At 70.0% G+C, this 55501-nt stretch carries 58 protein-coding genes and 1 rRNA gene (1 of these 59 cut by a window edge); 44 read left to right on the top strand and 15 right to left on the bottom strand.

The window, feature by feature from the left end:
• Positions 1–1194, bottom strand: partial view of a DUF2993 domain-containing protein gene (locus tag ACH4D5_RS16500; protein ID WP_398302755.1) — the 5' portion only. It extends 81 nt beyond the left edge of the window; the window shows 1194 of its 1275 coding nt (coding positions 1–1194); its start codon is at positions 1192–1194; its stop codon lies off the left edge, out of view.
• Between the two features lie 87 nt (positions 1195–1281).
• Positions 1282–3120: a bifunctional metallophosphatase/5'-nucleotidase gene (locus tag ACH4D5_RS16495; protein WP_398302753.1), complete on the bottom strand. Its 1839-nt coding sequence runs from the start codon at positions 3118–3120 to the stop codon at positions 1282–1284.
• Positions 3121–3570: 450 nt separating this feature from the next.
• On the opposite strand from ACH4D5_RS16495, the gene mshD reads away from it, so the two are divergent.
• From mshD to pstB, 11 genes are all read left to right on the top strand, one after another.
• On the top strand, positions 3571–4560 hold the full coding sequence (gene mshD, locus ACH4D5_RS16490) for a mycothiol synthase (RefSeq protein ID WP_398302751.1): 990 nt from the start codon (positions 3571–3573) through the stop codon (positions 4558–4560).
• Positions 4561–4676: 116 nt separating this feature from the next.
• Complete coding sequence (locus ACH4D5_RS16485) at positions 4677–5138, top strand: GntR family transcriptional regulator (RefSeq protein ID WP_398302749.1); 462 nt, start codon at positions 4677–4679, stop codon at positions 5136–5138.
• Positions 5135–6034, top strand: a complete 900-nt coding sequence (locus tag ACH4D5_RS16480; RefSeq protein ID WP_398302748.1) for an ABC transporter ATP-binding protein — start codon at positions 5135–5137, stop codon at positions 6032–6034. Before ACH4D5_RS16485 ends, ACH4D5_RS16480 begins: the two co-directional genes overlap by 4 nt.
• Positions 6031–6999: an ABC transporter permease gene (locus tag ACH4D5_RS16475; protein WP_398302746.1), complete on the top strand. Its 969-nt coding sequence runs from the start codon at positions 6031–6033 to the stop codon at positions 6997–6999. The genes ACH4D5_RS16480 and ACH4D5_RS16475 overlap by 4 nt, the downstream gene beginning before the upstream one ends.
• Positions 7000–7245: 246 nt before the next feature.
• Positions 7246–9492, top strand: coding sequence for an RNA degradosome polyphosphate kinase (locus ACH4D5_RS16470; protein ID WP_398302744.1), 2247 nt, complete (start codon positions 7246–7248; stop codon positions 9490–9492).
• On the top strand, positions 9473–10639 hold the full coding sequence (locus ACH4D5_RS16465; protein ID WP_398302742.1) for a CHAD domain-containing protein: 1167 nt from the start codon (positions 9473–9475) through the stop codon (positions 10637–10639). The genes ACH4D5_RS16470 and ACH4D5_RS16465 overlap by 20 nt, the downstream gene beginning before the upstream one ends.
• Positions 10636–11097, top strand: a complete 462-nt coding sequence (locus ACH4D5_RS16460) for an NUDIX hydrolase (protein ID WP_398302740.1) — start codon at positions 10636–10638, stop codon at positions 11095–11097. Before ACH4D5_RS16465 ends, ACH4D5_RS16460 begins: the two co-directional genes overlap by 4 nt.
• Positions 11098–11439: 342 nt before the next feature.
• Entirely contained in the window at positions 11440–12564 is a 1125-nt protein-coding gene (gene pstS, locus ACH4D5_RS16455) for a phosphate ABC transporter substrate-binding protein PstS (protein ID WP_398302738.1), read from the top strand.
• Between the two features lie 113 nt (positions 12565–12677).
• Positions 12678–13700 (top strand): phosphate ABC transporter permease subunit PstC, encoded by a 1023-nt coding sequence (gene pstC / locus ACH4D5_RS16450; protein ID WP_398302736.1) that lies wholly within the window; start codon positions 12678–12680, stop codon positions 13698–13700.
• On the top strand, positions 13697–14770 hold the full coding sequence (gene pstA / locus ACH4D5_RS16445; RefSeq protein WP_398302734.1) for a phosphate ABC transporter permease PstA: 1074 nt from the start codon (positions 13697–13699) through the stop codon (positions 14768–14770). The genes pstC and pstA overlap by 4 nt, the downstream gene beginning before the upstream one ends.
• A 53-nt stretch (positions 14771–14823) precedes the next feature.
• Positions 14824–15600, top strand: coding sequence for a phosphate ABC transporter ATP-binding protein PstB (gene pstB / locus ACH4D5_RS16440; RefSeq protein ID WP_398302733.1), 777 nt, complete (start codon positions 14824–14826; stop codon positions 15598–15600).
• 171 nt (positions 15601–15771) lie between these two features.
• Here the strand turns inward: pstB and ACH4D5_RS16435 are convergent, their stop codons facing one another.
• Together ACH4D5_RS16435 and ACH4D5_RS16430 are read right to left on the bottom strand one after the other, a co-directional pair.
• Complete coding sequence (locus tag ACH4D5_RS16435; protein WP_398302732.1) at positions 15772–16770, bottom strand: anion permease; 999 nt, start codon at positions 16768–16770, stop codon at positions 15772–15774.
• Between the two features lie 9 nt (positions 16771–16779).
• Complete coding sequence (locus ACH4D5_RS16430; RefSeq protein ID WP_030784908.1) at positions 16780–17400, bottom strand: DUF47 domain-containing protein; 621 nt, start codon at positions 17398–17400, stop codon at positions 16780–16782.
• A 207-nt stretch (positions 17401–17607) separates the two neighbouring features.
• Between ACH4D5_RS16430 and ACH4D5_RS16425 the strand changes: the two genes are divergently transcribed.
• Positions 17608–17976: a metal-sensitive transcriptional regulator gene (locus ACH4D5_RS16425; RefSeq protein ID WP_398303720.1), complete on the top strand. Its 369-nt coding sequence runs from the start codon at positions 17608–17610 to the stop codon at positions 17974–17976.
• A 56-nt stretch (positions 17977–18032) separates the two neighbouring features.
• Here ACH4D5_RS16425 and ACH4D5_RS16420 read toward each other — a convergent pair whose 3' ends face one another.
• A complete protein-coding gene (locus tag ACH4D5_RS16420) occupies positions 18033–18230 on the bottom strand; it encodes a hypothetical protein (RefSeq protein ID WP_398302731.1) in 198 nt (65 codons plus the stop codon).
• Positions 18231–18320: 90 nt separating this feature from the next.
• On the bottom strand, positions 18321–19139 hold the full coding sequence (locus ACH4D5_RS16415; protein ID WP_398302729.1) for a hypothetical protein: 819 nt from the start codon (positions 19137–19139) through the stop codon (positions 18321–18323).
• 101 nt (positions 19140–19240) lie between these two features.
• Between ACH4D5_RS16415 and ACH4D5_RS16410 the strand changes: the two genes are divergently transcribed.
• From ACH4D5_RS16410 to ACH4D5_RS16400, 3 genes are all read left to right on the top strand, one after another.
• The gene (locus tag ACH4D5_RS16410; RefSeq protein ID WP_398302727.1) at positions 19241–19396 is read left to right on the top strand and encodes a hypothetical protein; all 156 of its coding nucleotides are present in this window, start codon (positions 19241–19243) and stop codon (positions 19394–19396) included.
• 69 nt (positions 19397–19465) lie between these two features.
• Positions 19466–21064 (top strand): FAD-binding oxidoreductase, encoded by a 1599-nt coding sequence (locus tag ACH4D5_RS16405; protein ID WP_398302725.1) that lies wholly within the window; start codon positions 19466–19468, stop codon positions 21062–21064.
• A gap of 139 nt (positions 21065–21203) precedes the next feature.
• On the top strand, positions 21204–21479 hold the full coding sequence (locus ACH4D5_RS16400; protein ID WP_398302724.1) for a hypothetical protein: 276 nt from the start codon (positions 21204–21206) through the stop codon (positions 21477–21479).
• A 26-nt stretch (positions 21480–21505) separates the two neighbouring features.
• Here ACH4D5_RS16400 and ACH4D5_RS16395 read toward each other — a convergent pair whose 3' ends face one another.
• On the bottom strand, positions 21506–22225 hold the full coding sequence (locus tag ACH4D5_RS16395) for a phosphatase PAP2 family protein (RefSeq protein WP_398302722.1): 720 nt from the start codon (positions 22223–22225) through the stop codon (positions 21506–21508).
• Positions 22226–22472: 247 nt separating this feature from the next.
• On the bottom strand, positions 22473–23483 hold the full coding sequence (locus ACH4D5_RS16390; RefSeq protein ID WP_398303719.1) for an NlpC/P60 family protein: 1011 nt from the start codon (positions 23481–23483) through the stop codon (positions 22473–22475).
• A 237-nt stretch (positions 23484–23720) separates the two neighbouring features.
• Between ACH4D5_RS16390 and ACH4D5_RS16385 the strand changes: the two genes are divergently transcribed.
• From ACH4D5_RS16385 to ACH4D5_RS16360, 6 genes are all read left to right on the top strand, one after another.
• The gene (locus ACH4D5_RS16385) at positions 23721–24383 is read left to right on the top strand and encodes a hypothetical protein (protein ID WP_398302720.1); all 663 of its coding nucleotides are present in this window, start codon (positions 23721–23723) and stop codon (positions 24381–24383) included.
• Positions 24380–25426, top strand: coding sequence for a hypothetical protein (locus ACH4D5_RS16380; protein ID WP_398302718.1), 1047 nt, complete (start codon positions 24380–24382; stop codon positions 25424–25426). Before ACH4D5_RS16385 ends, ACH4D5_RS16380 begins: the two co-directional genes overlap by 4 nt.
• Before the next feature lie 38 nt (positions 25427–25464).
• On the top strand, positions 25465–25788 hold the full coding sequence (locus tag ACH4D5_RS16375; RefSeq protein ID WP_398302716.1) for a hypothetical protein: 324 nt from the start codon (positions 25465–25467) through the stop codon (positions 25786–25788).
• 1 nt (position 25789) lies between these two features.
• Positions 25790–27043, top strand: coding sequence for an enoyl-CoA hydratase/isomerase family protein (locus tag ACH4D5_RS16370; RefSeq protein WP_398302714.1), 1254 nt, complete (start codon positions 25790–25792; stop codon positions 27041–27043).
• A gap of 77 nt (positions 27044–27120) precedes the next feature.
• Positions 27121–28035 carry a hypothetical protein gene (locus ACH4D5_RS16365; RefSeq protein ID WP_398302712.1) on the top strand — a complete coding sequence of 305 codons (915 nt, stop codon included), beginning with the start codon at positions 27121–27123 and terminating at the stop codon, positions 28033–28035.
• A gap of 17 nt (positions 28036–28052) precedes the next feature.
• On the top strand, positions 28053–28748 hold the full coding sequence (locus ACH4D5_RS16360) for a hypothetical protein (RefSeq protein WP_398302710.1): 696 nt from the start codon (positions 28053–28055) through the stop codon (positions 28746–28748).
• Here the strand turns inward: ACH4D5_RS16360 and ACH4D5_RS16355 are convergent.
• Positions 28711–29163, bottom strand: a complete 453-nt coding sequence (locus ACH4D5_RS16355) for an ATP-binding protein (protein WP_398302708.1) — start codon at positions 29161–29163, stop codon at positions 28711–28713. The two genes, ACH4D5_RS16360 and ACH4D5_RS16355, sit on opposite strands and share 38 nt — an antisense overlap.
• 195 nt (positions 29164–29358) lie before the next feature.
• Here ACH4D5_RS16355 and ACH4D5_RS16350 point away from each other — a divergent pair, with 195 nt between their 5' ends.
• From ACH4D5_RS16350 to ACH4D5_RS16340, 3 genes are all read left to right on the top strand, one after another.
• Positions 29359–30210 carry a helix-turn-helix transcriptional regulator gene (locus ACH4D5_RS16350; RefSeq protein ID WP_398302707.1) on the top strand — a complete coding sequence of 284 codons (852 nt, stop codon included), beginning with the start codon at positions 29359–29361 and terminating at the stop codon, positions 30208–30210.
• Between the two features lie 23 nt (positions 30211–30233).
• The gene (locus ACH4D5_RS16345; protein ID WP_398302706.1) at positions 30234–30422 is read left to right on the top strand and encodes a DUF397 domain-containing protein; all 189 of its coding nucleotides are present in this window, start codon (positions 30234–30236) and stop codon (positions 30420–30422) included.
• 62 nt (positions 30423–30484) lie between these two features.
• Positions 30485–30748 carry a DUF397 domain-containing protein gene (locus tag ACH4D5_RS16340; RefSeq protein ID WP_398302705.1) on the top strand — a complete coding sequence of 88 codons (264 nt, stop codon included), beginning with the start codon at positions 30485–30487 and terminating at the stop codon, positions 30746–30748.
• A 24-nt stretch (positions 30749–30772) separates the two neighbouring features.
• Here ACH4D5_RS16340 and ACH4D5_RS16335 read toward each other — a convergent pair whose 3' ends face one another.
• On the bottom strand, positions 30773–31243 hold the full coding sequence (locus ACH4D5_RS16335) for a GNAT family N-acetyltransferase (RefSeq protein WP_398302704.1): 471 nt from the start codon (positions 31241–31243) through the stop codon (positions 30773–30775).
• Positions 31244–31299: 56 nt separating this feature from the next.
• Here ACH4D5_RS16335 and ACH4D5_RS16330 point away from each other — a divergent pair, with 56 nt between their 5' ends.
• Positions 31300–31977 carry a hypothetical protein gene (locus tag ACH4D5_RS16330; RefSeq protein ID WP_398302702.1) on the top strand — a complete coding sequence of 226 codons (678 nt, stop codon included), beginning with the start codon at positions 31300–31302 and terminating at the stop codon, positions 31975–31977.
• Between the two features lie 225 nt (positions 31978–32202).
• Positions 32203–32892 carry a DUF4232 domain-containing protein gene (locus ACH4D5_RS16325; RefSeq protein ID WP_398302700.1) on the top strand — a complete coding sequence of 230 codons (690 nt, stop codon included), beginning with the start codon at positions 32203–32205 and terminating at the stop codon, positions 32890–32892.
• 52 nt (positions 32893–32944) lie between these two features.
• Here ACH4D5_RS16325 and ACH4D5_RS16320 read toward each other — a convergent pair whose 3' ends face one another.
• Complete coding sequence (locus tag ACH4D5_RS16320; RefSeq protein WP_398302698.1) at positions 32945–33583, bottom strand: NADPH-dependent F420 reductase; 639 nt, start codon at positions 33581–33583, stop codon at positions 32945–32947.
• A 165-nt stretch (positions 33584–33748) separates the two neighbouring features.
• Between ACH4D5_RS16320 and ACH4D5_RS16315 the strand changes: the two genes are divergently transcribed.
• From ACH4D5_RS16315 to ACH4D5_RS16265, 11 genes are all read left to right on the top strand, one after another.
• Positions 33749–34126, top strand: coding sequence for a hypothetical protein (locus ACH4D5_RS16315; RefSeq protein ID WP_398302696.1), 378 nt, complete (start codon positions 33749–33751; stop codon positions 34124–34126).
• The gene (locus tag ACH4D5_RS16310; RefSeq protein WP_398302694.1) at positions 34123–35352 is read left to right on the top strand and encodes a PspA/IM30 family protein; all 1230 of its coding nucleotides are present in this window, start codon (positions 34123–34125) and stop codon (positions 35350–35352) included. Before ACH4D5_RS16315 ends, ACH4D5_RS16310 begins: the two co-directional genes overlap by 4 nt.
• A 27-nt stretch (positions 35353–35379) precedes the next feature.
• Positions 35380–36066 (top strand): hypothetical protein, encoded by a 687-nt coding sequence (locus ACH4D5_RS16305; protein ID WP_398302693.1) that lies wholly within the window; start codon positions 35380–35382, stop codon positions 36064–36066.
• Positions 36063–36785, top strand: coding sequence for a hypothetical protein (locus tag ACH4D5_RS16300; RefSeq protein WP_398302691.1), 723 nt, complete (start codon positions 36063–36065; stop codon positions 36783–36785). The genes ACH4D5_RS16305 and ACH4D5_RS16300 overlap by 4 nt, the downstream gene beginning before the upstream one ends.
• A gap of 230 nt (positions 36786–37015) precedes the next feature.
• Positions 37016–38560: a hypothetical protein gene (locus tag ACH4D5_RS16295; protein WP_398302689.1), complete on the top strand. Its 1545-nt coding sequence runs from the start codon at positions 37016–37018 to the stop codon at positions 38558–38560.
• A gap of 216 nt (positions 38561–38776) precedes the next feature.
• Positions 38777–39085 carry a hypothetical protein gene (locus tag ACH4D5_RS16290; protein ID WP_055570172.1) on the top strand — a complete coding sequence of 103 codons (309 nt, stop codon included), beginning with the start codon at positions 38777–38779 and terminating at the stop codon, positions 39083–39085.
• A 242-nt stretch (positions 39086–39327) separates the two neighbouring features.
• Positions 39328–40170, top strand: a complete 843-nt coding sequence (locus ACH4D5_RS16285) for a hypothetical protein (protein WP_398302687.1) — start codon at positions 39328–39330, stop codon at positions 40168–40170.
• Positions 40160–41536, top strand: a complete 1377-nt coding sequence (locus ACH4D5_RS16280) for a hypothetical protein (RefSeq protein ID WP_398302685.1) — start codon at positions 40160–40162, stop codon at positions 41534–41536. Before ACH4D5_RS16285 ends, ACH4D5_RS16280 begins: the two co-directional genes overlap by 11 nt.
• Complete coding sequence (locus ACH4D5_RS16275; protein WP_398302683.1) at positions 41533–43092, top strand: SCO6880 family protein; 1560 nt, start codon at positions 41533–41535, stop codon at positions 43090–43092. Before ACH4D5_RS16280 ends, ACH4D5_RS16275 begins: the two co-directional genes overlap by 4 nt.
• Positions 43093–43154: 62 nt before the next feature.
• Entirely contained in the window at positions 43155–44555 is a 1401-nt protein-coding gene (locus ACH4D5_RS16270) for an ATP-binding protein (protein WP_362993989.1), read from the top strand.
• A complete protein-coding gene (locus ACH4D5_RS16265) occupies positions 44545–46101 on the top strand; it encodes a type IV secretory system conjugative DNA transfer family protein (protein ID WP_398302681.1) in 1557 nt (518 codons plus the stop codon). The genes ACH4D5_RS16270 and ACH4D5_RS16265 overlap by 11 nt, the downstream gene beginning before the upstream one ends.
• Before the next feature lie 19 nt (positions 46102–46120).
• On the opposite strand, the gene ACH4D5_RS16260 is transcribed toward ACH4D5_RS16265, so the two are convergent.
• On the bottom strand, positions 46121–46897 hold the full coding sequence (locus ACH4D5_RS16260; RefSeq protein ID WP_398302679.1) for an SDR family NAD(P)-dependent oxidoreductase: 777 nt from the start codon (positions 46895–46897) through the stop codon (positions 46121–46123).
• Between the two features lie 113 nt (positions 46898–47010).
• Here ACH4D5_RS16260 and ACH4D5_RS16255 point away from each other — a divergent pair, with 113 nt between their 5' ends.
• Entirely contained in the window at positions 47011–47943 is a 933-nt protein-coding gene (locus ACH4D5_RS16255; RefSeq protein WP_398302677.1) for a LuxR C-terminal-related transcriptional regulator, read from the top strand.
• 56 nt (positions 47944–47999) lie between these two features.
• Here ACH4D5_RS16255 and ACH4D5_RS16250 read toward each other — a convergent pair whose 3' ends face one another.
• Complete coding sequence (locus ACH4D5_RS16250; protein WP_398302675.1) at positions 48000–48674, bottom strand: TetR/AcrR family transcriptional regulator; 675 nt, start codon at positions 48672–48674, stop codon at positions 48000–48002.
• Between the two features lie 67 nt (positions 48675–48741).
• Between ACH4D5_RS16250 and ACH4D5_RS16245 the strand changes: the two genes are divergently transcribed.
• Together ACH4D5_RS16245 and ACH4D5_RS16240 are read left to right on the top strand one after the other, a co-directional pair.
• On the top strand, positions 48742–50274 hold the full coding sequence (locus tag ACH4D5_RS16245; RefSeq protein WP_398302673.1) for an MFS transporter: 1533 nt from the start codon (positions 48742–48744) through the stop codon (positions 50272–50274).
• A gap of 63 nt (positions 50275–50337) precedes the next feature.
• Positions 50338–50913: an NADPH-dependent FMN reductase gene (locus tag ACH4D5_RS16240; RefSeq protein ID WP_398302671.1), complete on the top strand. Its 576-nt coding sequence runs from the start codon at positions 50338–50340 to the stop codon at positions 50911–50913.
• 24 nt (positions 50914–50937) lie between these two features.
• Here ACH4D5_RS16240 and ACH4D5_RS16235 read toward each other — a convergent pair whose 3' ends face one another.
• The gene (locus ACH4D5_RS16235; protein ID WP_398302669.1) at positions 50938–51501 is read right to left on the bottom strand and encodes a GNAT family N-acetyltransferase; all 564 of its coding nucleotides are present in this window, start codon (positions 51499–51501) and stop codon (positions 50938–50940) included.
• Between the two features lie 145 nt (positions 51502–51646).
• Between ACH4D5_RS16235 and ACH4D5_RS16230 the strand changes: the two genes are divergently transcribed.
• The 4 genes from ACH4D5_RS16230 to ACH4D5_RS16215 are packed head-to-tail and all read left to right on the top strand — an operon-like array spanning position 51647 to position 55349.
• A complete protein-coding gene (locus ACH4D5_RS16230) occupies positions 51647–52606 on the top strand; it encodes an ATP-binding cassette domain-containing protein (RefSeq protein ID WP_398302667.1) in 960 nt (319 codons plus the stop codon).
• Positions 52603–53361, top strand: coding sequence for an ABC transporter permease (locus ACH4D5_RS16225; protein ID WP_398302665.1), 759 nt, complete (start codon positions 52603–52605; stop codon positions 53359–53361). Before ACH4D5_RS16230 ends, ACH4D5_RS16225 begins: the two co-directional genes overlap by 4 nt.
• Positions 53362–53397: 36 nt before the next feature.
• Complete coding sequence (locus tag ACH4D5_RS16220; protein ID WP_398302663.1) at positions 53398–54681, top strand: sensor histidine kinase; 1284 nt, start codon at positions 53398–53400, stop codon at positions 54679–54681.
• Positions 54678–55349, top strand: coding sequence for a response regulator (locus tag ACH4D5_RS16215; RefSeq protein ID WP_398302661.1), 672 nt, complete (start codon positions 54678–54680; stop codon positions 55347–55349). The genes ACH4D5_RS16220 and ACH4D5_RS16215 overlap by 4 nt, the downstream gene beginning before the upstream one ends.
• Positions 55350–55407: 58 nt before the next feature.
• Here ACH4D5_RS16215 and rrf read toward each other — a convergent pair.
• Positions 55408–55501: ribosomal RNA gene (gene rrf, locus ACH4D5_RS16210) — 5S ribosomal RNA — on the bottom strand; the annotation flags it as partial.

Raw genomic sequence — 55501 nt, 5'->3', positions numbered from 1 at the left:
CGTCCCGGTCCCCGGCAGCTTCGGCAGCTGGAAGGCGAGGGTGAGGCGGTCGGCGAGGACGGGGCGGGTGAGCTGGGAGAGCCCGTTCAGGAGGGCGGGGTCGAGGCCCAGCTTCTTGAGGAGCTCGGGGTGGCCCATCGCCACGTCGATGAGGTTCAGGCCCATCACGTCGTTCACGAACCGCGGCGAGCCGGTGAGGTCGTTGAGCTTCTCATCGCTCTTCAGGGCGCCGCGCACCACCTTCTCCGGGACGCCGAGCCGCTCGACGATCGCCGGGACGGAGAGCAGCGCCTTCGCCTTCGCCGTCTCCTCGGCGACGCGGTCGGCGGAGCTCTTCGACAGGTGCAGGCCCTCCTTCTCGCGCGTACCCGGGCGGTAGGTCGCCAGGTCGCCGAGTTGCAGGCTCATGCCGCCGATGTCGGTGGAGATGCCGCGGTCGCCGTTGCGCTGGATGCGGGCGTCGGCGCGCACCTTCAGGTCGTGGCCCGCGACGGGCAGCGTGCCGCGCGCGAGGACCTGGTCGGTGCCGCGGCCGGTGAACGTGACCTGGGAGGCGCCGAGTTCGCGGTTGAGGTCCTCGAAGGAGAGCAGGACCTCGCCGTCCATCTGCCCGATGGTGGCGCCCGTGATCGAGGTGGGCCCGTCGCCGTCGATGGTCACGTCCGACGCGGTCGCGGAGACCTTGGCGAGCGAGACCCGGTCGGCCGCGACGTCGGGGACGGTCACCTTCACCTTGTCCACGCGCTTGTCGAAGACCTGCGTGAGGAAGGGGAACCCTTCGATGTCGACCTCGGGGGCCGCGCTCAGGTTCAGCTGGTCCTTGAGCTTGTCCGCGGCCTCGTGCTCGGCGTAGAGCAGGGCCCAGCGGTCGCCGAGCGCGAGGAACGCGGTGGCGACGAGGACGGCGACCAGGGCCTTCGCGGCGAGCGGCAGACCGGCGAAGCGGTTGCGACGACGACGGCTGCGGTTACGGCTGCGGTTACGGCTGCCGCGGCGGTGGTTGGGCGGAGTCCAGGGGACGTCCGCGTCAAACCCGGCCTTGCCCTTGTCCTCGTCCTTGTCCTCGTCTTCGTGGAGGAACTCCTCCAGCGGGTTGGGCGCGAGGGCGCCCAGTTCTTCATACGGGTTGGTGTACGAGGGGGCCGGCGGCGAAGTTTCCGAAGGTGGCGTGGCTATGCGGTGGGGGGAACGCATCGAGTGATCTCACCATACGTTCACACCCCACCCCAAGCCTTACACCCGGTAAGAACCGATATCGGCCAGTTCTTTAACGCGCTGTTTTCACTTCACTACGGTAATGCGGTCCGCCTTCGGCGGCGCGATCGGCTCTTCCGCCGAGGAGTTGGCGGCCAGATAGTCGTTGAACGCCTTCAGATCATCCGCGCCGACCAACGGCTTCGCGCCCTTGCCCAGCTCGGGGAGGCCGTCGCCGCCGCCCGCGAGGAAGGAGTTCAGGGCGACGCGGTAGGTGGCCGCCGGGTCGAGCGCCTTGCCGTTCAGCTTGATGGAGTCGGTGACGACGCGGTCGGCACCGGCCTTGGTCATGTCGAGGGTGTACGTGAGCCCCTCGGACACCTGAAGGATCTTCGGGGAAGCCTGATTGGCCCCACTGACCTGCTGCTTCAGGGCGGTGACGAGCTGTGCGCCGGTCAGGTCGACCAGGTTGACGGTGTTGCTGAAGGGTTGCACGGTGAACGCCTCGCCGTACGTGACGACACCGTCCCCCTCACTGCCGCTCGCCTTGTGGACGAGGTCGGAGCGGATGCCGCCGGGGTTCATCAGCGCCAGGTCGGCCTCGGGGTCGAGCGACTTGGCGTGCGCGAGCTGCGCGTCGGCGATGAGGTCGCCGAGCGGGGACTCGGGGGTGGTGGCGCCGCGGCCCGGGATGTCGGCGGAGATGTAGCCGACCGCCTTGTTGGCGACGGGCGCGGCGAGCTTGTCCCAGCGCGAGATGAGCGACGTCATGTCGGGCGCCTTGGCCTGCTCACGGCTGACGACGTGGTTCGCCGACTTCACGCTCGTCCGCACGATGTCCTTGGTCCTGCGGTCGTACGTCAGCGTGGTGTCGGTGTAGAGCTTCCCGAAGGAGGACGCCGAGGTCACCATGCGCGGCTTGCCCGACGGGTCGGGGATCGTACAGACGTACGCGGCGTGCGTGTGCCCGGTGACGAGCGCGTCGACCTTGGGCGTGATGCCCTTGGCGATGGTGGTGATCGGCCCCGAGATCCCGTCACCGGCACCCGGTGAGTCACAGTCGTAGTTGTACGCCTGACTGGCCGGGGCGCCGCCCTCGTGGATGAGGGTGACGATGGACTTCACGCCCTGCTTGTCGAGGATCTTCGCGTACTTGTTGACGGTCTCGATCTCGTCGTGGAACTTCAGCCCCTTGACGCCCTCGGCGGAGACGATGTCCGGAGTGCCTTCCAGGGTCACTCCGATGAATCCCACCTTGACGCCCTTCTCCTTCCACACCCAGTAGGGCTTCAGGATGGGCTTGCCGGACTTCTCGTTCGTGACGTTGGCGGCGAGATAGGGGTAATCCGCGCCCTCGAACTGCTTCGGCTTCCCCTTCCGGTCCTTCTCGAAGCACCCGTCCTTGGGATGACAGCCGCCGTTCTGCATACGGGCCAGCTCGGCAGCCCCCTCATCGAACTCATGATTACCGACGCTGCTGACGTCCAGGCCGAGCTTGTTCATCGCCTCGACGGTGGGCTCGTCGTGGAAGAGCCCGGAGAGCAGCGGGCTGCCGCCGATGAGGTCGCCGGCGGCGGCGGTGACGCTGTAGGGGTGGCCCTTGCGGGCAGTACGCAGCGACGTCGCGAGGTACTCGGCCCCGCCCGCGTCGATCTTCTTCTCGCTCCCGTCGGCCTGCTTCTCCGTGACCTGCCCGGAGGATCCCGCCGGAGGCTGCAAGTTCCCGTGGAAGTCGTTGAACGACAGCAACTGCACGTCCACGGTCCGCTTCTTGCCGCCGTCCTTCCCGCCGTCCGCCGCCCCGTCCTGCCCCGCACTGGCGGGCAGCGACGCGGCAAGCGCGCCGACGGTGGCGAGCCCCGCCGCAACGGCGAGGACGCGAGTGGTACGGCGTCTGGGCCTTCGGTGCTTAGCTATGGCGGGCACGCGTTCCCCCGGGGAGGTGTGAGAAGAATGGGACCGCCCGCAGCCTAGAGTCAACGCGCGTAGCGCAACAGAGGGTTCCGGGTCACAGCCTGATTGCTGCTCGACCGATGCTCGTCCGACACTCGAGGGGACGAGCACAGGGTGACTTCAGCCGGCCCGGCGCAGGGTGGTTTCAGCCTGTCCGGCGCGGGGTGGTTTCAGCCCGTCCGGCGCTTGAGGACGAGCGCGCAGCGCAACAAACCACCCACCACCCGCGGGTGACGACGCACGGCAGGGAATTCCAGCCTGTCCGGCGCTTGAGGACGAGCGCGGAGCGCGATAAACCACCCACCCGCCGGCAGGCGACAACCCAGCGCAAGCCAAGGATCAAGCCCGTCCGGCGCTTGAGGACGCGAGCGCGCAGCGCGATGCCCCACCCCAAAGGCGCCCCGCCAGAATACGCTCGGGTGTATGACTGACGACCGCCCCGCCGAGGCCTCCCCCACCCCCCTCCGCAAGATCGAGACCCTCACCGCCCTCACCCCGGCGCAGGCCGACGCCGTGCTCGGGCTGCTCGCCGAGGCCGCCCGTACGGACGGCCAGCAGGCGGTGTCCGAGCAGGGGCGGCTGCAGCTCCGGGGAGGCCCCCGCGACGGCGTCCGGCACCTGCTGCTCACCGTCGGCGACCAGCTCGTCGGGTACGCGCAGCTGGAGGACACCGACCCCGTGGAGGCGCCCGCCGCCGAACTCGTCGTACACCCCTCGCGGCGCGGTCACGGGCACGGCAGGGCGCTCGGCACGGCGCTGCTGCACGAGTCGGGTCGGCGCCTGCGCGTATGGGCGCACGGCGGACACTCCGCGGCCCGTCACCTGGCACAGGTGCTCGGACTCGCGCTCTTCCGCGAACTGCGCCAGATGCGCCGCCCCTTGACGGACCAGGACCCGGCCGAGCCCCAGCCCCAGATCCAGGACCAGCCCCAGACACCGCTGGACCTGTCCGAGCCGCCCCTCCCCGAGGGCATCACCGTGCGTACCTTCGTGCCGGGCCAGGACGACGCGGCCTGGCTCGCGGTGAACGCCGAGGCCTTCGCGCACCACCCCGAGCAGGGCTCCCTCACCCAGCGCGACCTGGACGACCGCAAGGCGCAGCCGTGGTTCGACCCGGCGGGGTTCTTCCTCGCGGTGCGGGAGAGCGACGGCGAGCTGGTCGGCTTCCACTGGACGAAGGTGCACGCGGAGGAGCGCCTCGGCGAGGTGTACGTACTGGGCGTGCGCCCCGGCGCCCAGGGCGGCGGCCTCGGCAAGGCGCTGACCACGACGGGCCTGCGCCACCTCGCGCAGGCGGGCCTGCCGACCGCGATGCTGTACGTGGACGCGGACAACAAGGCGGCCGTCAGCGTCTACGAACGCCTCGGCTTCGTCACGTACGAGACGGACCTGATGTACCGCACGGAGACCTGACCGACACCCGACCAACAGAGCCGGACCGACGGAGTCACGGGGCGGCGTCGCTTGACGCCGCCCCTCTTTTGCACCACCCTTTCACTACTCAATTAGTGAAAGGGTGGTGCAAGGCAGTGGTCGAATACCGCATCGACCGGCGCAGCGGCGTCGCCACCTACCTCCAGATCGTCCAGCAGACCCACCAGGCCCTCCGCCTCGGCCTGCTGGAACCCGGCGACAAGCTGCCCACGGCCCGTGAGGTCGTCGAGGCCACGGCCATCAACCCGAACACGGTCCTGAAGGCCTACCGCGAGCTGGAGCGCGAAGGCCTGGTGGAGGCCCGCCGCGGCCTCGGCACCTTCGTCCGCCGCACGCTGGGCAGCGCGCCCGCCGACTCACCGCTGCGGGGGGAGCTCGTCGAGTGGGCCGCGCGGGCCCGGGCGGCGGGGCTGGAGAAGGACGACGTGGCGGCGCTCTTCAGCGCCGTACTGGAAGAACAGTTCGACTCCCCGGACACGGCACCCGCAACACCCGCAGCACCCGCAACACCCGCAGCACCCGCAGCACCCGCAACAACCAAGGGGGACCCCGCATGACCGACACCGCCATCGAGGCACACGCCCTGTCCAGACGCTTCGGCCGCCGCCAGGCCCTGCGCGACTGCTCGTTCCGCCTGCCGGTCGGGCGGGTCTGCGCGGTCGTCGGCCCCAACGGCGCCGGCAAGTCCACGCTGCTCTCCCTCGCGGCCGGCCTCGACCGGCCCGGCGGCGGCACGCTGACCGTGCTCGGCACCAGCCCCGCGAAGGCCCGCGCCCGCGTGGCCTACGTGGCCCAGGACAAGCCGCTCCACCCGCGGCTGACCATCACCGACACGCTGCGGCTCGGCGCCGAACTCAACCCGGGCCGCTGGGACATGGCGGTCGCCGAGCGTGTCCTCGCCGGAGGCGCCCTCGACCCGGGCGCCCGCGTCCGCACGCTCTCGGGCGGCCAGCGCACCCGCGTCGCGCTCGCCCTGGCCCTCGGCAAGCGCGCCGAACTGCTGCTCCTGGACGAGCCGATGGCCGACCTCGACCCGCTCGCCCGCCACCAACTCATGGGCACACTCATGGCGGAGGCCGCCGAACACGGCACGACCGTCGTCATGTCCTCCCACATCGTCGGCGAACTGGCCGACGCCTGCGACCACTTGCTCCTCGTGTCCGACGGGCGCATCCGGCTCGGCGGCGGCATCGACGACCTCGTCACCGCGCACGCCCTGGTGACGGGCGTCCGCCCGGCCGCCGACCTCGCCCCGCACACCGTCATCGAGTCCCGCGCCACCGGCCGCGGCCTGACGGCCCTGATCCGCCCCGAGGGCCCGGTCGACGACGGCTGGGACGTACAAGAGCCTTCCCTGGAGGAACTGTTGCTCGCCCATCTCCGGTCCCCGGACGCGCCGCCCCTGCTGACGCCGGGCACGACCGCCACGTCCCGGCCGGGGGTGGCGGCATGAGCCTGCCGACTCTGCGGGGCCCGCGCTGGGTGGACGTGCGCGTGCACCGCACCGCGCTCCTGAGCGCCGGTGCCTTCGTCGTCCTCGCGGTCGCCTACTCCGGCTGGCTGCGCTGGGCGGCCGGCGCCTATCCGGTCTCGGACGACAACTGCGTCGTGGGTGAAGCCTGCGACTCCTTCCTCGGCTTCGCCAGCGCCAAGGACCTGCTCGACGCCAGCATGGAGAGCGGGTCCATAGGCCTGCTCCTCGTCCCGCTGCTCATCGGCGCGTTCGTCGCGGGCCCGCTGGTGGCACGCGAGTTGGAGAGCGGCGTCCACAAGGTCTCCTGGACGCAGTCCGTGTCACCCGCGCGCTGGCTCGCCGCCAAGCTGAGCACGGCCGCCGCGCTCGCCGCGCTCGGGACGCTCGTCCTCCTGGTGGCGTTCCGGCTCGGGGCCTCCGACGTGCTCGGCGGCCGTTCGCCCCTCCATTGGGCCGACCGGGGCGTCTACGAGGCGATCGGCCCCGCCCTCGTCGCGTACTCCCTGTTCGCCGTGGCACTCGGCACGCTCATCGGGTTCGCCGTACGCCGCACGCTGCTCGCGATGGCCGCCACCGGGGCCATCACCGGGCTCGTCCTGTGGAGCCTCGGCAGCATCCGCTGGCACCTGGTGCCGGTGGACACCGTCACCGGGCCCGCCACCAAGGGCAACACCTGGCCCACCAGGTTCCCGTGGGGCTCCTTCAGCATGGACCAGGGAGTCACCAACGCCGCAGGTGAACGCTTCAACGAGCACGCGTGCCTCCCGAAGCCGTCCCCCGGCTTCTCCTGCCCCACCGACACGAAGATCACCGGCTGGTACATGGACTACCACCCCCGGTCCCACTTCTGGCACGTCCAGTTGATCGAGACCGGCATCGTCCTCGCCCTCGCCGCCATCGCCACGTACGCGGTCTTCCGCCTCCTGCGCCACCGCACGGCCTGAACCGTACGACCGCCCGAGTGCCCTGAACCGTACGATCGACCAAGACCCCCGGCCCTGTAGACGCCCGGGGGTCTTCGGCCGATGTCCCGCACGTCATGTCGCCGTAACCACTGATTCAGACAGCCTTGCGACGCTCGCTCAATGACGCCCGCCGCGCCCGACCCCGCCCCGGAGAACGGGAGGCTCCGCCTCACTCCCGCGCTCTCCGACGCGCCCATCGTCGTGCCCGCGCGGAACAATGGATCCATGAGCCAGCAGAACACGCAGGGACGAGTCCAGCACGCCCAGCCTTCCGTGGGTTCCATCGCCGCGCACCGGCCCGCCACCATCGCCGCCACCGTCTCCGACCTGGACCCCGACATCGACGCGGATCTCGACGCGTACGACGAGGACGCCGCGGTCGGCCACGACGGCGCCGAGCTGCCGCAGGGGCGGTTCCTGGACCGTGAACGCAGCTGGCTCGCCTTCAACGAAAGAGTGCTTGAACTCGCCGAGGACCCGCACACCCCCCTCCTCGAACGGGCGAATTTCCTGGCGATCTTCGCCTCGAACCTGGACGAGTTCTTCATGGTCCGCGTCGCCGGCCTCAAGCGCCGCATCGCGACCGGCGTCGCCACCCGTTCGGCCTCCGGCCTGCAGCCCCGCGAGGTCCTCGACCTCATCTGGAACCGCTCCCGCGAGCTCATGGCCCGGCACGCCGCCTGCTACCAGGACGACGTCGCGCCCGGCCTCGCCGAGGAGGGCATCCAGCTGGTGCGCTGGCACGAGCTGACCGAGAAGGAGCAGTCCCGGCTCTTCACGCTGTTCCGGCAGCAGATCTTCCCCGTCCTGACCCCGCTGGCCGTGGACCCCGCGCACCCCTTCCCGTACATCTCGGGGCTCTCCCTGAACCTCGCCGTGGTCGTGCGCAACCCCGTCTCCGGCCACCAGCACTTCGCACGCGTGAAGGTCCCTCCGCTGCTCTCCCGCTTCCTGGAGGCCTCCCCGCAGCGGTACGTCCCCATAGAGGACGTCATCGCCGCGCCCGCGCACCTCCAGGAGCTCTTCCCGGGCATGGAGATCCAGGAGCACCACATGTTCCGGCTCACCAGGAATGAGGACCTGGAGGTCGAGGAGGACGACGCGGAGAACCTCCTCCAGGCCCTGGAGAAGGAGCTCATGCGGCGCCGCTTCGGGCCGCCCGTGCGCCTGGAGGTCGAGGAGACCATCGCTCCGAACGTCCTCAGCCTGCTGGTGCGCGAGCTGAAGATCAGCGAGGCCGAGGTCTACCCGCTGCCGGGCCCGCTCGACCTCACCGGCCTCTTCAGCATCGCCAAGCTGGACCGGCCCGAGCTGAAGTACCCGAAGTTCGTGGCCGGCACCCACCGCGACCTCGCCGAGGTCGAGTCGGCGTCCGCGCCCGACATATTCGCCGCCCTTCGCGAACGCGACGTACTCCTGCACCACCCGTACGACTCCTTCTCCACGTCCGTGCAGGCCTTCCTGGAGCAGGCGGCGTCCGACCCCGACGTCCTCGCCATCAAGCAGACGCTGTACCGCACCTCGGGCGACTCCCCGATAGTGGACGCGCTGATCGACGCCGCCGAGTCCGGCAAGCAGGTCCTCGTCCTCGTCGAGATCAAGGCCCGCTTCGACGAGCAGGCCAACATCAAGTGGGCCCGCAAGCTGGAGGAGGCCGGCTGCCACGTGGTCTACGGCATCGTCGGCCTGAAGACCCACTGCAAGCTCTCCCTCGTCGTGCGCCAGGAGGGCGAGACCCTCATCCGCTACTCCCACGTGGGCACCGGCAACTACCACCCGAAGACCGCCCGCCTCTACGAGGACCTGGGCCTCCTCACCTCCAACGCGGAGGTCGGCGCGGACCTGTCCGACCTCTTCAACCGGCTCTCCGGCTACTCCCGCCGCGAGACCTTCCGCCGGCTGCTCGTGGCCCCCAAGTCCCTGCGCGACGGCCTCGTCTCCCGCATCAACAAGGAGACGCAGCACCACCGGGCGGGCCGCCCCGCCTACGTCCGCATCAAGGTCAACTCGATGGTCGACGAGGCGATCATCGACGCGCTCTACCGCGCGTCGCAGGCGGGCGTCGAGGTGGACGTGTGGGTGCGCGGCATCTGCGCGGTGCGCCCCGGCGTCGAGGGCCTCTCGGAGAACATTCGGGTACGTTCCGTCCTCGGCCGCTTCCTGGAACACTCCCGCGTCTTCGCCTTCGGCAACGGCGGCGAACCGGAGGTGTGGATCGGCAGCGCCGACATGATGCACCGCAATCTCGACCGCCGCATCGAGGCGCTGGTCCGGGTCCAGGACCCGGCGCACCGGGCGGCCCTCAGCCGGCTTCTGGAGACCGGCATGTCGGACACCACCGCCTCCTGGCACCTGGGCGCGGACGGCAACTGGACCCGCCACTCGGTGGACCCGGAAGGCCAGCCGCTGCGGAACGTGCAGGAGATGCTCATAGACGCCCGGAGGCGCCGGCGTGGCACAGCAACACCATGAGATGACGGGTACGAAGACGGCCACGGGCACGGGTATTGGCACCGGTGCCGGTACCGGTGTCGGTGCCGCGGGCGATGCCCTCACGGCCTACCTGCAGGACCAGGCCACCGACTTCCTCCGCTCGCTGCGGCTGCACCGCGAGTCCACGACGGACGCGCAGGGTGCGGAGGAGTCCCTGGAGGCGGCCTGCGCCCTGCGCCGCGCGGCGCGCCGCATCGGCGCCACGCTGCACACGTTCCGCCCTCTCCTCGACCCGGACTGGGCCTCCTCCCTGCGCGCCGAACTGGCCTGGCTCTCCGGCACCTTGGCCCAGGAACACGCCTACGCCACCCGCCTGGACCGCCTCTCCACAGCCCTCCACCGCCTCTCGGGCCCACCTCAACTCCCGCCGCCGACGACGCCGGTGGAAACAACCTCCGAGCCCGCTGTGGCTGCGGCCGGTGTCACTGCTGTGGGCAGGCGTTCCGCACGGCGGAACGGGTGGGCACAGCCCCCGGTGCCGGGTACCGAGAACGGGGGCACCACCCCGCGAGGCCTGGCGGTAGGCGCAGCCAAAGCCGCCGCGCTACTGGAGCGGCAACTCACCCTCGCCAAGACCCGGGCCCACTCCACCACCCTCCAAGCCTTCGGCTCCTCCCGCTTCCACGCAGTGGCGGACAACGTGGCCGTACTGGCCAGCGAGGTCCCCCTCCGCGACGCCGCGAGGGACGACCTCCAAGCCCTCGCGGAACAGGCCAGGACCACCCTGACCGAAGCCGTCACCGCCCTCCCCCTCGGCCAGGCAGGCCACCCCTACAACGCGGGCGCCCTCTCCCACGGCCTCGCCCCCACGGACACCGCCCCGGACGCCCAGGACGCCCCGTGGCTGAAGGTCCGCTCCCTGCTGCGCCTGCACCGGTACGCCCAGGAAGTCCTGGGCCACCCGCACGCGGAGCCCCGTATCGCGGACGCGAGCCACGCCCTGAACGTCCACCGCGAGGCGGCGGCCGCGGCGGCCGCCGCGGCACACGCGGCGCGGACCCCGCGGATCGCCCCGGCCACGGCGTACGCCCTCGGCGTGCTCCACGCCGACCAGCGCCACGAGGTGGAGGCGGCACGTTTCGCCTTCCACCAGGCGTGGCTGCGCGAGGAGGCGAGGACCTGGTGACGTACCACGAGAACCCGGTGACGTACGAGGAGAGCCGGCCCGGCGACGAGCTCGTCCGGGCGGCCGGCTGCGTCCTGTGGCGGCCCGCCCCCACCGCACCGCACGGCATCGAACTCGCCCTGGTCCACCGCCCCAAGTGGTCGGACTGGTCCCACCCGAAGGGCAAGCTGAAGCACGGCGAGACGGCGGACGAGGCGGCCGTACGGGAAGTGCTCGAAGAGACCGGCATGACGTGTGAGCTCGGCGCGGAGCTCCCCACGGCCCACTACAGGGACGCGCAAGGCCGCCCCAAGGAGGTCCGCTACTGGGCCGCCGAAGCGCGCTCCGGCACCTTCGTCCCCAACTCCGAGGTGTCGCACCTCCGGTGGCTGGACCCCGACGCGGCCCGCCGCCGCCTGACGCGCGAAAGAGACGCGGAACTCGTCACAGATCTGCTCGCGGCACTGACGAAGCGCTAGGCAGCCGTATCCCGCCGCTCGCGCAGAGCCCTGCAGAACTCCAGGCAGATCCAGACGCCCACGCCGGCGACGGTGAGCAGGACAGCCATGCCCAGAAGGAACGGGTAGATCATGCGCTGATCGTATCCGGCGCACTGGACCAGCCGTCTTCACCCTGCGTAGTCTGAGCGCTACTTTTTGTAGCGCATCACCTAACCAGGCCGACCGCCGAGGTTCACCCGCCGTTCACTCGCGTCCATCGGCCGCTTCACTTGCCCTGCCTAATTTCGGCCTTACAACACGACGCAAGTCATCGCACGCCGCCAGCAAAGGGTCGGCGGCTCCCGGAAGGAAGACCCGAAAGTGAAGCTTCAGCGCAAGAACCGGCTCCGCGCCCTCTCCCTCGGCGCCCTCGCCGTCTCCGGCGCCCTGGCCCTCACGGCGTGCGGCTCCGACGACACGAGCTCGGGTGATGGCGGCAAGGAGACGAACGCCAACGCCAACATCAAGTGTGACGACGCCAAGGGCCAGCTCGCGGCCTCCGGCTCGTCCGCGCAGAAGAACGCGATCGACGCCTGGCGGAAGGTCTACACGACCAACTGCAAGGACGTGCAGCTGAACTACAACCCGACGGGCTCGGGCGCCGGCATCACCGCGTTCGTGCAGGGCCAGACCGCGTTCGCCGGTTCCGACTCGGCGCTGAAGCCCGAAGAGGTCGAGAAGTCGAAGAAGGTCTGCGAGGGCAGCCAGGCCATCAACCTGCCCATGGTGGGCGGCCCGATCGCCATCGGTTACAACGTCCCGGGCGTCGACAACCTGACCCTGGACGCCAAGACCCTGGCCGACATCTTCAACAACAAGATCAAGAGCTGGGACGACAAGGCGATCGAGAAGCTCAACCCCGACGTCAAGCTCCCCAGCACCAAGATCCAGGCCTTCCACCGCTCCGACGAGTCCGGCACCACGGACAACTTCACCAAGTACCTGAAGGGCGCCGCCCCGAGCGCCTGGCCGTACGAGCCGGGCAAGTCGTGGGAGCCCAAGGGCGGCCAGTCCGCGAACGGCTCCGCCGGTGTCGCGGGACAGGTCAAGCAGACCGCGGGCGCCATCTCGTACTTCGAGCTCTCCTACGCCGGTGAGGGCGTCAAGACCGTCGACCTGAAGACCGGGGCCAAGGAGCCGGTGAAGGCCACCGTCGACAACGCCTCCAAGGCCATCGCCGAGGCGAAGGTCGTCGGCAAGGGCAAGGACCTCGCCCTTGAGCTGAACTACAAGCCGACCGCCGAGGGCGCCTACCCGATCACCCTGGTGACGTACGAGGTCGTCTGCGAGAAGGGCAACAAGGCGGAGACGCTCCCCGCCACCAAGTCCTTCCTGACCTACATCGCCAGCGAGGACGGCCAGAACGTCCTCAAGGAGAACGACTACGCGCCGATCCCGGCCGAGATCATCTCCAAGGTCCGCACCACCGTCGCGGGCCTGAGCTAGCTGAACCGAGTGCGGCCGGCCCCGCAAGGCCGGGCCGGCCGCACCGTCCGGTGCACCGCCGCCACGGAGCGCCTGCGACACCCGCACGGCGCCTCCGCAGACCGGAGAACCCCATGGACATACCAAGCAATACGACCGCACCCCCGCCCGTCGGCGACGCGAAGCCGACGGCCCCGGTGAGCAAGGCAGCCGCCCGCGGCGCCACCCGCCCCGGCGACAAGATCTTCCTCGGCCTCTCCCGGGGCTCCGGCATCGCGCTCCTCGTGATCATGGCCGCCATCGCGGCGTTCCTCACGTACCGCACGGTCCTCGCCCTCGCCGACAACACCGGCAACTTCCTCACCACCTTCGAGTGGGACCCGGCCGGCATGAGCACCGGGGGCAAGCCGTACTTCGGCATCGCCGTCCTGGTCTTCGGCACCGTGGTGAGCTCGGTCATCGCCCTCGCGATCGCGGTGCCCGTCGCCATCGGCATCGCGCTGTTCATCTCGCACTACGCGCCGCGCAGACTCGCCTCCCCCATCGCGTACGTGATCGACCTGCTGGCCGCCGTGCCCTCGATCGTGTACGGCCTGTGGGGCGCCCTCGTGGTCGCGCCCAACCTCACCGGCCTCTACAGCTGGCTCGACGACTACTTCGGCTGGACCGGGATCTTCGAGTACGAGGGCGGCGCCCCGCGCTCCCTGATGACCGTCGGCATCCTCCTCGCGATCATGATCCTGCCGATCATCACGAACGTGAGCCGCGAGGTCTTCCTCCAGGTCCCGAAGATGCACGAGGAGGCCGCGCTCGCCCTCGGCGCCACGCGCTGGGAGGTCATCCGCATGTCGGTGCTGCCCTTCGGCCGCTCCGGCATCATCTCCGCCTCGATGCTGGGCCTCGGCCGCGCGCTCGGCGAGACGATCGCCGTCGCCACCGTGCTCTCCCCGAACTTCGTCATCAACGCGTCCGTGCTCGACTACGGCGGCGGCACCTTCGCGCAGAACATCGCCAGCAAGTTCAACGAGGCCAGTGAGTACGGCCAGGACGCGCTCATCGCCTCCGGCCTGGTGCTCTTCGTCATCACCCTGCTGGTCAACGGCGCGGCCCGCCTGATCATCGCGCGCCGCAAGGAGTACTCGGGGGCCAACGCATGAGCACCACGACACCCACCCCGCCCGCGCCGCTCACCAAGCGGCCGTCCACCCTCAAGGCCGCGACGCTGCCCCGCTGGTCGCCGCTGGCCGTCGCCGCGGGATCGGCCGCCGTCGGCATCGGCATCGGCGTCGCGGCCGGCCTGGACAGCCGCATCCAGTGGGGCCTGATCGCCGCCGTCCTCTTCATCGTCGGGTCGTACGCACTCGCGGTGGCCGTCGAGGGCAGCCGACAGGCCAAGGACCGCCTCGCCACCTCGATGGTGTGGGTCATGTTCCTGCTCGCCGTCGTCCCGCTGGCCTCGCTGATCTACGAGACCGCGAAGCGCGGCATCAAGGTCTTCGACGTCTACTTCCTGACGCACTCCATGGGCGTCGTCGCCGACGAGGAGACGGGCGGCGGCATCTACCACGCGATCATCGGCAGCCTGGAGCAGGTGCTCCTGGCCTCCGTGATCGCCGTGCCGATCGGCCTGCTCACCGCGGTCTACCTCGTGGAGTACGGCCGCGGGAAGCTCGCCAAGACCGTCACGTTCTTCGTGGACGTCATGACCGGCATCCCGTCGATCGTCGCGGGCCTGTTCGTCCTCAGCTTCTGGATCCTGATCCTCGGCTTCGACTTCTCCGGCTGGGCCGGCGCCATGGCGCTCGCCATCCTGATGATGCCGGTGATCGTGCGCTCCACCGAGGAGATGCTCAAGCTCGTCCCGAACGAGCTGCGCGAGGCCTCGCTCGCCCTCGGCGTGCCGAAGTGGCGGACCATCCTCAAGGTCGTCCTGCCCACCGCGATCGGCGGCATCACCACGGGCGTCATGCTCTCGGTGGCCCGCATCGCCGGTGAGACCGCGCCGGTCCTGCTCCTGGTCTGGGTGACCCCGCTGATCAACACGAACCCGTTCGACGGGGCGCAGGGCTCGCTGCCGCTGTACATCTACCAGCAGTACGCGGCAGGCACCGACGCGTCGTACGACCGCGCCTGGGCCGCTGCCCTCGCCCTCATCGGCTTCATCATGATCCTCAACCTGGCGGCCCGCGGCGTAGCCCGCTGGAAGGCCCCCAAGACGGGCCGCTGAGCGGCCATATCAGCGACCTCTCCCGCAGAACTCCGAAAGAAGCAGTGATCCCCATGGCCAAGCGAATCGACGTATCGGGCCTCACCGCCTATTACGGCTCCCACAAGGCGATCGACGACATCTCCATGACCGTGGAGCCGCGCTCCGTGACGGCCTTCATCGGCCCGTCCGGCTGCGGCAAGTCCACGTTCCTGCGCACCCTGAACCGCATGCACGAGGTCACCCCCGGCGGCCGCGTCGAGGGCAAGGTGCTCCTGGACGACGAGGACCTGTACGGCAGCGGCGTCGACCCGGTGAACGTGCGCCGCACGGTCGGCATGGTCTTCCAGCGCCCGAACCCGTTCCCCACGATGTCGATCTTCGACAACGTCGCGGCGGGCCTGAAGCTCAACGGCTCGTACAAGAAGAACGAGCTGAACGACGTCGTCGAGAAGTCCCTCAAGGGCGCGAACCTCTGGAACGAGGTCAAGGACCGCCTCAACAAGCCCGGCTCGGGCCTCTCCGGCGGCCAGCAGCAGCGCCTGTGCATCGCGCGTGCCATCGCCGTCGAGCCCGACGTCCTCCTCATGGACGAGCCCTGCTCGGCCCTCGACCCGATCTCGACCCTCGCCATCGAGGACCTGATCGGCGAGCTGAAGGAGCGCTTCACGATCGTCATCGTGACGCACAACATGCAGCAGGCGGCCCGCGTCTCGGACCGCACCGCGTTCTTCAACCTGGCCGCCGTCGGCCAGCCCGGCAAGCTCGTCGAGATCGACGACACCGAGCGGATCTTCTCCAACCCGTCGGTGCAGGCGACCGAGGACTACATCTCGGGCCGCTTCGGCTAGGCCCCCCGACTCCCCGCGGTGCTGCATGGCGGTGCCACCGCAGGGACAACAAGAGAGGCCCGCCCCCTGGCTCCCGGGGGGCGGGCCTCTCCTATGTGTGGCTACGGGGTGCGCCCCGTAAGGGGCGCGGGGAACTGCGCGACCAGCCACAGCGGGCCCGCAGTCGAAGAGCTACAAGAACGCGAGGTTCACGATCCAGAAGCTCACCGCGGCCACCAGCGCCGCGGCCGGCATCGTGATGAACCAGCCCAAGATGATGTTCTTGGCGACACCCCACCGCACCGCGTTCACGCGCTTCGTCGCGCCCACACCCATGATCGCCGAAGTGATCACGTGCGTCGTCGAGATCGGCGCGTGGAACATGAACGCGGTGGTGAACATGATGCCCGCGCCGGTCGTCTCGGCGGCGAAGCCCTGCGGCGGGTCCAGCTCGATGATCTTGCGGCCGAGGGTCCGCATGATGCGCCAGCCGCCCGCGTACGTACCGGCGGAGAGCATCAGCGCACAGGCGATCTTGACCCAGATCGGGATGGGCGCGTCCGCGCTCTGCACGTCGGAGATGACGAGGGCCATCACCACGATGCCCATCGTCTTCTGCGCGTCCTGGAGGCCGTGGCCGAGGGCCATGCCCGCCGCGGAGACCGTCTGCGCGATGCGGAAGCCGCGCTTGGCCTTGTGCGGGTTGGACTTGCGGAACATCCACATGATCGCGCACATCACCAGATAGCCGGCGACGAGGCCGACCACCGGCGACAGGAACATCGGGATGACGATCTTGTCGAGGACCCCGGACCAGATGACCCCGATCCCGCCGGCGAGCGCGGCGCCGACCATGCCGCCGAACAGCGCGTGCGACGAGGACGAGGGCAGTCCGAAGTACCAGGTGATGAGGTTCCACACGATCGCGCCGATGAGGGCCGCGAAGAGGATCCACATCCCCTTGTCGCCGTGCGGGGTCTCGATGATCCCCTCACTGACGGTCTTGGCGACGCCGCTGCCCATGAAGGCACCGGCGAGGTTCATCACCGCGGCCATGGCGAGCGCCGCGCGAGGCGTCAGCGCACGGGTGGAGACGGAGGTGGCGATGGCGTTCGCCGAGTCGTGAAAGCCGTTCGTATACGTGAAACCGAGCGCGACGCCGATCGTCACGATCAAAGCAAAGGTGTCCATGGCGAGGCCTCAGGACTCCTTGACCGCGATGGTCTCCACAGTGTTCGCCACGTGCTCGAAGGCGTCGGCGGCCTCTTCGAGGACGTCGACGATCTGCTTGAGCTTCAGCACCTCGATGGCGTCGTACTTGCCGTTGAAGAGCTGCGCGAGGAGCTTGCGGTGGATCTGGTCGGCCTGGTTCTCCAGGCGGTTGACCTCGATCCAGTACTCGGTGAGGTTCTCCATGGTCCGCAGGTTCGGCATGGCCTCCGCGGTGAGCTCGGCGGCCCGCGAAAGAACCTCGATCTGCTGCTCGACGCCCTTGGGAAGCTCCTCGACCTGGTACAGGACGACCAGGTCGACGGCCTCCTCCATGAAGTCCATGATGTCGTCGAGGGACGACGCGAGGTTGTAGATGTCCTCGCGGTCGAACGGCGTGATGAACGAGGAGTTCAGCTGGTGGAAGATCGCATGCGTCGCGTCGTCTCCCGCGTGTTCCGCGGCCCGCATACGCTCTGCGATCTCGGCTCGCGCGGAAGAGTCCGCTCCGAGCAGTTCCATGAGGAGCTTCGAGCCCGTGACGATGTTGTCCGCGGATGCGGCGAACATGTCGTAGAAGCTCGTCTCCCTGGGGGTCAGACGAAAGCGCACGTGGGGTCCTCGGGGTGCTTTGGATGCGGTCAGGCTGATGCTAGGCGCATCATCCGGCCACGGCTAACCGGCCGCCCCCCAGTGTCGCCCATCAGGCACAGTGATCAGCACACCCCCCGGGAAATCGGCTATCCTATACCCACCGGGGGTATACGGATCGGGTATATGGATCCCCCGACCGGAACCACCGAGCACAAGGAGGACGCGATGACGACCACCGAGGCGGCCGACGCGGCCGTGCCGACCCCGGGGGCGCCCGAAGCGCCCTCCGGCCACGAGGACCACGAGCACGGAGTGCACGGGTACCACAAGCAGAAGGACGAACACCTCAAGCGCCTGCGCCGCATCGAGGGCCAGATCCGCGGCCTGCAGCGCATGGTCGAGGAGGACGTCTACTGCATCGACATACTCACGCAGGTCTCGGCGAGCACGAAGGCCCTGCAGTCCTTCGCGCTCCAGCTCCTGGAGGAGCACCTGCGGCACTGCGTCGCCGACGCGGCGGTCAAGGGCGGCCAGGAGATCGACGCGAAGGTCGAAGAGGCCACGAAGGCGATCGCACGCATGATGCGCACCTAGGCTCTGGCCGGCCCCGGCCGTCCGGCCCCGCGCCGCCGAGGGCCCTGTCGGGACCCTCAGCGGCGGGCGTCGTCGCCGGGGGCCCTGCCGCCCTCCCGCACGTCGGTGACGTTCAGGACCTCGTCGATCCGGTCGAAGCTCAGGCGCTCGGCCGCCGCGCTCGCCGCGATGATGAGTTCGCCGCACAGTTCGATCTCGGCGAGGGCGACGTGGTCCTGAACCGCCGTACCGCCACGCGTCGGAGCCACGTTCATCACCTCTTCCTGATGCCGACTTCCCAGGGTAGGGAGCGGTCCACGCACCGCGCATGGCACGGACGGACCATTTCCACCAGTCGTACGCGACTACTGCCCGGCAATCTTCCCGGCGAAGATGTCCTTGTCGGCCGGAAGTCGCACCTTCGCGGGTACCCCGAAGTCGTAGAGCAACGTGGTCGACGCCACGTTCGCCTCGGACACGGTGAACTGCTGCCGCAGCTTCCGCACCCGCCCGCTGTCGTCCAGATAGACGTCGAACGGCACGCCCCCCTTGCTGAACCCTTTCGCCGCCGCGACCCCCAGCGCACCGCGCTGACCTGCGGAGGCGGCCCGGGCCGCGGCGCGCAGGTCCGCGACACCGCGGTAGTGCCGCACCTCGGTCCCGCCGACCCTCTCCTGCCCCACGAACCCCACCTTCCGCGCCCCGCGCAGCAGTTCCGCCGCCGCGAGGGGGTCCGTGGCGCCGCCGGTCACGAGATTGCCGTCGGAGAGCGAACGTGTCTCGATCCGCACCCACTTGTCGGCGGGCACCCCGGCCCCGCGGTTCTTCATGTAGAGCGCGCCCGCGGTCATCAGCTCGGTGATGGGCCGGTGCTCGTCGGCTCCCGCGGGATCGGGCGGCAGCACCACCTCGAACCGCCCGAGCTGCCGCCGGTAGTCGTAGACGCCCTTGCCGCGGATGGTGACGCGCGTACCGCCGCTGGCCATCTCCATGGACGTGTTCGCCTTCGAACTGCCCGCCCTGACCAGCGCGTCGGCGGACCGCCGCACCACGTCGCCGGGATCGCCCGCGCCGCTGCCGTCGGCCGCGGCGCCGAGGTTCGAACACCCGGCGGTGACGGCCATCAGTCCCATCACGGCGACCACGGCGGCCGCTCCGCCCGTGCGCCTGTGCCGCAGCACCATCGCCTGTGTACCCCCAAGCGTTTCCGCGCCTGACCGTTCCCCCGTCGTTCCGATAACGACCAGTACGTTGACCCGTCACGCGAGGTCGGTACGGTGACCGCGTGGCCGATCAGCAAGACCCCGCACCCCACCGCACGACGACGGTCGAGAAGGGGAGGTTCGTCGCGGCGCACTGCACCTGCGGCTGGCGCGGTCCGGCCCGGCGGGCCCGCAGCAAGGCCCGCACGGACGGGGCCGAACACGAGGCGGCTCCCTGACAGCCCTTTCGTACGGAACCCAGGTGCCCCGCACACCGTCTCGTTCTCCGGGAAGCGACGGGAGGCGTCATGGAACGACGTACGTTCATCGGTACGACGGCGGCCACGCTGGCCGCCGCCACGGTCGCGGGCTGCAGCGGCGGCTCGGGCGGCGGGACGGGCGGCACGGCCTCCCGCAGCGGCAGCGGTGACGCCGCACGCGGCGCCGGCAACTCCGGCGGCACCCCCATCAGAACGTCCAGCGCCGCGGCCTCCGCCCCCGCCACCCTCAAGGCGCTCGCCCGCGACCTGGACGGCACCCTCGTCCAGCCCGGCGAGGCCAAGTGGGCGGCGGCCCGCCAGCTGTACAACACGCGCTACGACAACCTGAAGCCCACCGCGGTGGCGTACGTCGCGCACCCGGACGACATCCGTACCGCCCTCGCGTACGCCCGCGCGCACCGCACGCCGGTCGCGATACGCAACGGCGGCCACTCGTACGCGGGTTGGTCCTCCGGCAACGGACGGCTGATCATCGACGTGTCGAAGCTGAGCAAGATACGGGCGAGCGGCGGCACGGCCACCATCGGCGGGGGCGCCAAGCTCATCGATGTCTACCGCTCGCTCGCCGCGAAGGGCGTCACCATACCGGCGGGCTCCTGCCCGACCGTCGGCATCTCCGGTCTCACCCTCGGCGGCGGCCACGGCGTCGTCTCCCGGGCGTACGGCCTGACCTGTGACAGCCTCACCTCCGCGAAGATCGTCACGGCGGACGGCAAGGAGCTCACGGTCTCCAAGTCCGAGCACAAGGACCTGTTCTGGGCGCTGCGCGGCGCGGGCAACGGCAACTTCGGCATCGTCACCGAGCTCGGCTTCCGCACCCACGCCGCGCCCCAGGGCGTCTCCGCGTACATCACCTGGCCCTGGTCGAAGGCGGCGGCGGTCATCAAGGCCTGGCAGACGTGGGGCCCAGACCAGCCGGACGAGATCTGGTCGTCCGCCCATCTGGCGAACACCCCGGGCGGCACCCCGACCGTCTCCGTCGCCTGTTTCTCCCTCGGGACGTACGGCGAGCTGCAGAACGCCGTCGACCGCCTCGCCGACAAGATCGGCGCCCCCGCGCGCAGCGTCTCCCTCAAGCGGCGTACGTACGAGCAGGCGATGGAGGTGTACGCGGGCTGCTCGTCCTTCGCGACGGACGCCCAGTGCCACCTGCCCGGCACGACGCCGGGCCGCAGCCCGCAGGGCGCCCTCAACCGCGAGACGTACGCGGCGAGTTCCGACTTCTTCGACCGTTCCCTTTCGGCGGCGGGCATCCGCGCCCTGCTGTCGCAGATCGAGAACGTGACGGGCGCGAGCGCCGGCAGCATCGCGCTCACCGCGCTCGGCGGCGCGATCAACCGCGTCGACCCGACGGCGACAGCCTTCGTGCACCGCCGCTCGCGGATGCTGGCGCAGTACATCGCGTCGTGGCGCGCGGGGACATCGGGGACACCGGCACGCGCGTGGCTGAAAAAGGCGCACGGGGCGATGGGGCGGTACGCGTCCGGGGCGGCGTACCAGAACTACACGGACTCGACGCTGACGAACTGGCGCGAGGCGTATTACGGGGACGCGGCGCCGCGTCTGAAGAAGCTGAAGAAGCAGTACGACCCCGGGCGGTTCTTCGACTTCCCGCAGGCGCTGTAGCCCGCTGCGGGGGCGGGCGCCGGGTCCGCGGTCCGGGTCCATGGGCCGGGTCCGTGGGTCCGGGCCTGTTCCCACCCGTTCGGCCCCACCAGCGTGCCCTCAGGTGGCCCGCCTCGCCGGACGGCGCTGCGCTGGGGGAATGACCCCTCTGCGCAGCACCTCGCGAATATCCACCGTGACGGCGACGGCGGCGGCCACGCTGGTCCTCGTCCTGGCGGCCCCGGCCACGGCCACGGCCGCCACGCACCCCGTACAGCACACGCACGCCGTACAGCATCCCCCGCACGTCACGGCCGAGGACGAGCATCCCGAGGCGGGCCCGCTGGCACTGGCTTCCGCGGCCGTGGTCGGGGCGGCGGCGGGCGTCGGGGTCTGGCTCCTGCGCCGCCGGGCACGGGACACGGACGACAGCTGAGGACGCCCGTAGAAAACGAGTGAGCGCTACGCGGCGAGGTCCCGCTCGTCCGGGTCCGCCGAGGCGGCGCCCGAAGGCGACGCCGTCCCGTTCAGCGGCGCGGCGACGGGGCCGACTTTCCGGTCCCACACCAGCCGGCCCGCGCGCCCGGACGACCGCCCGATCATCTTGGCGAGCGGCGTGAGCAGCGCCATGGCGAGCGGCGAGAGGAGCAGGGCGACGGCGGTGCCGAGCGCGAAGCCGCCGACGACGTCGGTCGGGTAGTGCACGCCCATGAAGACGCGGCAGAAGCCTTCCAGGGCGGCGAGGCCGAGGCCGACGAGCCCGAACTTCCGGTTGGCGACGAAGAGTCCGGCGCCGACGGCCATGGCGAGCGTGGCGTGGTCGCTGACGAAGGAGTAGTCGTTCTTCCCGTCGACCAGGAGCTCGATGCCGCGGTGGTCGCGGAAGGGGCGCGGCCGCTCCACGAAGCTCCGGATGGGGATGTTGACCAGGACGGCGATGCCGGCGGCGAGCGGCGCCCAGACGACGGCGGCGACCGACGACGCGGCCTCGTCGAGCGTGCCGCGCTTGCGCTGGCCCCACCAGCACCACACCACGAGGAGGACGAGGGCGAGCAACAAGCCGTACTCCCCGACGAACGCCAGGGCGCTGTCGAACCAGGACGGGGTGTCCTTCGCGAGGCCGTTGATGTCGTAGAGCAGGCTGACATCGGGGTTCGACCCGGTTTCATCGAGTCCAGCCATGGCGCTGCGGCCCCTTGTCTTCTAGCCCATGGACGCACCTTTCTGTGCGCCCTTTCCATCAACCCCCGTTGTCGGTCCAGTCAAGGGAACGCCCGCTCCCCTGTCCTACGTTCCACCCTCCACCGAAAGATCACTCAGACGTTACCGAAGAGAGATACATCGCCGCAGCTCAGGGGAGTGTTCTGACGGAGGGTTCAAGCCACATCACGCCACGCGCACGCGCCCGCGTACCCCCGCGCGGGCGGCCTCAGACCTCTGACCGCTTGGCCGGCACGGCCTCGGCCCCGTCCTCGGTGACACGAGTCGCGCCAAAATAGTCCGGGGTGTCGATCGGGTCGAACCGAATCACCGCACCCGGGCGCGGGGCGTTGATCATGTACCCCCCACCCACATAGATCCCGACGTGCCGGATGGCCCGGGAATTGGTGAGGTCATCGGAGAAGAAGACCAGGTCGCCGGGGAGCAGCTCGTCCCGCTTGGGGTGCGGTCCGGCGTTGTACTGGTCGTTGGCGACGCGGGGCAGGGTGATGTCGACGGAGCGGTAGGCGGCGAGGGTGAGGCCGGAGCAGTCGAACCGGCCGCCCTGGTCGGCGGTGCCGTTGCCGCCCCACAGGTACGGGGTGCCGAGCTTCTTCTGCGCGTAGTAGATGGCCCCGGCGGCCTGCCGCGAGGGCTCGACGCGGCCCACGGGCCGGGCGAAGCTCTTCGACAGGTCAGTGATGGTCTTCACGTAGTTCTGGGTCTCGCGGTAGGGCGGCACGCCGCCGTACTTGATGACGGCGTACGCCCCCGCGTTGTACGCGGCGAGCATGTTCTTGGTCGGATCCCCCGGGGCGTCCTTCACATACTTCGCGAGCTTGCAGTCGTACGAGGCGGCGGACGGGATGGCGTCCTGCGGGTCCCAGACGTCCCGGTCCCCGTCCTTGTCCCCGTCGAGCCCGTGCGCGGCCCAGGTGCCGGGGATGAACTGCGCTATCCCGTGGGCGTTGGCCGGACTCTTGGCCCGCGGGTTGAACCCGCTCTCCTGATAGAGCTGCGCGGCGAGCAGCGCGGGGTTGATGGCCTTGCAGAGGTTGCCCCACTTCTGCACGAGGGGCTGATAGGTCGCGGGTACGGCGCCTTTGGCGAGCCCCACGGACCCGCCGCTCCCGCCGCTCGCGATGCTCCCGGCCGCCATGTACGTCCCGACGACGAGCAGCGCGATGAAACTCAGGGCACCACCGATCCCGACGGACGCGACGAGCCACGCCTTACGCACCGTCAACCACCCCTCACCCGCCGGTAGTCCACCGGCGCTCAGTGTAGAGGCCGCGTACGACATCGAGAGGGGTCACCGCACGATCACCGCACAGTCACCGCACATCGGAGAGGGATCACTGGCAGCCGTTATGAACCCATATAGAACACCATTCGACGAACCTCCCATTGGAGCCGACCAGCACTCCATCGATAGCTTGGTTCACTCCAGCGAACCCTCCCCCCTCAGGAGCCGACCGTGAACCGCCGCCCCGCCCTGCTCGCAGCCGCCGCCCTGACCACGGCAGCGGCCCTGACGCTCTCCGCCTGCGGAGGAGGCGACGGAGGGTCCAAGGACAGCGAGAAGATCGCGGGCGCGGACTCGGACACGCAGAGAGACAAATCCCCGTCCCCGAAGGCCTCGAAGGACGGGATCGACCGCCCGGAGATCAAGCTGCCGAAGGACGTGAAGAACGTCTTCGAGGGCGGGAAGACCGGGGATCCGAAGAAGGATGCGGTGCTTGCGGACAATGCGCGGTGGCTCGACGCCCTGATCGAGGCCACCGTCGTCGAGTCCGGCGATCACCCTGCGCTGAAGTTCTACGGGTCGGGCGACGCCCTGTTGTCGGCAGCGGACTACATCCAAGGGTTCCGAAAGAAGAACGCGAGCTTCGTCGGGACGATTCGGTACTACGACCGTCAGGTCACTTTCCTCAAGGACGGTGTCGCGGCGGTGACGTACTGCAAGGACGGCACCAAGACGTATCCCAAGGACTTGAAGACCGGCAAAGTGGACCGGTCGATCGAGGGCTCCGCGAGGGATTACGCATTCGTCAACTCTCGTGTGCAAAAGAATGACAAGGGTGTCTGGCAGACGGATTCGATCACGTCGATCACGGGGTCCAAGAAGTGCATCTCATGAGCGTGCGAACGAAGCAGTCGACCCGCTGGGTTGCCCCTGTCCTCGCCGCTGCTGTGGCTCTGATCCCTGGCACCGCGTACGCCGGAGGCGGCGACACGGTCGGCAATGGGGACGTCGGGAGCGAGCAGCAGTCCCAGGGCACCCGCCAGGGCAAGAACCTCGGCATCCAGACGAGGATCCAGACGAGGGTCGAAGGCAGCCCCCAGTCCGCGAAGACGGGCACGCTGACCCCCGCCAACAGCAACTGGGACCCGCCCGCCTGCTGGTACGAGCCCGCCTACACCCCGAAGCAGATCGAGGCCACGGTCAAGACGATCCGGAAGTTCAAGATGCTCGGGATCGGCGACCTCATCGGCGGGATCTTCGACTCGTACTTCAAGGACGGCAAGCCGTACAAGGACTACAACCTCGACAAGCAGGGCGAGGGGAAGTTCTGGGCGGCGGCCGTCGACGACAAGCGCAAGGACGAACCGGAGGCCAAGGCCTGTAACCGGATGCCGTTCTGGGTGAAGGACGGCGAGACCCCGAAGGAACCCCTCGCGGTGACGCCGAGGATCCTCGCCGAGTATGCGTACGGCCAGCTCCCCGTCCCGGACACCGAGGTCGAGATGGCGCCCGAGGGCGAGACGAAGGTCAACCTGCCCACGTGGGCGTGGCTGGACAAGGCCAGGTTCAAGAAGATCTCGGTCACCGCGACCCTGCCCGGGACGGGCCTCTCCGCGACGACGACCGCCAAGCCGGTCTCCCTGAAGATCGACCCGGGCACGTCGGACGCCGAGACGTACCCCTCCTCCGGCGAGTGCCCGATCGAGGACGGCCGCATCGGCACGCCCCGGGCCAAGGGCACCCCGGCGGACACGGACCCGCCGTGCGGCGTGCGGTACCTGCGGTCCTCGCGCGACGGCTCGTACGAGCTGAAGGCCACCCTCACCTGGGAGGTCAGCTGGACGAGCACGAACGGCCAGGGCGGCGGCCTGCCCCCCGGCGAGTTCGGCACGACGCAGGACGTCGTCGTACGCGAGATCCAGTCCGTCAACCGCTGACCGCGCCACGACCACGCACAGAAGGCTGGAACGACACCATGAGCGACCTCCGTCTCGACGGCACGGTCTTCGAGAGCCTCAAGAAGACGTTCTCCTCCGTCAGCGACCGCATGGACGCCGCCCGCCGGACCCTCAAGAACACGGACGGTTCGGTCGTCGGCACGGGCAAACTCGCCGAGGACGTCCAGGAATTCGCCGATGAATGGGGCTACGGCGTCAAGCAGCTCGGCAAGCACACCCAGGGTGCCGTCAAGATGATCGACAAGATCGACGAGGAGTTCAGCAAACTGGACCAGGCCCTCGCCGAATCACTCAAGACGGCGAAGAAGAAGTCCGCGGAGAAGAGGGGCGGGGGCCACTGACGTGGGAACCAAGCGACCCGCGTTCCCCCACATAGGCTGGGACCCCACGCCGGGCGACGTCGAGGACACCCGTGAGCTCGCGAAGAAGCTGGGCGGACTCGCATCGGAACTGGGCACCGCGGTGCGGGACCTGGAGCGGATCGAGTGCGGCGCCTGGAAGGGCAAGGCCGCGCTCGCCTTCACCGAGTACATAGGTGAGGACGTCACCCCGCTCATCCGCAAGAGCCACCAATCCTTCGACAAGGCATCGCGCGCCCTGCACCGCTGGGCGCGGGAACTCCAGGAATTCCAGAACGAGGCCGACCGCCTGGAGAAGAAGGCCGGCGAAAAACTGGACGCCCGTTCCGAGGCGAAGCCGAACAGCAAGGAGTCCGCGAAGGCGTCGGGCGACGTCGACGGAGTCATCGGTGACGTCCACGACCTGGAGGAGCGCTACGCCAAGGCCGCCGGGGCGATCAGCAAGGAACTCGACAAGGCGGGCGACATCGCGCCCGACGAGCCGGGTTTCTGGGACAAGCTCACCAAGGGCGTCAAGGAGGCGTGGGACGCCACAGGGGAGTGGCTCAAGGACCACGCCGACCTGATCAAACTCATAGGCGACCTGCTGAGCGACCTGACGGCCGTCCTGGGCCTCCTCGCCATCGTCACGCTCCCTTTCCCCCCTCTCGCGGCGGTCTTTGGCACAGCAGCGCTGATCACGAGCGGGCTGGCCCTGGGGGCGCATGGGCTCGCGAAGATGGGTGGGGCGGATGTGAGTTGGGCGCAGATGGGGCTGGATGCGGTGGGACTCATGCCGGGGATCGGGATGTTCGGCAAGGGGATCAAGGTAGTCGGTAAAGGCAAGGCAGCAACCACGGTCGCCAATCTCGGCAAGGGATTCAATTACACCAAGGTAGGTGAAGCAAAGATCTTGATGGCCTTCGGAAAAAACTCGCGGGGTCTCACTGGTGGCCTCGGCATGGGAGGGCTGGTGAAGATTGGCGGTAAGTCCAAGGAGGTCTACGAGGTCTCGCATGCCACCAGTGGACTTGCCTCCCGCATGGGTGGTCTCGCCGCCGCGGGCTATCACGAAGGCCAATGGCTCGGCTCCAAGGGGCTGAACCTGATACCCAAGGTGGACATCAACCCCATGGGCGCCGGTATCGCCATTGATGCGGGGCTCAAGATTTTCCCGAAGGTCACGAGCATCCATCAGCACGTGGGTGAAGCCCTCTTCCCCGGGGACCGCTTCGCCCAGTCGGCCTCCGGCGGCTGAGAACGGACAGCGCAGGAACAGAGTGAAAGCACCCGGCAACGGGTCCTGAGTCGCCTCAGAGGAAGAGCCGTACAGCCATGGACATCTGGCAGCCTGATCCTGGCGAGACACTCCTCGCCCGTACACCCGTCACGTTCGCCACAGGCGCGGCGACACGTGTCAAGGGCATGCGCTGGTTCCGGGACACCGAACGCCACGACATCCAGAGTGAACTGCCCGGCTGGCCCGAAGGGCCTGTGTACACGCCCCGTTCCTCTGGCGGCTCGCTCGCCCGCAAGGTGGGCAAGGGCGGGGTGATTGCTCTGGGGGCTGTCGTCATGGCCGCCCTCAGCGCTGCGGGCGGCAATCTGAGCGGCAGCTCTGCTGCCGACGCGGGTAAGGACAGCCCGGATGACCCTGCTGACGAGGTCGACGATTTCCCCGTCCTGTGGGCCTCCCCCGGCACCATCGCTCGTACGCTTCCCTGGCAGTTGGACCCAGGGCGCGTGAACGAGAAGCACTACCGTACGCACGCGATCGTCACCGACCGGCGCCTGGTCATCGTCGGCCTCGCTTTTTATGAGAAGGACCTCGAGCGCATTGAGGACGAAGTCCTCTGGGAGGTCCCACGACCCACGATCTGCGCAGTCCAACCTCGCGATTTCAAAGACGGTACGGACGTTCAGCTGACCTTCACCGACGGCTCGTGGTGCAGGCTGAGTTCCCTGTTTCGAAGGCAGTTCACTCGCTATCTGGCCTCGCCCCTCAATTTGGTCCCCCTGGGGTCACTGACGCAGGCACAGCGGATTGCCGTCGACAACTTCCTCTCCACCGCCGTCGCGCCCGATCTCTCGGAACCTTTCGTCACCCTCCGACCATGTGGCCACTACCGAGCCGAAGCTCTCGTGCCGAGCGAGCTCAACGCATTCTCCGGCACCAATAGTCGCGACTTGAGCATGAACGCCGACGGCACCGAGCTCGAGTACACCGACTATCACCCCGAAGACTTCTGACCCAGGACGCTCCCCCCATGACCTCCCCGACCAGCCTCCCGGCACTTCCGGCCGACGAACTCGACCCCCCGCCCCTCTGGTTCAACGTCCCCGAGGGCTTCCACGCCCTCCCCCTCGCCGCCACTCCGGAGGAGCGTGCCGCGCGGGCCCACGAGTTCGTACGCGGCCTCTACTCCCGCGGCGACGAACGCATCTGGGAACCCGCCGCCCCCTATTACGCAGGCCTCGCCGAGCTCATGGCGGACACCGGCGTCTCCTACTCCGCGATGGGGCTCTTCTCCACGGCGGAAGACGCCGACCAGGCAGAGGCCTCCGACGGCGTCGCCCAGTGCGCCCTCACCGTCGCAGCCGTGCCGACCGACCAGGCATCCGGCGACACCGAGACCGTCGCCCAGGGAATCCTCGCCCTCCTCTCCAGCACCCCGCACAACGACGCCCGCTGGCTGGACCTGCCCTGTGGCCCCGCAGTTTCCTGCGTCACCCTGACCGAGTACAAGCTGAACCCGGAGATCACGGCGACCGGCGAGCCGACGGAACTCCTCACCGGTCAGATACAGGTCCATGTCCCGTTCCCCACGGGCCCGTTCACCGCGGTCTTCACGCTCCACACCGCGTCCACGGACTACTGGACCGAGTTCTGCAACATGATGGTGGCCGTCCTCCAGACGGTCTCCTTCACCGAACCGACCCCGACCGAGGACACGGATCGCTGACCTCGGCCCACAACAGCTTCCCCGCGTCGGCCGGCCCCACGGCGTAAGCCCCCCATCTGTCCGCACAGGCCCGCACGAGGTGCAGTCCCCGACCGCTCTCCGCCATGTCCGGCGGCCGGTGCCCGGGCACGCGGTCCTCCGCGAAGGCGGATGGAATCCGCGGGTCCGAGTCCCACACGGACACGCGGATCCCCTCCGGGGAGGCGGACCCGAGGCGGAGGGCGTAGGGCCCGGCGGTGTGGCAGTGGGCGTTGCTGAGCAGCTCGCCCGCCAGCAGCTCGGCGGTGGGCGTCAGTTCCCCGAGCCCGTACGACGCGAGGACCGCGCGGAGGGTGGCGCGGGCGATTCCCGGGGCGCGGGGGTCGTGGGGGAGTTGGAGGGAGTAGGTCCAGTGCGGCGATACGGTGGCGTTCACGGAAGTCTCCGTTCGTGGCGACGAGTTGGATCCCGGTGACCAGGTCGCTCCGTCGAGCGGGGTGCTTCCGGGCGGGGTGGCCTGAGTCACACACTAGGCTCGCCGCAAAGGAACTTTGCGAGAATCCGAGAAAAGTAAGGCCGATTCCCTCGTGTGAGTGATGGCTCCAACGTGGCCCGTAAGAGGAGGAGTTGCATGACAGCGAGGCCAGCGCCGACGGCCCGCCGTATCCGCGTCGCGACTGAGCTGCGCAAACTCCGCGAGCGCGCGGGAATGACCTCCACCGAGGCGGCGAAACAGCTGGGCACGAGCTCGGGGCAGCTCAGCAACGTCGAGTCGGCCCGGTTCGGGGTGAGCCCCGATCGCGTACGGGCCATGGCCCGCCTGTACGCCTGCCCGGACCCGGCCTACGTCGACGCCCTCGTCGACATGGCAACGGACAGGACGCGGGGCTGGTGGGAGACGTACCGTGAGGTACTGCCGTCGGGGCTGCTCGACCTGGCCGAGCTGGAACACCACGCCACCGCCGTGCGCAGCGCGTACACCAGCCACATCCCGGGGCTGCTCCAGACCGCGGACCACGCCCGCGAGATCTTCCGGCACGTCATCCCGGCGCCCACCCCTCCCGACGTCGAGCACCGCGTCTCCCACCGCGTCAAGCGGCAAGACGTCATCTACCGAGCGGACCCGCTTCCCTACAGGACCGTCGTCCACGAGGCAGCCCTGCGCATGAAGGTCGGCGGCCGCGACGTGGCACGCGCCCAGCTCCAGCACCTGCTCGACATGAGCGAGCGCGACCACATCACGATCCGAGTGCTCCCGTTCGACGTCGGGGCCTTCCCTGGGTCGGGGCAGTCGATCAACTACCTGCACGGCGTGGTGCCGCTGCTCGACACGGCCCAACTGGACCAGTTCCACGGTCCCGTACTCCTGGACTCCGAGGCCCACCTCGGGAAGTACCGCCACCTGCTCGATGTTGTGGAGGACACCGCCCTCAGCCCGGCGAAGTCACGGGACCTGATCCACAGCATCGCCCAAGACCTGTGACAAGACCTGTGAAGGGAACCCCCATGCCCACGCACCAGTGGCAGACCTCCTCCTACTGCCAGGAAGGCGACGCCTGCGTGAACGTCGCCAGCGACCCGACCGGCACGGTCGAACTCACCGAGAGCAGCGACCCCAGGGGCGCGATACTCCGCACGACCCCCGAGGCCTTCGCCGCCCTTCTGCGGGACGCCAAGCGGGCGCGCGGGCGCTGAACGGCCCCGCCCGACGACCGAACTCCCCGCGCCCACGCCGGCCCCCACCCAGAGAAGCGGACATGACCGAGACACCCCGCCCCGAGATCCCCGCCGACCTCGACTGGATCCGCGCCGCCCCCGAGGACGAACAGGGCCCCGGCCCGTGGATCGAGATTGCCTTCGGCACGGACGACGCCGTCTACCTCCGGGAGACCAGTGACCCGGACAATGTCGTCACGACCACGCGGAAGAAGTGGGACGCCTTCGTACTCGGCGTACAGGCGGGCGAGTTCGACCACTTCGTAGAGGGCGTAGAAGGTGTAGAGGGCGGGACGGGTACCTGAGTCGCCCGTCCCTCCAGCCCCGCGCTACAGAGGCATCTCCCCGACGACCTCGCCCCCGCTCATCTCCCCCGTAGGACGAAACCCGAGCCCGAGATAGAACCCCTCCGGCCCGCCCTCCCCCTGCGTCCACGTCACGGTCGCCACCGACTCCCCCCGCCGCCGCAACTCCTCGCACACAGCCTCCACGGCGAACCGCCCGTACCCCCGCCCCTGCCGCCCCGCCGCCACGTTCAACCGCCAGAGCCCGGAGCGGCGGCGGTCGCCGGGCAGCTCCGGGTTGAACTGGACGCCGAGGAACGCCATGACGAAGCCCACCAAATCCTCCCCGTGGAAGATGAGCCTGGGCCAGGCGACATCCGGTGAGGCATAGGCCTCGGCCAGCGACTTGGCGACGGGGGAGACGAATTTCTCCTGGTCGGCTCGGACTTTGATCTGGACCGCGGCCTCGACGTTGTCGGGCGTGATCTTCTCCAGGCGGAGGCGGGACGTCGTCATCCGGGCACCCTAAACTCGGCCTGCCGACCCACTGTTACCACTGTTACCGTCCGCCCATGTCCGACACAGGAAACCCCGCCGACCGCGAACTCGCCGCCGTCACCGCCGAAGACGTCACCACCGCCGTACGTCTCGCCGTCTCCACCCTCCGCAGCGCCCCCGCCGACGCCGACTGGAGCGCCAAGGCGGGCGGGCTCGACTGGGACTGCTGGGAGACGGTCGAGCACCTCGCCGACGATCTCTTCGCGTACGCCGCCCAACTCGGCCCGGAGCAGCCGCCACTGGACACCGAGGTGCCCTTCCTCTGGTACCGCCGCAGGGACGGCGGCCCCTCCAACGTCACCTTCGCCGACCGCGAGGCCGGCGTCGCGGGCCTGCTGCAGGTCGTGGAGTCGTGCGGCGCTCTGCTCACCGGCATGGTCGCGACCACGCCGCCTACGGTCCGCGCCCACCACGGCTGGGGCGTCTCCGACCCGGAGGGCTTCGCCGCGATGGGCATCGTGGAGACGCTGGTGCACACGTACGACATCACGGGCGGACTCGGCATCCGCGACGCCTGGAACCCGCCCGCGGACCTCTGCGCCCGCGTCTTGAACCGCCTCTTCCCCGACGCCCCGACGGACGACACGGAGCCGTGGCCCACCCTCCTGTGGGCGACAGGCCGCAGTGACCTGCCGGGCCGCCCCCGACCGGCCAAGTGGCGCTGGTACAGCGCCCCGAAGAGCGAGCGCTGAGTTCCCGGTTCCGAGCGCGTGGCGTCCCATGACAGCGTTCCAGGGAACGGCCATTTCCGCAGGTCAGGGGCGCTGGGAGCGTTCCAGCGTCCCTGATCGTCCAGCGCTCCTTGCCCCACCCCGAGGGCAACCGCTTCGCTGTTCACCAGGCCGGACGACACGGCCTCGTACGGCCCAGGCCGCACCTCACACCACGCCTCCACACCACACCTCACGGGGACCCTCATGAAGCACAAGCACGCCACCAAGACGCTCCTCGCCGGCCTCGCGCTGATCAGCACCCTCGGCCTGAGCGCGTGCAACGGCGACGACACCGCCGGCTCGGGCACCGGACCCGCGGACTCCGCGTCCAGCGCCCCGTCGGGCGGCGGCTCGGACCAGGGCACCGGTGGCGGCAGTAGCGGCGGCAATGGAAGCGGTGGCAACGGCGGCGGCGAAGGCGAGGGCACCGCGGCCGGCACCGGTTCCGGCGCGAACGGCAAGGCCGGGATCTGCCGCAGCGACGAGCTGGAGGTGTCCGCCGTCGACAACTCCACCGACAAGACGGAAGGTGTCGTCACCGTCGTGTTCAAGAACGGCGGCGGCCGCGACTGCACCATCAACGGCTACGCGGGCGTCGACCTGAAGACGGCGTCGGGAGACACGCTGTCGGTGAGCCGCAACGGCGAGAAGGCCAACCCCTCGGTCATCAAGGACGGCGAGTCCGCCGCCTTCAACATCACGTTCCCGGCCAACAACAGCGGCGGCTCCGGCGTGCGCATCGCCAAGATCCTGGTGACGCCGCCGAACGAGACGAAGACCGTCACCATCTCCTGGCCCGCCGGTTCCCTCCCGGTGGACAACCCGGACGCCCCGTCCGGCGCGAAGCTGTCCATCAGCCCGGTCGGCAAGGTCAGCGACTCCCCGGCGGGCTGACCCGCCCCGCTCGACACCGCGTCTACGAGGCCGCCCGCTCCCAGGCCGCCTGCTACGAGGCCGCTCGCTGCGGTACGACCCTGATCCCGAACTCGTACGACCCGATCGCCCGGGCCACGCCCATGAACAGCAGCGCGAAGTGTTCCTGCCCGCGCGCGGTCCCGATGCCTCCCAGGTCCAACTGGGAGGCATCGGGCCATCCCAGGTCGGCGAGGAGCCCCTTCGTCGTCGCCTTGGCGGCGTCGTCGTCGCCCGACAGGAAGATCGTGGCGGGCCCCTCCAGGCTCTCCGGGGCCGTCATCACGACGGAGTCCACGGTGGCGAGCGTCTTGACCACCCGCACTTCCGGGAACGCCGCCTGGATCTTCTCGCCGAGGCTGTAGTTGGGGTCCGAGAGGTCCATGTTCTCGGTGAAGCCGACGCCGATGTCGACCAGCACCTTCCCGGCGAGATCGGCCGCGTCGATCTCCCTGAGCACGTCCACGGACGCGGTGCCGGGCGTGGCGTTGACCACCACCTCACCGTGCGCGCCCGCCTCACCGACCCCGACGACCGTGAACCCCTTCAGCTCGTCCGCCTCCCGCCGCTCCTCCGGCGAGCGGGACCCCAGTACGACGTCGTGCCCCGCCTTGCTCCAGCCGGCCCCCAGCGCACGGGCCACATGTCCGGTCCCCACAAGTCCGATTCTCATGCCCAGGACGCTAAGCGCCCGTGCCCGGCGAGGGCATCGGTCCCGGGCTCCACTCCGCATGGACCCACCGACGTAGTCCAAAAGCCCGGGCAACGCTCGGCTCCTGCTGCTTCACGCGTGTGAATCCTGCCGAAGTCCCTTTCCCCGTCTGCCTCTGGCGTCACGATGGACGTCGAGCCCGGGACGACAGGGGACCGACCGAAGGCGGGGACAGCAGTGGCCGAGAAGCTCAGAGTCGACGCGGTCGAACTCGAACAGTTCATGAAGCTGCTCGACGGGTCCGTCACGTCGTTGAAGGGCCTGCGCGGCGCCCTGGCCGACGCGACGGTCGGCGGGCTGGGGACGGACGAGCTCGACAAGGCCTGTGAGGACTTCCAGGAGGACTGGAAATACGGCGCGGAGCAGATCGGTGAACAGACGGAGGATCTCTCCAAAATCATCGAGCAGAACAAGAACGCCTTCATGGAAGTCGAAAAGGCGCTGACGAAAGCCATGAACAAGGCCGGGAAGACCAGGGACGACATCGTGGAGATCCCGAAGTGACGAGCGCCGCGAACTACCCGGACCTCGGCTTCGACCCCACCCCCGGCGACTGCGACACCGTAAAGGACTTACACAAGAAGCTGACCGGCTGCGTCACCGTCCTCCGTGACACCCGCAAGGTGGTCACCAAGCTGATGGACGGCAGTTACTGGGAAGGGGACGCGGCGGTTGCGTTCCGCGAGGCCATCGACGAGGGACCCCTCTCCTTGAACCTCAAGAACGCCGCCCACTCCATCGAAAAGGCCGCAAAGCAGCTGGAGCGCTGGGAACGCGACCTCGACGACTTCCAGCGCCGCGCGAGGGAGCTGAACGGGAAGGCCAAGGACGCCCGGGAGGCCCTGAAGGCGGCGAAGGGACACGCCGAGACCGCCGGCGCCGACCCCGACCTGGACAAGAAGGGCAAGCATCAGGACGACGCGAAGAAGGCCCTGAAGCTCGCCGACGGAAAGGTCGAGGACGCACAGGCAGAGCTCGACCGGATTCTGGGCAGAGCGCGGAGTCTCCAGAGCGAGCACGAGCAGCGGTCGAAGTACCGCGCGGAAAAGATCCGCGACGCGACGGACAAGCTGGCACCGCATGAGCCGGGCTGGTTCGAGAAGGCGTGCGAGTGGGTCAAGGAGAATCTGCCGGACATTCTCAGTGCGGTGGCCGGGGTTCTCGCTTTGGCAGCGATCATCGCCACCGGTCCGTTGGGGCTCGGGGTGGCGGCTGCGCTGATGCTGGCGGCGTCGGCCACGAGCGGTGTGGCGCTGGGACTCCGGTTCTCGGAGCCGACCGTGCGGGCGTCCTTGTGGGACGGGTTCACCAAGGGCGAGTTCGACTCCGACTTCTTCGGTAATCTCGTTTCGGTCGGAGCCGACGCCGTAGGAGTGGTGCCCGGACTCGGGGCCGTCGTGAAGGGTGGTCGCACTGCCACTCAGGCGGTGCGGGCAGGAACTGAGACCTTGAATCTCGGGCAGAAGCTGGCCACCTACGGCACACACACCCTGGATGCGGGCAAGGACATCGCCCAGCTGGGAAACCCTTTGATCAATGCATTCGTCACCAGCGACGTGGCAGCTACCAACGTGGCCGCCACTTCAGGAGCTCTCGGTGCGGGGACCGCCGGCTACGGACTCATCGACGATGACGAAGGCAGGGCCGAGGCATCGACCAAGGTTGACGGAGGGCGTCTACTGCTCGACGTGCCGGGCATTCCGACCATCGCACGTTTCGCCTTCTCTTAACCCTTCCCTGGAGAAAGAAGCGCCCCCATGAACCCTGCCGACCACCCCACTGCGTGGCAGCATCCGCCGACCCGTCGTGCCTGGTTCCTGCTCATGGTCAAGAACGTGGCCGGACTCATCGGGTGGATCGGCGTCTGGATCGCCCTCCTCGGGCTCTCCACCGAGAGTGACTGGGTGCTATGGATCTTTATCCCTTACACCATCTACGGCAGTTGGCGACTGTTCGTCCAGGTATTCGGCTACTTCCCCATCGCCGTGCGCAAGCTCCGCGTCTTGCGCACCTATCCGTGGCAGGTGCTCCAAGGAGTTCCGCACGGCCTGGACACCTATCCCGATATTCAGGGTGATCAGTACGGTTGGTTCGAGTTCCCCAACCCCGCCCACCCCGAGCAGCAACTCCCACTCGTCATCTCCAACCACCTCAGGGTGGGCTGGTGGCACCGCCGGATGGCGCCCCGCGCCAAGCAGGAGCTGAAGGCCCAGATCGAGACGATCTGGTTCGCCGGTGACCCCCGCATGATCGGCATCCTCGCCGCGCCGACACCGAGCGGTCAGGCGCCCCGCCGCTTCAAGCTCCTCAGGCAGCGTCTTGCCGGCGCCGAGCACGCCCTCACCACCGAGTGGGGTGCCACCCCCGAGGACGTGCACCTCGGCCGTCAGGCCGGATTCGCCCCCTACGTCGACCCGCGCAGGCCGAAGGCGAAGACCCTGTGACCATCAGGTTCATTCTCGACGAGTCGGCGCACAACCCTGAAGCCGACATGTGGTTCGCCCAGCCCGAGGGCTTCACCACGATCCCCTTCCGTACGTTGCTGAATCCGCCGGGCTCCCCGGGAGCCGAGGCTCTGCGCGAGGCACTCGCCCCTGTCCTGGACTCCCTCAACGACGACCTCGCCCGCCAGCGGTTCCTGGCTCACCTCGGGCAGGGGCAGCACCTGCTGGCCGCTCTGGCCGAGGTAGGCACCACCCGGTGCGCGATCGGCCTGCACCGCGACGACATCTCCGCCCCCGGCGAGGGCAGCGAGGCCGGTGGCGGGTTTCTGTTCTCCCTCTTCACCGTGTCGTGGCGGGACATCGCCCCCGCCACCCCCGCCGTCACCGCCGCCCGGGCCGTCGCGGGTGCCGAGGGCCACACGCACATCGAGTATTTCGAACTGCCCTGCGGCCCGGCGTCCTTCAGCGAGACCGTCCGCACCCCGAACGCCGACTCCGGCCTCCCCCAAGACCCCGTGCTCCAGGTCTTCGCCCATCTCCCGCACCCGGACGGCAAGCGCCTGGTGGTACTGACGCTCGGCACCACCGCCGTACGTCGGCGCGCCGAGTACCGGAGCCTGCTCCACCAGATCGCCGAGAACGTCAGCTTCGAGGACCCCCTCCTCGAAATGAAGGCGCTCGCCGAAGCGGACGGTGGCAGTCGGCCCCCGCGCGGTTGACGGGTGTCCGACTTTCCCCGACCGTGAGGGAATTGGGCGTAATACATCGCCCTGCATGCGGCGGCTGGGGGGAGCCGAAGATGCAACCTGGGGATCAGTACGACGCGGTACCGGGCGACGACGGTGGAGTGGCCGGCACCCCGCGCGGGGGCTCGGAGGGAGCGCCGCCGGGAGGGCAGTTCGGGCCGCCACCCGCGATCCCACCGCCGCCACCCCCGCCACCCCCGCCCATGGCCCCGCCACCCCCCGCAGCCCCACCCACCACGAATCCACCGCCACCCCCCAACCCCCTCCACCCCCTCTCCACAGCCCTCCTCAACCTCAGCGGTCTCGGTCTCGGGTACGTCCTGTTGCGGCGGTGGCTGCCAGCCGCGGTCTGCTGGGCCGCGACCGGCGTGCTGCTGTTCGTGGCGCTGCCCGCCGACGTGGACGGCGTCCCCGGCGCCGTCGTGATCGGGTACGTGGTCTTCCTGGTGATCGTGGCGGTCGACGGGGCGCGTCGTGCGGTGCGCGAAGGCGCCGCCGGGTACGGCAGGAGGCCACTGCGGGCGCCCCTCGCCCTCGGGCTGGGCGTCGTCCTGCTGGCCGTACCCGCCGGTGGCGCCTTCGCGTACGAGGCCGCGCACGACGAGGCGGTCGAGGAGATGCTGCTCGACCGCCTCGACAGCGCCGACCGCATCGTCGCGGGCCTCGACGGCCGCCCCTTCGGCGGCGCGACGGAGGAGCAGTACAGGAGAGCCCTCGGGATCTATCGCGGTCTCGCCGAGGACCACGGGGGATCGCGGGCCGCGGACCGCCTGCCCGACAGCCTCGACGCGTACTACAAATCCGTCGCCGCCCCCTACGCCGCCGAGCGGTACTGCGACGCCGTAACCCCGCTCAAGCACCTGCGGACCGTCCCCGGCACCCTCGGCGCCGCCGGCAAGGACCGTCTCGGGTCCCTCGCCGGCTGGCCCGACGACCGCCTCGCCACCTCGCTGTACGAGTGCGGGGCCGCCGCGCTCGGCAAGGCCGAAGCGAACGACCCGCTGAGCGAACTCCTTCGTACGTTCCCCGAGTCGGACCAAGCCGCGAAGGTCGAGCCCGCCCTGCGCGCCGCCATCGACACCCGGTCGGCCGCGCTCAAGGGAGCCGACCCCTGCGCCGACGTCGTCGCGCTCCGCGCCCTCGGTGCGACCGCCGACGCCCTGCCCGGCGACGAGGTCGACGCCGGGCCGCTGCGCGCCGCCACCGACCGCGCCGTGGAACGCGGCGTCTACGCCTGCGGTGTGGACGAGTTCAAGGACGCCGACTTCGCGCAGGCCGCCAAGACCCTGAACGACTTCGCCCGGCAGTACCCCGGCAACGCCAAGCGGGACCGCGCCAAGGACATCGCCGTCCGCGCGGAGATCGCCGCCGAGCGCCCGAGCGCGGGCCGCGGCCTCCCCCCGGCCCGCTCATCCGGCGGCGGCGGCACGGTCGAGCTGGTCGTCGCCAACCTCGGCCCCGGCGATCTCGAAGTCCTCTACACCGGACCCACCACCGGCACCGTCAAGCTCAAGGACTGCCCGTCGTGCCGCGTCTACGCCACCAAGTCCCAGGGCGACGCCGCCTGCCGGGCCGGCGTCGGGAAGTACCCCAAGACCACGCTCCGGCTGCCCGCAGGCGAGTACCACTTCCTCTACAAGCGGGCCACCGTACGCAATCGAGCCGACGGTGCGAAGCTCAGCACCGCCTACCGCTACACCGACTGCTCCTTCGTGACCCGCGGCACCGCCGGGCTCGGGCTTACTTAACACCTGGTCAGGGGCACGCCGGGCCGTCATTGCCCGGCGTCGTACCGCGTGATACACAGAGTCACCAGACCTCGCGTCCGAGGAACCGTACGAAGTCGGCCAACGAATGGCGCCAAGGCGACATGCGCTGGCCCGATTGTCGGCGACAATGAGCTGTCCTCTGCACCGAGGTGGGCAGAGGTGGCAGAACAACCCACTAGGGGCGGTGAGTTACACATGCTTATGGCAGCCGAAAAGGGCGATATCACCACCATCATCGGCGGGATCGCCCCCGACTGGGGTCCCTTCGGGAGCCTGGGCAACGAAGCACGCGTGATGATCGAGGTCGTGATGGCGATCGCCATCCTCCTCTGTCTCGGCATTGCGATCTGGGGCGCGGCGAAGCAGCGCATCGGCGCGACGGCGCTGCGCGACACGTTCAGCGCCGAGCAGGGCAAGGGTCTGATCATCGCGGGTCTGACCGGCGTCTTCATCATCGGATCGCTGGGCACACTGTTCACGATCGTCTACGGCATGGCGGTCTAGCGGTCCCACGCTCCGGCCTCCGCCGTTCCCTCCCACGTCCCCTCCCCCACGTCCCCCTTCTCCCCCACCCGTCCCCCTCTCCCTGTCCCCCTTCTCCCCCACCCGTCCGTCGTGCCCACCGGCTGAGGTAGCAACTCCCTGATGTCGAGTCACCACACCGCGCCCGCGCGGGAACCAGCAGGGCTACCGTCATACGTGTCCTACGTGACGGTCCAGCGAGAGGTTGAGGGGGCGTACTCGGCATGAGCCTCGACGACGAGCGGGACGACGGCCTCTTCGGCGGCTCGGGAGAGACCCGGACACGGCTTCCCGAGGGGGAGGGCGGGGGCGACGACGTCTACGGGGCGCGCAGGTCCACCCGGCCGGGGCGGACGTCCCCGCGCAGCCTCGTCACGGTCGTGGGCGTCGTGGTCCTCCTGATCGCGGCGATCGCCTTCGCGAACCGGGGAGGGGACGAGACGTCTTCGACGGGCACGGAAGCGAAGAAGCCGGACGCGGCGGCGACCGCCCCTACGGGGGAGAAGCCGGTCGGGGGCAAGGACGGGGGGATCCCGTCGGGGTTCGCGAAGACGGAGCAGGGTGCCCAGAGCGCGGCGGCGAACTACGCGGCCGCGCTGGGTTCCGACGGCATGTTCAACACTCCGCGGCGGCACGAGATCGTGAAGGCCATCGCTACTCCCGGCTCACTGGACAAGCTGCAGCGCGGTTTCGATGCCGATTACTCGCAATCCTTCCTGAAGAGGATCGGGCTGAAGGAGGACGGCAGCGCGCCGGCGGGCAGCACATTCGTGAACCGCACGCTGCCCGCAGGAACCAAGGTCAAGGACTTCAGCAACGGCAGCGCCACTGTCGAGGTCTGGTGCAGCGGGCTGTTCGGGCTCACCGGCGAGAACACCACCAATCCCGTCACGGGCAGCTGGTTCACCGTGACCATGGACCTGGCCTGGAGCAACGGCGACTGGAAGGTTGTCGAGTCCCATCAGAAGGCCGGCCCCACCCCAGTGAGCGGCGACAACCCCATCTCCGGAGCCGAGGAGATCGGCAAGGCGGTCAAGGAGTTCGGAGGGTTCACGTATGCCCGGTAGTCCACGCCGCGCACTACGACTAACCGCTGTCGTCGCGGCCACACAGACAGCAGTGGTCCTGCTGAGCACGCGCGCCTTCGCTGCTCCGGAGCCTAAGGATCCGGACGACCCGTGCAGTCTGATCGCCGGCCCCGCCAAAAAATACTGCGAAAAAGGCCAAAACGCCGAAGACAGCAGCGGCGAAGACAAATACCCCGCCGACAGCCCCTTCGGCGACTCCCCCGACCCCCTCAGCTCCCTGGCCAAGGGCTGTGCCGAAGCCGCGTCCTGGACCGTCGACAAGCTGTCCGACGCCGTGAAGGAGACGGCGAACATCGACTTCACGAACCCCACGTTCCTCCAGCAGTACGCCGTCGTGTTCGCCGCGTCGACCATCCTGACGCTGCTCCTGTGGCTGCTCGCGGTAGCCAAGCGCGCCGTGCGCGGGGTGCCGTTGACCACCGCGATCTCCGAGGCCATCGGGTTCCTGTGGCTCACCGTGCTCGCCTCCGCCTTCACGCCCCTGATCCTGTACACCGTCGTCTCGGCGACGGACGGCGTCACGGACGTGATCGCGAAGGCGACGGGTGGTGAGACGGACACCTTCTTCGGGAACTTCTCCGGTGCGCTGAAGAAGGGCGAGGACATCGGCGGCGGCCCGATCATGCTGATCGTCGTCTCGCTCGTGTCGATCCTCGCCGCGGGCGTCCTCTGGCTGGAGCTCGTGATCAGGGCGGCGCTCCTCTACGTAGGAGCGCTCCTCGGCACCGTCGTGTACGCCGGCCTCGTCGACAAGAACCTGTGGTCCCACGTCCGCCGCTGGGCGGGCATCATGATCGCGGTGATCCTGGTCAAACCGATCATCGTCATCGTGCTCGGGCTCGCCGGGGCGCTCTCCGCCGAGGACGGGCCCGACTCCTTCTCCGCGGTCGTCTCCGGGCTGTCGATCATCCTGCTCGCCATCTTCGCGAGCGCCATGATCTACCGCTTCGTCCCGGGCTTCGGCGACGAGATCGCGGGCTCCCGCAACAACCGCATCATGCGCGGCGCCGAGAACAAGGCCGCCGCCGTGATCAGCTCCCCCGCCTCCCTCGTCTCGCAGGGCATCAAGACCCACAGTGCCCGCGGCAACGGAAACGGCGGAGGCGGAGCGGGAGGCAACAGCCAGGCGCGGCCCGCCAACCCCGCCAGCAGCGGCGTCGCCGCCCACAGCAGCCGCGGCTCCGGCCACGGCGGCGGTTCCTCCAACGGCGGCGGATCCGTCCCCTCCGCCGCCCCCGCGCCACGCAGCAGCAGCGCGACGAACACGCCGCACGCGGGCAACCGCGGCGGGTCCCGCAACATCAGCAACAGCAGTACCAATCGCACGGGAGGTGAAGGGCGTTGACGACCCAGTCCCACGTGTCCCAGCCGGTCGCGCCCCGCCGCACATATCTGATCGGCCGTGCCCGGCCGAACGCGATCGTCGGCAAGAACCGCGAGACGGGGGAGATCGCCCTCATCATCGTGGGGGCGTTCCTCGGCATGATGTGCGGACTCCTCGTCCCCGTCCTCTCCCTGCGCATCGTGCTGCTCACCGGCCTCCCGATGCTCGCCATCGCGGCGGTGTACGTCCCGTACAAGGGCCGGACGTTCTACAAGTGGTTCGAGATCAACCGCAGTTACAAGCGTTCCCTGAAGCGCGGCACCGCCTACCGCTCCGGCGCGCCCGAGGCGGGCATCCGGCTGGACGGCAGGGAGGTCGAGGTCGGGCCGCCGCCCGGCATCGGCCGCATCAGCTGGCTGGCCGCGCCCTTCGGCCCGGACGAGATCGCCGTGCTGCTCCACGCGGACCGGCGCACCGTCACCGCCGCCATCGAGATCGAGGGCCCCGGCGTGGGCCTGCGCGACTCCGAGGACCAGGAGGCCCTCGTCGACCGGTTCGGGACGCTGCTCAAGCACGTCGCGAACGGCGACGGGTTCGTCACCCGCCTCCAGATGCTCGCCCGTACGCTGCCCGCCGACCCGGACGCGCACGCCAAGGACGTCAGCCAGCGCGGCGACGACCGTGCGCTGCCCTGGCTCAAGCAGTCGTACGACCAGCTGCAGTCGATGGTGTCGACCAGCAGCGAGCAGCACCGCGCCTACCTCGTCGCCTGCATGCACTACTCCCGCGACCTGGCCGCCGAGGCGCAGGCGATGGCCCGCGCGGCCCGCCCGGTCGGCGGCAGGAAGCTCGACAAGGACGCCGGTCTCGCCGTCGTCATGGCCCGCGAGCTGACCGACATCTGCTCGCGGCTCCAGGAGGCCGACATCCGGGTCAGGCAGCCGCTCGGCCAGGGCCGGCTCGCTTCCCTCGTGCACTCCATGTACGACCCCGACCACCCCATCGACCACATCCAGGCGATGACGAAGCGCAACGCCTGGCCCGCCGAGCTCGACGCCATGGAGGCCACCTACCTCCAGGCGAAGACCCGCGAATCCTCCACCCGCGCCCCCTGGTGCCACGCCACAGCCTGGGTGAAGGAGTGGCCGATGACACCCGTCGGCGTCAACTTCCTCGCGCCGCTGCTCGTCCACACCCCGGACGTCATCCGCACGGTGGCCGTGACGATGGACCTCGAACCCACCGAGGTCGCCATCGAGCGGATGCTGACCGAGAAGACCAACGACGAGGCCGAGGCGAGCCGCCAGGCCAAGATGAACCGCACGGTCGACCCCCGCGACATCGCCTCGCACTCCCGCCTCGACCAGCGCGGCGAGGACCTGGCGAGCGGCGCGGCGGGCGTGAACCTCGTCGGGTACATCACGGTCTCGTCCCGTTCCCCGGAGGCACTGGCGCGCGACAAGCGCACCATCCGCGCCTCCGCCGGCAAGTCGTATCTCAAGCTGGAGTGGTGCGACCGCGAGCACCACAGGGCCTTCGTCAACACGCTGCCGTTCGCGACCGGCATCCGACGCTAGAGCGCACAAGTGCGAGCGCGCAATTGCGCTAGACGGTATCGACGTAGAGGCAGGCTGTTGTGATGCGGGATCCGCTGACCGTCCTCACGGACGCCTTCACCTCCTTCCTCTTCGGGAAGGTGGAGACGACCAGGCTTCCGGTGCGCACGTCGACGGGGCAGGCCCAGGCGGTCTACCTCCCGACGGCCGCGCCGGGTCTCGGCGACTCGGGCGTGATCATCGGGCGTGAGGTGTACTCCGGCAAGGGGTACATCTACGACCCCTTCCAGTTGTACGGGCAGCAGCTGCCGGCTCCGCATTGGCTGGTGCTCGGCGAGTCCGGCAACGGCAAGTCGGCGCTGGAGAAGACGTACGTCCTGCGCCAGCTGCGCTTCAAGGACCGCCAGGTCGTCGTCCTCGACGCGCAGGGCGAGGACGGCGTCGGCGAGTGGAACCTCATCGCACAGGAGCTGGGGATAACTCCCATCCGGCTCGACCCGACCGCGGCCCTCGACATGGGGATCCGGCTGAACCCGCTCGACCCGGCGATCACGACCACGGGTCAGCTCGCGCTGCTCAGGACCATCATCGAGGTCGCGATGGGGCACGGGCTCGACGAGCGGTCGGGCTTCGCGCTCAAGGTCGCGCACGCGTACGTGAACGAGACGATCGTCGACCGGCAGCCGGTGCTCACCGACATCGTCGAGCAGCTGCGCCACCCGGAGCCGGAGTCCGCCGAGGCGATGAACGTCGCCATAGACGACGTGCGGGCGTGGGGCCTGGACGTGGCGCTGGTCCTGGACCGGCTGGTCGACGGTGACCTGCGGGGCATGTTCGACGGTCCGACGACGGTCGGCGTCGACCTCGACGCGCCCCTGACCGTCTTCGACCTCTCCCACATCGACCGGAACTCCATCGCCATGCCGATCCTGATGGCGATCGTCGGCGTCTGGCTCGAGCACACGTGGATCCGGCCCGACCGCAAGAAGCGCATCTTCCTGGTGGAGGAGGCGTGGCACATCATCAACTCGCCCTTCGTGGCGCAGCTGTTCCAGCGGCTGCTGAAGTTCGGGCGGCGGCTCGGTCTGTCGTTCGTGGCGGTGGTGCACCACCTGAGCGACGTGGTGGACGGCGCGGCGGCGAAGGAGGCCGCGGCGATCCTGAAGATGGCCTCCACGCGGACCATCTACGCCCAGAAGGCCGACGAAGCGCGGGCGACGGGCCGGGTCCTCGGGCTGCCCAGGTGGGCGGTGGAGATCATCCCCACCCTCACGCCGGGCATCGCGGTCTGGGACGTCAACGGCAACGTCCAGGTCGTCAAACACCTGATCACCGAGACGGAACGGCCGCTGGTCTTCACCGACCGCGCCATGACCGAATCGTCGGCCGACCTCTCCGACGACACGCCGGCCGACGACGCGCTGCGGGCGGCCGAGCTGGAGGCGGAGCAGCGGGCGGCGTACATGGAGCAGCATGCGGGATGAGTGGGAGGACCGTCGCAGACGCCCCGAACGGGGCGTTCCGGACGGCCTGTTGGTGGGCTTCCTCGGGCTGCTGATCGGCGCCACGGTGCTCGTGTGGTCGGCCACGAATCTCGCGGGCCGCTTCGCGCACGGCTCCTGGCCGGAGGGTGTCTCCTTCGGCCATACGCCTCCGGCGGTACGCCATCTGATCGGTGACCCCCAGGACGTCGCGGGCGCCTGGCCCGAGACCCCACCGGACCAGCTCTCGGGCTACGGCCTGCTCTGGGGCCTGTTCATCGGCCAGCTGCTGGTCCTCATCGTGCTGACAGTCTTCGTGCTGGGGACGGTGACGCGGTGGCGGGCGGTACGGAGGGCGCAGCGGGGTGCGGCGGGGGCGGCGGCCGGGCCGGATGCCGGAGGCGCGGAGCCGGAGGCAGAGAGGGCGGGTGGGTGGGAAACCCGCGCCGGAGGCGCGGAACACAGCACCCCGGTCCCGGGCGCGACAAACAACACCCCGGCGCCGGGCGCGGTGAACAGCACCCCGGCGCCGGGCGCGGAGCACGAGGCACCCCGCGCCGGAGGCGCGGAGAACATCGCCCCGGTGCCTCCGGTGCCGCCCCCCGCCCCCACCCCCCGTACCCCTCTCTTCCTGGGCAGCCCCACGACCCGCCGCCCCCTCGCCGTGCAGGCCGTCCGGGATGCCGAGGGCGCGGCCCTGGTCCTGACCTCCGACCCCACCCTGTGGGCCGAGACGAAGGACGCCCGGGCCAAGCTCGGGCCCGTCCTGCTCTACGACCCCTCCCACCTCTGCGACACCCCGGCCCGCCTCCACTGGTCCCCCCTCTCCGGCTGCCGGGACAAGGCGACGGCGAACGACCGCGCCACCGCGCTCCTCGCCCCGATAAGGCCGGCCGCGAAGCTGGACGCCGCCGTCGCGGACACGGCTCAGACGCTGATGCGCAGCTTCCTGCACGCCGCCGCGGTGGCCGACAAGCCGATGAAGATCGTGCACCGCTGGGCGCAGGGCACGCAGGTCCAGGAGGCGGTACGCATCCTCCGTACCCACCCCAAGGCCGCGTCCGGCACCGCCGGTGAGCTGGAGGCCGCCCTCACCGCGCACCCCGAACGCCGCGACATCGCCCAGGAATTGACCGCCCGGGCCCTCTCCGCGCTCTTCACCGTCCATTTGCGCGAATCCTGCACACCAAACCGAACTGATGCGCTCTCGCTGGATTCCTTCGTCGATGAAGGGGGCACGCTTTTTGTGGTGGGTGAGGCGATCGAGGATCCCAAGTCCCGCCAGGGCCCGGGTGCCATGCCCCTGTTGACGGCACTCGCCTCCAGCGTGGTCGAGCACGGCCGGCGCATGGCCGCACGGTCATCCTCCGGTCGGCTCGACCCACCAATGACGCTCGTCCTGGACGACGTCGCCGCGGTGGCTCCGCTGCCCCAGCTGCCGGAGCTGCTCTCCACCGGGGCGGACCGGGGTCTGCCGACCCTGGCTCTGCTCCGGTCGCGGGAGCAGGGCAGAGCGCGCTGGCCGGACAGCGAGCTGCCGGTCCAGTAGGCCGCCCGTCACGGGCGCCTCACCGCTTCCCGCCGTCCACATCGAGCGTCGTCCCCGTGGTGAACGAGTTCTCCATCAGGTACGCCGCCGCGTGCGCGACCTCCTCCGCCGTGCCGGGGCGCCCCACCGGCAGGCGTCCCGCGATCTCCTCGCGGTAGGCGCGGTGTTCGGCGGGGCTCATCAGGTGGGCGTGCGTGTCGGTGGGCCCGGGCGCGACCGCGTTGACGCGGAGCGGCGCGAGCTCCATGGCGAGGGACTTCACGGCGGCCTCGACCGCTCCGTTGACGGCGGCGAAGGCGAAGTAGCCCGGGTCGGCCTTCCGGTAGAGGTATCCGGAGACGAGCGTGACCGACCCCGACGTCGACCCCGAATCCGTCCCCGACTTCGACCCCGGACCGGAATCCGCCGCCCGCCCCCTCGGCATGTACGGCAGCGCCGCCCGCAGGCACCGGTACTGCCCCCACCACTTAACCTCGAAGAACTGCCGGATCTCAGCCTCGGTGAGCTCTTCGAAGGGCGCGACGACGCTGCCGGACGCGCAGGTGAAGAGGTGGTCGATGGTGCCGACCGACGCCATGACCTCCTCGACCGCGTCGCCGTCGGTGACATCGAGCGCGCGGAACTCGGCCTTCGCACCGGTCAGTTTGGCGATGCGCTCGGCGTGCGGGCGCACCACGTCCGCGCTGCGGTCGGTGAGGACGACGCGTGCGCCGCGCCGCGCGACGAGTTCGGCGGTGGCAAGGCCGATACCGCTGCCCGCGCCGGTGATGACGACGGTGCTTCCGGCGAGATCCATAGGAACCACGCTCCCTTACTTCCTTTGATTCCCAAGCCCATGCGGGCTCCTGCTCGCAAGTCTCACAGCGAGGAACCACTCCAACCTGGGAAATGGCGGTGCATAATCGTGCGATGCACGATGACGCACAGGGTCCGGAAGCCGGCTGCCGGTGCACCGACACCGCTCGGGCCCCCTGCGCCGAGGGGCTGAGCCGCTACCGGGCCGCCGTGGTCAAGGGCTGCTTGCCGCGGGTGACGGCGCCCCACTGCCTCGTACACCTCGGTCTGCTGACGCCACCGCCGGACGACCCGGACGTCCTCGTGCCCGTGTCGCCCAACGTCGCGGAGTCCGAACTGCTCCAGCCCGTTCGGGAGTTGCTCGACGCGCAGCAGGACCGGCTGCGCTCGATCAGTGCCGGCTTCTCGCCGGTCCACGCGATCTACCGGGCGGCCCGGCGTGAGTCCCAGGACTGGCTGACAGTGGTCGACGGCGCGGACGCCGTCCCCGTACTCCTGGAGCAGGCCGTGCGGGGCTGCCGCTCGGAGCTCATGGCCGTCCAGCCGACCGGCGGGACCCCGGTCCCGGCCGGCGTCACGCATCGCGCCCTCTTCCCGCACGCGGCCCGTACGCACGCCGCGCAGCGGCGGCGGATCCAGGACATCGAGCGAGCGGGCGGCAGCGTGCGCACCCTGCAGCAGCTGACCGGCCGCCTGCTCCTGTGCGACCGCAGCGTCGCCTACCTCGTCGACCAGGGCGTCGTGGAGATCCGGCAGCCCGCCGTCGTCGCGCACCTCGCCGCGGTCTTCGACGACACGTGGGAGCGGGCCAGGCCGGTCGCCGAGCCGGCCGCCGCCCGCGTACGGGAGCCGCTGATCGTCGACGAGGTCCGCCGCGCGGTCATGAAGCTGCTGGTCTCGGGCCTCACGGACGACGCGATCGCACGCCGCCTCGGGGTGTCGCGGCGTACGGTGGCGGGCCATGTGGCCGCGCTGGCCCGGGACTTGGGCTCACAGTCCCGGGCACAGCTCGGCTACCTCATCGCCCGCGCGGAACCCGACCTTTAGGAGCGCCCTGGATCCACGAGAGGTTCCCTGGATCCAGGAGAGGTCCCCTGGATCCGCTAGGAGCCCTCCACTCCGTACAACCGCAGGAAGATCTCCACCCCGTCCCGCACGATCTCCTCGATCTCGGCCTTCTCCAGCGGCAGCGCGCCGAAGTACGACTCGGCGGTCACGCCGCCGCCCACCATGAGCGCGAAGTGCCGTGCCGCCTTGCGGGCGTTCGACTCGTCGACGGCGATCTTTCCCTGCCGCCCCAGCTCCAGCATCCAGCGCGCCAGCGCCTCCTGGGACGCCCGGGGCCCGACCCGCTGCCACTCCTCCAGGACGTCCGCGGGCAGCCGCCCGCCCTCCGGGATGATCTGGCGTACGACGGAGAAGTGCCCGGGGTGCGCCTCGCTCTGGCCGACCCAGTCGCGGGCGAGGTCGAGGAGGTCCTCCTCGATGTCGCGGACCTTGCGCAGATGCCGCTCGAAGAGGGCCTCCGTCGCCGCCGTCACCGACTCCGCGCTCTCCAGCAGGACGGCGCGGAAGAGACCTTCCTTGTCGCCGAAGTGGTTGTAGATCGTGCGCGTGGAGACGCCGGCCTCGGCGGCGATGGCGTCGATGCTCGCGCGCGTGTAGCCCTCGCGGCCGAAGACGGTCCGGGCGCCGCCCGTAATGGCCCGGCGCTTCTCCAGCATCCCTTTGCGCAGGGGCTTCTGCTCCCCCGGGCCCTGTTCCGTACCGCTCGCCATCTCACCTCTCCCAGAAGAATTACAATGACCGTTGTAATAACTACAACGCACGTTGTACTTTACTCGCATGCCCACCGAGACCGCCCCGCAGGCCCCGCACCCGCGCCCCGACGGCAGGGGCCGCCCCGCCCTGACCCTTCTCGTCGTCCTCCTCGGCATGTTCACCCTGCCGATGGCGATGTCCGGCACCACCGTGGCCCTGCCCCGCATCGGCTCCGACCTCGACGCGTCGGGTGCGGCTCTCCAGTGGGTGGTCGTCGGGTACTTCCTCGCCGCCTCCTCCGTCATGCTCGTCGCCGGCTCGCTCGGCGACATCTTCGGCCGCCGCCGCGTCCTCACCGCGGGCGCCGCCCTCTACTCGGCCGGCACCCTGGCCTCCGCCTCCGCCCACCACATCCTGCTCCTGGACGCCGCCCGCCTGCTCTCGGGCGTGGGCGCCGCGGGCGTCATGGCGAGCGGCGGCTCCCTGCTCGCCGCCACGTTCACCGGGCCCGCGCGGACCAGGGTGTTCGCCGCCCTCGGCACCACGGCGGGCGTCGGCCTCGCCATCGGCCCCACCTTCTCCGGCTGGCTGGTGGACGGTCTCGGCTGGCGCACCACGTTCCTCGCCTTCGCCACCGCGGGCGCCCTCATCCTCACCGGCACCCGCTTCCTCGCCGAGTCCCGCGCCGACGCCCCGCCGCGCGTCGACAAGGCGGGCGCAGCGACCTTCATCGGCGGCCTCTCCCTGACCCTGTTCGCCGTCACGCAGGGCTCCAAGTCCGGCTGGGCTTCAGGGAGTACGCTGCTGCCGCTCGCCGTGGGCCTGGCGCTCCTGACCGCCTTCGTACGCGTCGAGAAGCGCCTCGCAGCGACCGGCGGGCAGCCCGTCCTCGACCTCTCCCTGGCCCGCGACCCCGCGTTCCTCGGCTGGTCCCTCGGCTCCTTCGGGCTCGGCGCGGGCACCACCGGCATCCTCGTCTTCCTGCCCACCTACCTCCAGGGCACCAGCGGCACCTCGGCGCGCGAGGCGGGCCTGGTCCTGCTCCTGATGACCGTGCCCGTCCTCGCCCTGCCCCCGCTCGGCGCCCGCCTGGTCAACCGCGGCGCCCCCGCCCGCCACCTGCTCGTCCTCTCGCTGCTCCTGATCGCCGCGGGCAACGCCTGGCTGACCACTCTCCACCCCGGCATCTCCACGGCCGCGCTCGCCGGACCCCTGCTGACCGTCGGCGTCGGCCAGGGCCTGTCCCTCGGCATCATCGACGCCCAGGCGCTCGGCATGGTCGAGCCCGCGAAGGTCGGCATGGCATCGGGCTTCCTCAACACCGTCCGGGGCGGCACGGGCGCCGTCATGCTCACCCTCTTCGGCGCGCTGCTGCTCGGCCTGGTGGAGTCCCGGGTCGGCTCGGCGGAGCTCGCGGGGCGCGTCACGGCCGGCGCGGGAGGGCACGCCGGCCCGTTCACCGAGGCCTGGCGGATCACCCTGTGGGCCGTGGCGGGCTTCGTCGCCGGACTCGCGTTCCTGGTCCGCCAGTTGCTGCGACCGCGTACGACGGAAGCGGAAAGCCTGGCCCGCACGTCACCTGGCCTGCCCGAGGCCACTGCGGCCCAGGCGCGCTGAAGCACCCCCGGCACCCCAGCGTTCGAACCCCATCACCATCCCCATCACGTCAAGGAGTACCCCATGTCCAACGCTCCCCTCCGCCTCGCCGTCATCGTCGGCTCCACCCGTGACGGCCGCTTCGGGCCCACCGTCGGCGCCTGGTTCACCGCCATCGCCGGACGGCACACCGGCTTCACCCTGGACGTCATCGACGTCGCCGACCTGGAGCTGCCGTCGGCCCACCCTGACTGGGGCACCGAGCGCACCCCCGCCCTCACCGCCCTCGCCGAGCGGGTCGACGCCGCCGACGCGTACGTGGTGATCACCCCGGAGTACAACCACAGCTTCCCTGCGGCCCTGAAGCACTTCATCGACCTGCACCGCACCGAGTGGGAGGCCAAGCCGGTCGCCTTCGTCTCGTACGGTGGCCACGGCGGGGGCCTGCGCGCCGTGGAACAGCTCCGCCTCGTCTTCGCCGAGCTGCACTGCGCGACCGTCCGCGAGGTCGTCAGCTTCCACAACGCCTGGGACCACTTCGAGGAGGGCGGCCCGGCGTACGCGGAGGACGGCCCGGTCGGCGCCGCCAAGGTGATGCTGGACCAGCTGGCCTGGTGGGCGAAGGCCCTGCGGACGGCCCGCACGGAGAACCCCTACTAGATCCTGTCCTGCGTCGCGTGCCCCTCAAGGCCGCGTCAGCACCAGCTCGAACTCCCGCGAAGAGGGGTCGCCCGGCACCGGGACGACCCCTCCGCTGCGTACGAAACCGAACCGCCGGTAGAACGCCTGCGCCCGCGGATTGTCCTCATGGACATACAGCCGCACCCGGTCGACCCCTTCCAGCGACCACGCCCACCCGACAGCCGCCTCGAACAGCGCGTCCGTCACCCCGCGCCCGCGCCCCCGGTGCTCGGGCCGCACGAAGACCGCCACGAGATGCGCCTGCCGCCGCTCGACCGACCCGCCGAAGACGTCGTCCGCCCCGGCCTCCTCGACCAGCACGGTCACCGAGCCCGCCCATTCGCCGTGCGGCCCCTCCGCCACGAACTGCCGCACGCGCTCCCCGCGCGCGGCGCCCTCCGCCCGCTCCTGCCAGAACGCGTCCGGTTTCGCGGCGGCGTCCTCGTACGTCTCCAGAAAGGCGACCGGCGCCGCCGGGTCCCGCAGCGCCGCCAGCCGCAACTCCCTGACCTGCGGCCACTCTTCGGCACGGGCGGCTCGTACGACGTACACGCACTCCTGTTCCATGCGGTGATCCTAAAGCGGCGGTCCCGCGGCCTCGCTGCCCCGGGGTTCCCTCGGGGTCGCCGTCGTACCCGGGTACTACCCCCGGCCCGCTCTCCCCGCCCCCGGTCCGACGATCCGCGCCCCCGTGAACGGCAGCATCGAAGACATGATCAGGGCATACGGACTCACCAAACACTATGGCGGCAGGCCCGCCAAGAAGGCCGTCGACGACCTCAGCTTCGAGGTCCACCCGGGCACCGTCACCGGCTTCCTCGGCCCCAACGGCGCGGGCAAGTCCACCACCATGCGGATGCTTCTCGGCCTCGACACCCCGACCCGCGGCCACGCCACCATCGGCGACCGTGCCTACGCCGCCCACCCCGCGCCCCTCCACGAAGTGGGCGCCCTCCTCGAAGCACGCTCCGTCCACCCGGGCCGCTCCGCCCACCACCACCTCATGGCGCTCGCCCACACCCACTCCATCCCGAAAAGCCGCGTCGACACCGTCCTGGAGCTGGCCGGAATCCACGAAGTCGCCCGCAAGCGCGTCAAGGGCTTCTCGCTCGGCATGGGCCAGCGCCTGGGCATCGCCGCGGCCCTCCTCGGCGACCCGGCCACGGTCATCCTCGACGAGCCGGTCAACGGCCTCGACCCCGAGGGCGTCCTGTGGATCCGCACCCTTCTCAAGTCCCTTGCCGCCGAGGGCCGTACGGTCCTCGTCTCCTCCCACCTGATGAGCGAGATGGCGTTGACCGCCGAGCACCTCGTCATCATCGGCCGCGGCAGGCTCCTCGCCGACACCACCGTCGAACGCTTCGTACGCGAGTCGGGCACCGGCGCCGTCAAGGTCGTCAGCCCCGAGGCCGGCCGGCTGGCCGAACTCCTCGCGGGCCCGGGCGTGCGGATCTCCGCCGACGCGCCCGGCGCCCTCGACGTACGCGGCACGGACGCCGAACACATCGGCCGCACCGCCGCCGCGCACGGCATCCCTCTCTTCGAACTCACCCCGCAGGAGGCCTCGTTGGAACAGGCCTTCATGGACCTCACCCGGGACTCGGTCGAATACGTCACCCCGACGGACCCCAGCCCACATGCCTCCCGTCGACCGGAAGGAGCGGCGGCATGAGCGCCCTCACCGCGAAAGGAATCGTCCGCTCCGAGTGGCACAAGCTGTGGACGGTCCGCTCCACCTGGATCACGCTGCTCACCGGGTGCGCCCTCGTCATCGCCGTCGGCATCACGATGGGCGCCACCTATGACGGCGACGACGCCGAGATCGACACCGTCGTGTTCACCCTCTTCGGCACCCAGCTCTCCCAGATATGCCTCGCCGTCCTCGGCATCCTCGTCACGGCGGGCGAGTACTCGACGGGCCTGATCCGCGCATCGCTCGCGGCCGTCCCGAGCCGCCTGCCGGTCCTGTGGTCCAAGGCCGGCCTCTTCACGGCCGTCGCGTTCACGGTGTGCTTCGTGACGAACGTCGTCACGTTCCTCGCCGCCCAGATCTGGCTCTCCGGCACCGACAAGGAGCTCGCCCTCACCGACTCCGGCGTGCTCGGCGCCCTCGCGTCCAGCGCCGCGGCTCTCACCCTGCTCAGCCTCGTCGCACTCGGCCTCGGCGCCCTGTTCCGCTCGGTGCCCGGTGCGATCGGCGCGTTCGTCTGCGCGGTCCTGATCCTGCCCGAGGTCCTGACGATGGTGCCGTTCAGCGCCGTGGACACCGCCATGAAGTACTTCCCCGCGCAGGCCGCGAGCGCCCTCGGCTCGGTGGCGCGGGTCGAGAACACCATCGCGCCGGGCACGGCCCTGGTCACCCTCGCTCTCTGGTCGGCTGCGGTCATCGCCACGGCATCCGTCCTGCTCAAGCGACGCGACGTATGACCTTCGTACGAACCCCTGTTGTACGAGGATGAGGCCGTGACCGAGCCACTCACCGTGCCGCACACCGAGCCGCTCACCGCGCCGCATCCCCTCACCCGGCTCCTCCAGCGGGCGACGCAGCGGGTGCGCGCCTTCGACAGGCGCCACTCGCTGGTCTGGGATCTGCTGGTCACCGGCTTCTTCGTGGTCGCGGCCCTCGTGGACGCCGCAGGCGGCTGGCGCAACACCGCGCCCGACACGGACGTGCCGGGCCCGCTCGTCTTCCTGCTCAGCACCGCGCTTTCGCTGCCGCTGCTGTGGCGCCGCCGCCATCCGATGGCGGTCCTCACCGTCATGGTGGCCGCGAGCCTGGTCAGCAGCTGGACCGGCGCGATGCTTCAGGCCTCGCTGATCCAGATGATCGTCCTGTTCAGCATCGCGATGCGGCTGCCGCTGAAGACGCTCGGCAGGGCGGGCCTCATGATGACGGCACCGCTCGTCGTGGGCGCCTTCCGCTACCCGGAGGACAGTTGGAACCAGCAGATCATCCCGTACGTATGGGCGTACGCCCTGGTCGCTCTCCTCGGCATCGCGGTGCGCTCCCGGCAGGATTACACCCGGGCCCTCGTCGAGCGCGCCCGCCAGCTGGAGGTCGAGCGCGACCAGCAGGCCCAGCTCGCCGCCGCCGCCGAACGCACCCGCATCGCGCGCGAGATGCACGACATCATCGGCCACAACCTCTCCGTCATCACGGGCCTCGCGGACGGCGGTTCGTACGCCGCCGCCAAGTCCCCCGAGCGCGCGGCCCAGGCCCTCGAAGCCATCGGCACCACCAGCCGCCAGGCCCTCGGTGAACTCCGCCGCCTCCTGGACGTCCTCCGCGACGACGTCCTCCGCGACGACGCCCCCGCCACGGCCGAGCTCGCCCCGCAGCCCGCCCTCACCGACCTGGCCCGGCTCATCGACGGCGTACGCGCCGCGGGCCTCCCGGTGCGCAGCACCGTGCACGGCCGCGCGGACGCGGTCCCCGCGGGCCGCCAACTCACCGTCTACCGAGTGGTCCAGGAAGCCCTCACCAACACCCTCAAGCACGCCGGCCCCGACGCGACGGCCACGGTCGACGTCATCTATGCCGATGGGGGTGTGACGGTCGAGGTCACGGACACGGGGCTGGGCGCGGGGGCGGGCGGCAGCCCTCACGCCGGGGGCGGCCGCGGCCTGACCGGAATGCGCGAGCGAACGGCCTTGTACGACGGCACACTTGAGGCGGGGCCGCTGCCTCACCCGCCGGGCGGCTGGCGGGTCCGTCTCCACCTCCCGAAGGACAGCGAAACACCGTGACGACCGTGCTCATCGTCGACGACCAGCCCATGCAGCGCTTCGGTTTCCGCATGCTCCTGGAGAGCCAGGACGATATGACGGTGGCGGGAGAGGCCGGCAACGGCAGCGAAGCGGTCCGCATGACGGCCGAACTCCACCCGGACGTCGTCCTGATGGACATCCGCATGCCGGGCCTGGACGGTATAGAGGCCACGCGCCGCATCGTCGCGGCGGGCGCCCGCACGCGCGTCCTGATCCTCACGACGTTCGACCTCGACGAGTACGCGTACGCGGGGCTGCGCGCGGGCGCGTCCGGTTTCCTCATCAAGGACGCGCTGCCTGAGGAACTCCTCTCCGGGATACGCGCGGTCGCCTCGGGCGACGCGGTGGTGGCCCCGAGCCTGACCCGCCGGCTCCTCGACGCGTACGCGGACCAGCTGCCGACGACCGGCTCCACGCCGGCGGGCCCGGCGAACGACCCGCGCCTGAGCTCCCTCACCGACCGCGAACGCGAAATCCTGACGGTGATCGGCCAGGGCTGGACGAACACGGAGATCGCCTCGCGCCTGCATCTCGCGGAATCCACGGTGAAGACGCATGTGGGCCGCATTCTCGCGAAGACGGGAGCGAGGGACAGGGTGCAGGCGGTCATCCTGGCGTACGACACGAAACTGGTGAGCCCGTCATAAAGGCCCAGAACGCAGAAAACCCCCGCACCGAATGGTGCGGGGGTTTTCTCTACAATTAGTTCGGCGGCGTCCTACTCTCCCACAGGGTCCCCCCTGCAGTACCATCGGCGCTATGAGGCTTAGCTTCCGGGTTCGGAATGTAACCGGGCGTT

The sequence above is a fragment of the Streptomyces sp. NPDC018029 genome (assembly GCF_044327655.1).
Taxonomy (GTDB): domain Bacteria; phylum Actinomycetota; class Actinomycetes; order Streptomycetales; family Streptomycetaceae; genus Streptomyces.
This window is presented reverse-complemented; position numbering and strand designations above follow the sequence as displayed.

Coding starts and splice junctions, on each gene's coding strand:
- ACH4D5_RS16345 (WP_398302706.1), top strand. CDS start 30,234: ATGCCCACGCACCAGTGGCAGACCTCCTCCTACTGCCAGGAAGGCGAC.
- ACH4D5_RS16240 (WP_398302671.1), top strand. CDS start 50,338: ATGTCCAACGCTCCCCTCCGCCTCGCCGTCATCGTCGGCTCCACCCGT.
- ACH4D5_RS16395 (WP_398302722.1), bottom strand. CDS start 22,225: ATGGCTGGACTCGATGAAACCGGGTCGAACCCCGATGTCAGCCTGCTC.
- ACH4D5_RS16245 (WP_398302673.1), top strand. CDS start 48,742: ATGCCCACCGAGACCGCCCCGCAGGCCCCGCACCCGCGCCCCGACGGC.
- ACH4D5_RS16335 (WP_398302704.1), bottom strand. CDS start 31,243: ATGACGACGTCCCGCCTCCGCCTGGAGAAGATCACGCCCGACAACGTC.
- pstC (WP_398302736.1), top strand. CDS start 12,678: ATGGACATACCAAGCAATACGACCGCACCCCCGCCCGTCGGCGACGCG.
- ACH4D5_RS16350 (WP_398302707.1), top strand. CDS start 29,359: ATGACAGCGAGGCCAGCGCCGACGGCCCGCCGTATCCGCGTCGCGACT.
- ACH4D5_RS16405 (WP_398302725.1), top strand. CDS start 19,466: ATGGAACGACGTACGTTCATCGGTACGACGGCGGCCACGCTGGCCGCC.
- pstA (WP_398302734.1), top strand. CDS start 13,697: ATGAGCACCACGACACCCACCCCGCCCGCGCCGCTCACCAAGCGGCCG.
- ACH4D5_RS16330 (WP_398302702.1), top strand. CDS start 31,300: ATGTCCGACACAGGAAACCCCGCCGACCGCGAACTCGCCGCCGTCACC.
- ACH4D5_RS16480 (WP_398302748.1), top strand. CDS start 5,135: ATGACCGACACCGCCATCGAGGCACACGCCCTGTCCAGACGCTTCGGC.
- ACH4D5_RS16305 (WP_398302693.1), top strand. CDS start 35,380: ATGAACCCTGCCGACCACCCCACTGCGTGGCAGCATCCGCCGACCCGT.
- ACH4D5_RS16420 (WP_398302731.1), bottom strand. CDS start 18,230: ATGAACGTGGCTCCGACGCGTGGCGGTACGGCGGTTCAGGACCACGTC.
- ACH4D5_RS16325 (WP_398302700.1), top strand. CDS start 32,203: ATGAAGCACAAGCACGCCACCAAGACGCTCCTCGCCGGCCTCGCGCTG.
- ACH4D5_RS16280 (WP_398302685.1), top strand. CDS start 40,160: ATGCCCGGTAGTCCACGCCGCGCACTACGACTAACCGCTGTCGTCGCG.
- ACH4D5_RS16320 (WP_398302698.1), bottom strand. CDS start 33,583: ATGAGAATCGGACTTGTGGGGACCGGACATGTGGCCCGTGCGCTGGGG.
- ACH4D5_RS16285 (WP_398302687.1), top strand. CDS start 39,328: ATGAGCCTCGACGACGAGCGGGACGACGGCCTCTTCGGCGGCTCGGGA.
- ACH4D5_RS16435 (WP_398302732.1), bottom strand. CDS start 16,770: ATGGACACCTTTGCTTTGATCGTGACGATCGGCGTCGCGCTCGGTTTC.
- ACH4D5_RS16295 (WP_398302689.1), top strand. CDS start 37,016: ATGGCCCCGCCACCCCCCGCAGCCCCACCCACCACGAATCCACCGCCA.
- ACH4D5_RS16270 (WP_362993989.1), top strand. CDS start 43,155: ATGCGGGATCCGCTGACCGTCCTCACGGACGCCTTCACCTCCTTCCTC.
- ACH4D5_RS16315 (WP_398302696.1), top strand. CDS start 33,749: ATGGACGTCGAGCCCGGGACGACAGGGGACCGACCGAAGGCGGGGACA.
- ACH4D5_RS16400 (WP_398302724.1), top strand. CDS start 21,204: ATGACCCCTCTGCGCAGCACCTCGCGAATATCCACCGTGACGGCGACG.
- ACH4D5_RS16360 (WP_398302710.1), top strand. CDS start 28,053: ATGACCTCCCCGACCAGCCTCCCGGCACTTCCGGCCGACGAACTCGAC.
- ACH4D5_RS16425 (WP_398303720.1), top strand. CDS start 17,608: ATGACGACCACCGAGGCGGCCGACGCGGCCGTGCCGACCCCGGGGGCG.
- pstB (WP_398302733.1), top strand. CDS start 14,824: ATGGCCAAGCGAATCGACGTATCGGGCCTCACCGCCTATTACGGCTCC.
- ACH4D5_RS16235 (WP_398302669.1), bottom strand. CDS start 51,501: ATGGAACAGGAGTGCGTGTACGTCGTACGAGCCGCCCGTGCCGAAGAG.
- ACH4D5_RS16475 (WP_398302746.1), top strand. CDS start 6,031: ATGAGCCTGCCGACTCTGCGGGGCCCGCGCTGGGTGGACGTGCGCGTG.
- ACH4D5_RS16250 (WP_398302675.1), bottom strand. CDS start 48,674: ATGGCGAGCGGTACGGAACAGGGCCCGGGGGAGCAGAAGCCCCTGCGC.
- ACH4D5_RS16415 (WP_398302729.1), bottom strand. CDS start 19,139: ATGGTGCTGCGGCACAGGCGCACGGGCGGAGCGGCCGCCGTGGTCGCC.
- mshD (WP_398302751.1), top strand. CDS start 3,571: ATGACTGACGACCGCCCCGCCGAGGCCTCCCCCACCCCCCTCCGCAAG.
- ACH4D5_RS16225 (WP_398302665.1), top strand. CDS start 52,603: ATGAGCGCCCTCACCGCGAAAGGAATCGTCCGCTCCGAGTGGCACAAG.
- ACH4D5_RS16380 (WP_398302718.1), top strand. CDS start 24,380: ATGAGCGTGCGAACGAAGCAGTCGACCCGCTGGGTTGCCCCTGTCCTC.
- ACH4D5_RS16255 (WP_398302677.1), top strand. CDS start 47,011: ATGCACGATGACGCACAGGGTCCGGAAGCCGGCTGCCGGTGCACCGAC.
- ACH4D5_RS16340 (WP_398302705.1), top strand. CDS start 30,485: ATGACCGAGACACCCCGCCCCGAGATCCCCGCCGACCTCGACTGGATC.
- ACH4D5_RS16470 (WP_398302744.1), top strand. CDS start 7,246: ATGAGCCAGCAGAACACGCAGGGACGAGTCCAGCACGCCCAGCCTTCC.
- ACH4D5_RS16230 (WP_398302667.1), top strand. CDS start 51,647: ATGATCAGGGCATACGGACTCACCAAACACTATGGCGGCAGGCCCGCC.
- ACH4D5_RS16365 (WP_398302712.1), top strand. CDS start 27,121: ATGGACATCTGGCAGCCTGATCCTGGCGAGACACTCCTCGCCCGTACA.
- ACH4D5_RS16265 (WP_398302681.1), top strand. CDS start 44,545: ATGCGGGATGAGTGGGAGGACCGTCGCAGACGCCCCGAACGGGGCGTT.
- ACH4D5_RS16260 (WP_398302679.1), bottom strand. CDS start 46,897: ATGGATCTCGCCGGAAGCACCGTCGTCATCACCGGCGCGGGCAGCGGT.
- ACH4D5_RS16290 (WP_055570172.1), top strand. CDS start 38,777: ATGCTTATGGCAGCCGAAAAGGGCGATATCACCACCATCATCGGCGGG.
- ACH4D5_RS16375 (WP_398302716.1), top strand. CDS start 25,465: ATGAGCGACCTCCGTCTCGACGGCACGGTCTTCGAGAGCCTCAAGAAG.